The following is a 47,718-nucleotide window of genomic DNA, read 5'->3' as shown; positions in this document are numbered from 1 at the left end:
CTACAGCAACAGCCCAAAGCAGAAATGACCAGCACAGTACAGTTATCCCTTATTTTTCCCATTGACTGTACCGCCCACTCACTCCGCATAATCCTCCCATCAATCTTGGAGGTGGCATGCCCAAAACAGTCCTGGTACTGGTAGAAACCGTCGACGATTACCTCCCCCTGCTGGAGCAGTCCGGTTATCACCTGATCCGCGCTCAATCCCCCAAGCTCCGCGCCCAAGCCATCGAGCAACAGGGCGCGCAGATCGACGCCGTGCTCACCCGTGGCCCGCTCGGCCTCACCTCCAGTGAAATGGCCGCGTTGCCCAAATTGCAGATTATCTGCGTCATCGGCGCCGGCTACGAGCAAGTCGACCTGCCCGCCGCCGCCGCCCGCGGCATCACCGTGACCAACGGCGCCGGCGCCAATGCAGAAGCCGTTGCAGACCACGCCATGGCCATGCTCCTGGCCCTGCTGCGCAATATTCCCCAGGCAGACGCCAGCACCCGCCGCGGCGAATGGCAGCGCGTCATCAGCCCGTCGGTGAGCGGCAAGCGCCTCGGCATCGTCGGCCTGGGCGCCGTCGGGCAGGCCATCGCCAGGCGTGCCCAACTCGGTTTTGCCATGCCGGTCAGCTATTACAGCCGCAGCCCCAAGGCCGATCAGCCCTACACCTGGTTCGACAGCCCCGAACGCCTCGCAGAGGCCGTCGATATTCTGGTGGTGGCCACGCCAGGGGGGGCCAACACCCATCACCTGATCGATGCCAGCGTGCTCAAGGCACTGGGCCCGCAGGGTTACCTGGTCAATATCGCCCGCGCCAGTGTGGTCGACACCCAGGCGCTGGTTACTGCCCTGCAAAGCGGCGCGCTGGCAGGCGCTGCAACGGACGTATTCGATGATGAGCCCCAGGTGCCTGATGCCCTGAAGGCACTGCACAACACCGTGCTCACCCCCCACGTAGCAGGCCAGTCGCCTGAGGCCGCGCGGGACACCGTGGCCCTCGTGCTGCGTAACCTGCAGGCATTTTTTGCCGGTGAGTCTGTGTTGACACCCGTTCGCCCGTAACCCTGACACAGAAAGCCGCCTGGTAGCTGCCGGGCCATAAGGAGCGTGTCCATGCAACTCGAAATCTTCCAGGTCGATGCCTTCAGTGCCGAACCGTTCGGGGGCAACCCGGCGGCCGTCATCCCCCTTGAACACTGGCTGCCAGACCAGGTGCTGCAGCGTATCGCTGAAGAGAACAACCTGTCGGAAACGGCGTACTTCGTACGCAATGGCGAGGGCTTCGACCTGCGTTGGTTTACCCCCGCCGTGGAAGTGGACCTTTGCGGCCACGCCACCCTGGCGTCTGCCTATGTGCTGTTCGAACAACTGGGTGAACCCGCCCAGGTGCTGCGCTTCAATACCCGCAGTGGCGAGTTGCGGGTCACCCGGGGGGACGATGGGCTGCTGGCCATGGACTTCCCCGCCAAACAGCCCGCAGCCGCAGAAATGCCTGCAGGGTTGCTGGAGGCACTGGGCCTGCACCAGGCGCTGGCGCTGTACCGCAGCGATGACTACGTGGTGGTGATCGAAGACCCATTGCTGCTGGACGCGCTGCAACCCGACTTCGCCGCGCTCTCGCGCTACGATGTGCGCGGCATTGCCGTGACTGCGGCGGGGCGGGGGTTCGACTTCGTTACCCGTTGGTTCGGGCCGCGGGTGGGCGTGAATGAGGACCCGGTGACAGGCTCGGCGCACACCTCGCTGGCACCGATCTGGGCCGAGCGCCTTGGCAAGCAGCGACTGGCCTGCGAGCAGGGCGGGGCGCGCAAGGGCCAGTTGCACTGTGAGGTGCCGGGCAATGGCCGGGTGATCATCAGTGGTCGGGCGGCGCTGTACCTGCGCGGTACGGTGTTTGTCTGACACGTCTGCGCATTCGCGTGCCGGCGATGGGCTGCCGGGCCTGAGGCTATACTGGCTTCTTTGTCTTTTTCGGGGAGTGCATCATGGCTTTGGAAACGTCCGGCAGCTGCTTGTGCGGCGCCACCCGGCTGAAGGTTTCGTTTGACCATGCCGATGTCAGCGCCTGCCATTGCAGCATGTGCCGCAAGTGGACCGGCGGCCCGCTGCTGGTGGTGCATTGCAACCAGCCGCCGGCGTTCGAGGGCCTCACCCCCGGGGTTTACGATTCGTCAGACTGGGCGCAGCGCGGGTTCTGCAGCCAATGCGGTACACACCTGTTCTACCGACTCAGGGCCAACGACAGCTACGCGGTGCCGGTTGGCCTGCTGGATGGCGAGCTGAACTGGCAGTTCAGCCTGCAGATCTTCATCGAGCAGAAACCCGGTTGGTACTGCTTCGCCAACCAGACTACATCCCTCACCGGCCAGCAGGCCTTTGAACAGCTGGGCTAATGCCGGCGTGCGGGCTTGCCAAAGCGCTGCAATCCTGAGAAAAGGGCGGCTTTGTCTTTCTGATGGAGTATGCCCGTGAGCCAAGAACTGCAGATCACCGACCTGGTAGAGGGTGAGGGCAAAGTCGCCGTCAAAGGCGCCCTCATCACCACTCAATACACCGGCTGGTTGGCCGATGGCAGCGAGTTCGATTCTTCCTGGTCCCGTGGCAAGCCGTTTCAGTGCGTCATCGGCACCGGGCGTGTCATCAAAGGCTGGGACCAAGGGTTGATGGGGATGCGTGTGGGCGGCAAGCGCAGGCTGCATGTGCCAGCCCATCTCGCCTATGGTGAACGCACACTGGGCGCCATCCCACCACACGCCGACCTCACCTTCGAGATCGAGTTACTGGAAGTGCTCACGCGGTACGACTGAGCCCCAGCAGGCAACAACAGGTTCACCTGCCAGACACAAATGCGCAACAGCAGGTGTCTAGTCTGGGCCTTGCCTAGGGAACGGCATTCACGCTCAGGGAGGAACCAAACGGGTTCGGGGCACTCTGACCCTCACCCGTTGCCAAGGATGGCAATCACGCTCAAGGCGGCCTGCAACAGGCCGGGTACTGTGTCGGGTGCAACCGATTGTTCTGCCACACAGGCCTTGAATTGATGAAATTGCCAGCTTTCTTCCGTCGCCGTCGCCACCCGTTGCTGCTTGGCCTGCTGCTCACGGCAGTGGCCGTGCCGTTGACGCTGGAGGCGCTCGACAGCAGGGCAGAACCTGTGGACGGTACCCAGACCCTGGTGTTTCTGCGGCATGCCGAAAAACCCGGTGAAGGCCTGGGCCAGTTGAATTGCCAGGGGCTGAACCGCGCGCTTGACCTGGCCACGGTATTGCCTGCGCGTTTCGGTAAAGCCGATTACGTGTTCGCCGCCAACCCCACGCGGCATGTGGAAGAGGGCAGCCAGGACAAGAGCTACAGCTATATCCGCCCGCTGATGACCATCACCCCCAGTGCCATTCGGCTGGGCTTGCCGGTGAACATCGATTTCAGCGCCAACGACACCGACGAGCTTGCCGACGAACTGCTGCGTGACAAGTACCGCAACGCGACCGTGTACACCGCCTGGTCCCATGGCTACCTGCCGGATCTGATCAATGCCGTCGCCGGCAAGGCGTTGGGTGAAAAGCGGGTGATCACCGAAGACTGGGAGGGTGACGACTTCGACACCCTGTATGTGCTGACCCTGACCTGGCACGACGGCAAGGCCAGCCTGCTCAGCCGTAACGTGCGCCAGGGCCTGAACGACGGCGCCGAAGCCTGCCCCAGCTGATTCATTCCCCAGGGCAGCACCACAACGGGGTCAGCGGCCCAGGCGCATCGGCCAGCCCACTACCTTCTTGGCCCTGGGCGTGGCGTAGGTGCGTACTTTCGATGTGCTCAAGCCCATGCGCACCAACGCCTCGGCGACCGTCACTGCCGCACTCACGCCATCCACCACCGGTACCCCGGTGCGTTGGCGGATCTGCTCGTCCAGCCCGGCCATGCCGCCACAACCCAGGCAGATGACCTCGGCCTTGTCTTCACGCACGGCACGTTCAGCCTGCTCGACGATGGCCTCCACGGCCCGCTGCGGGTCGGCTTCCAGCTCCAGCACCGCCATGCCGCTGGCGCGCACCGAGGCGCAGCGGTCATACAGGCCTGACAGCTTGAGGCGGTCTTCGATCAGCGGCACCGTGCGGTCCAGTGTGGTGACCACCGAGTAGGCATGCCCCAGGTACATCGCTGTACTGGCCGCCGCGTCGGTGATGTCCACCACCGGCACGTTCAACAACTCCTGCAACCCTTCACGCCCGTGCTCGCCGTAGCCGGCCTGGATGACTGCATCGTAGGGGCCTTCGTAGGCCAGTACCCGGTCCATTACCGCGATGGCGGCCAGGTAGCTTTCGAAATTGCCTTCCACCGATTCGGCGCCGAACCAGGGGGTGAGCCCGATGATCTCGGTGCCGGGTGCGGCCACCGCGCGTGCCTGCTCGGCGATGGCATCGGTGATGGCTTCTGTGGTGTTGACGTTGGCGATAAGAATGCGCATGGGCAGTCCTCCCTGTTCAGTGGCTGCTGTGGTCGACGGCGATGCATTCGCCGCTGACATCGTGATAGTGACGGTTGCGTGGGGCAATCAGCAGGTAGATAGCAGCGGCAATGCCTGCGCCGATCAGCCAGGAGAACGGTGCCACGCTGTGGAAATGGGGTACCAAGGCCAGCACGATGGCCAGCAATGCGGCAGGCAGGAATGCCGCGATGGCGCGCAGGTTGATGCCCCGCGTGTAGTGATAAGCGCCGGCCGGGTCTTCGCTGTAGAGCTGCGGCACGTTGATGCAGCCTTTGCGCAGCAGCCAGTAGTCGGACATGATCACGCCGTACAGCGGCCCCAGAAGGGCGCCCAGGCCAGACAGGAAGTACACGATCACCAGCGGGCTGTTGTACAGGTTCCAGGGCAGGATCAATACCGCCAGGGTGGCGCTGATCAGCCCGGCGCGGCGGAAGTTGAGGTGGCGCGGGGCCAGGTTGCTGAGCACGAAGGCCGGCGCCACGAAATTGGCCATGATGTTCACCGCCACGGTGACGATCAGGAATGCCAGGCAGCCGAGTACCAGGAACGCGGTGCTGGGGATGGCGGCCACGATCTGGGTGGGGCTGTCGATGATCTGCCCGTTGATCTGGAACTGGGCACCGCACAGCACCACCGTGATAACGGCGAACACCAGAATGTTGACCGGCAGGCCCCAGAAGTTGCCTACGCGAATGGTTTTGCGGCAGGGCGAAGACCGGGCGAAGTCGCAGAAGTTGAGCACCAGCGTGCCGTAGATGGCCAGCCACAGCGCGCCGCCGGCAAAGATGTTGCGCCACATGTCAACGCCGGTCAGCGGCTCGGCAACCGACCAGGCAATGCGGGCATCGGCCTTGATGTACATGAACACGGCCAGCGAAGCGACCGTGAGCAGAATCACCGGCCCGGCGAACCCCTCGTAGCGGCGCACCATCTCCATGCCGTAGGCCAGAATGACCAGTTGCACCAGCCAGATGGCCACGAAGCACACCCAGCCCAGGCTCGACAGCCCCAGAATACTGTCATGGTCGTAGGCCGCCAGTTGCGGCCACACGGCGCTCAACAGCACCCGCAGCACCACTGACGCCAGGTACGTCTGTATGCCGAACCAGGCGATGGCGATCACGGCGCGTATCAGGGCGGGTATCTGCGCACCATGGATACCGAAAGCGATCCGGCTGATGACCGGGAACGGGACGCCTGTCTTCTGCCCCATGTAGCCCGACAGGTTCATGAAGAAGTACACCAGTGCCGCACCAATGGCCAGTGACATCAGGATCTGCCAACCCCCCAGGCCCAGCGCAAACAGCCCCATGGCGAAGGAATAGTTGGCGATGTTGTGCACGTCGTTGGTCCACAGGGCGAAGATGCTGTAGCCACCCCAGCGGCGCCCGGCGATGCGGGTGGGCGCCAGGTCGCGGTTATGCAGGCGTGGGCTGAGGCCGAGGGCTAGTGCGGGGTCGGGCTGTGTGGTGGTGGGTTGGGTGCTGGCGACGGACAGTTCAGGGGCAAGGTTGAGGCTGCTACTCATTCCGGCGGGCTCCTGATGCACGCAGACTGCGATGAGCGGGCATGCGCACGGGCTGGCCTTCTCGTCGGTGCAGCGTTGGCATCACAGGGTTCTGGGCGCGGCGGCCAAGGGTAAGTCGGCGTCGCGGGTTATTGTGTATTTATGTTTTGTCTAATTTGTATACAAAACATGAACACACAAAAGCGAGTTCCATGCCAAGCCTTGTTGAGTCAGCCACGATCGAAGACATCAGTACGAATATGAATTTTTTAACTATCTGAATTTATTCAGAAATATTCACATGGATAGACAATTCTTAAATTTCTCAGAGCTGAACTAGTTGATCATTCAGTCAGATTTTAAGCGGTTCTGCCTGTAACGCAATGGTGCGCCAAAACACTAAGTGCACACAAAAATGGCACTTATGGTTACGTTTATGTGTACAAAATTTAGTCTGCGGTCGCCGGGGCAATTTTCCCGTAGTAGGCCAGTGGCTGTAGAATGGCGTTTTTCCCTGTTCGTGACTTTCAATGACCTCGCCGATCCACACCCTTGAGCAACACCTGCTTGCCGCCCTCGACCCAGCCCCACAAGAAACCCGCCGCCTGTTCCATGGCCGTGGGCGCTGCTGGCCGGGCCTGGAACAGGTCACGGTGGACTGGTTGCAGGGCGTGCTCTCGGTGGCGTTGTTTCGTGAGCCGCCCGATGGCCAGCTGGCAGAGCTGGAGGCCATGCTGCTGGCGCTTGCCAAGCGGCCGCAGTGGGCCGGTGAGGCCATTCTTGTTCAGCATCGCTACCTGCCTGACAGCCCTGGCCAGTGGTTGGTGGGTGAGCCTTGCCAACAGCGCGAGGTGGTCGAAGACGGGCTCACCTACTTGCTGGACCTGGGCGTGCGCCAGAACAACGGCCTGTTCCTGGACATGCGCTACGGGCGGCAATGGGTGCGCGAGCAATCCGGTGGCAAGCGTGTGCTGAACCTGTTCGCCTACACCTGCGGTTTCTCGGTTGCGGCCGTTGCCGGCGGGGCTGAGCAGGTGGTCAACCTGGACATGGCCAAGTCGGCGTTGTCCCGCGGGCGGGAAAACCACCGGCTCAACGGCCACGATGCCTCGCGGGTGGCTTACCTGGGGCACGAACTGTTCAAGTCGTGGGGCAAGGTACGCAAATACGGCCCCTACGACCTGGTGATCATCGACCCGCCCACCTTCCAGCGCGGCAGTTTCGTGCTGACCCAGGATTACGCGAAGATTCTACGGCGGTTGCCTGAGCTGCTGACGCCGGGCGGGACGGTACTGGCCTGTGTGAACGACCCGGCGATAGGGCCGGAGTTCTTGATTGACGGGATGGCGGAGCAGGCGCCTGGCCTGGCGTTTGTCGAACGCCTGGAAAACCCGCCTGAGTTCCCTGATGCGGATTCGGCGGGCGGGCTGAAGGCCCTGGTATTTCGTCAGGCGTAGTCGCGCGGAGGGGAGGGGCGCCGTGGGGCATCGCGAGCAAGTGCGGGCGAGGCCGAACTTGTTCGCGATACCAGGGTGCCGCTTACTGGTTGGTGTAGATCTGGTCAAACACCCCACCATCATTGAAGTGGGTCTTCTGCACTGTGCGCCAGTCACCAAAGGTTTTCTCAACCGACAGGAAATCCACCTTCGGGAACCGGTCGGTGTACTTGGCCAGCACGGTTGCATCACGCGGGCGCAGGTAATTCTGTGCGGCGATTTCCTGTGCAGCAGGTGACCACAGGTACTTCAGGTATTCCTCGGCCACAGCCTGGGTGCCCTTACGGGCTACCACCTTGTCCACCACGCTCACCGGTGGCTCGGCTTCAGCCGAAACGCTGGGGTACACCACCTCGAACTGGTCGCGGCCGAACTCGCGGGCGATCATCTCGGCCTCGTTCTCGAAGGTGACCAGCACATCGCCAATCTGGTTGGTCATGAAGGTGGTGGTTGCCGCGCGACCACCGGTGTCGAGCACTGGCGCCTGCTTGAACAGCTTGCCCACGAAGTCACGGGCCTTGGCCTCGTCACCGCCCTGCTTGAGCACATAACCCCAGGCCGACAGGTAGGTGTAGCGGCCATTCCCGGAGGTTTTGGGGTTGGGCACGATCACCTGCACGCCATCTTTGAGCAGGTCGGGCCAGTCTTTCAGTGCCTTGGGGTTGCCCTTGCGCACGATGAACACGGTGGCAGAGGTGAACGGGGCGCTGTTGTTCGGCAGCCGGGTTACCCAGTTGTCGGGCACCAGTTTGCCATTGTCGACCAGGGCATTGATGTCGGTAGCCATGTTCATGGTGATGACATCGGCCGGCAGCCCGTCGATCACTGCACGCGCCTGCTTGCTCGAACCGCCGAAGGACATCTGCACGTTGACCTTCTCGTTGTGCTCGGCCTCCCAGTGCTTCTGGAAGGCGGGGTTGTAGTCCTTGTAGAAGTCGCGCATCACGTCGTAGGAGACGTTGAGCAGGGTCGGTGCTGCCTGGGCGATGTTGCCCAAGGCAAGGCCGGCGGCGAGCAGCGAGGCGGTGAAGAGCTTTTTCACAGGGCGTCCTTGTTGGCGGTAGGGTGTTGGCACATTGCCTGCGACTATAGCGGCTGGCGATGTTGCCTTTAAAGAACAAAAACGCCTTTGGTTATGCCCGGCTGCACGGTTTTATCGCGGGGTAAACAGCTGGCTGCCACAGCGCGAGCAGAACGCTGCATTGTGCTCGTGGGTGGGTTTGCTGCAGGCAGGGCAATCGTGCTGCAGCTGCTCGCCGCGCATGGCATTGGCAAGCTCCGCAGTGAAGATGCCGGTCGGCACTGCAATGATCGAATAACCGGTGATCATCACCAGCGATGACAGCACCTGCCCCAGGGGTGTTCGCGGCACGATATCGCCGAAGCCGACCGTGGTGAGGGTGACAATGGCCCAGTAGATGCCTTTGGGAATGCTGGTAAAGCCATGCTCCGGCCCCTCGATCACGTACATCAGCGTGCCGAACACGGTGACCAGCGTCGATACACTGACCAGAAACACGATGATCTTCTGCTTGCTGCCGCGCAGGGCGGCAAGCAGGTAATTGGCCTGCTTGAGGTAGGGGCCCAGCTTGAGCACGCGGAAGATCCGCAGCATACGGATGACCCGTACGATCAGCAGGTACTGAGCGTCGCTGTAGTACAGCGCGATGATGCCCGGCACGATCGCCAGCAGGTCGACCAGGCCGTAGAAGCTGAACGCATAGCGCAAGGGCCGGGGCGAGCAGTACAGGCGGGTGAGGTATTCGCACAGAAACACCGCAGTGAAGCCCCACTCCAGTGCCGCCAGCAGGCCGCCGTAACCCCGGTGCACCTCGTCGATGCTGTCGAGGATCACCGTGACGAGGCTGGCGAGGATGATCAGCAGGAGCGTCTTGTCGAAGCGCCTGCCGGCGACCGTGTCGGTCTGGAAGACGATGACGTAGAGGCGTTCACGCCAGGATTGCGGGGTGGGCATAAGGCGCGGGTCCGTAAAGCAAACACCAAGAGTAGAGGATCTGCCGCCTACACGGCAACGCAGCGCCAGAGGCGCTCTAAAAATGCCAGTTTTGTACCGTTGCGGGAGCTGTTACTAATGGCTCCGCGGTGTTCACAGGAGCACGTCAATGATCAATGCTTGCGTTTCGCCTCGGCTCGCCAGGGCCTACACCGTCTATGGTTACCAAGGCCAGACATCAGGCAGGACGTGGCTTGGTTACACCGGTCAATACCTGGATCGCCGATTACAAGGCTACCCGCTGGGGGCTGGGCACCGTTATTACAGCCCCGCCTTGATGCGATTCGTCAGCAGCGACGTCCATAGCCCGTTTGGTAAAGGCGGGCTGAATGCCTATGTATATTGCCTAGGTAATCCTGTGGTTCTGAGTGATCCAACTGGGCAGGTGCCTGTGGGGTCGAAACCAATTGGGCAGGCGCCTGTGAGGTCGAAATTTGAAGGCTTGTGGACCCGAACCCCTCAACAGACATCAGCACCTTCCGCAGTTCCATTATCAAAGGGCAGTGTCAGCCTTGTGAGCGGCAGACCTCAGGTCAATATTGCTCCAGGCGATGTTTTGAATATGCTGAAAAAAGGGAAATGGGTCGACTCGGAAGGCAAGACCCGCCTTGAGTTGCCGTTGGGGAGCCTGGTGCAGGGCTCGGAAAACTCCACGCTTAGGATCTCCCTCACGGAAACCACCGTTACCGTCCCCCACGTGGATGCGGTCAAGACAGCCGTCTCATCAGCAACCACGAAACCTGCGGATGGCACCGTGGCTGTACCGCTGCCTGTGGGGCTGGTACTGCAGTCTGAAAAGAGTGTGTCCTGGAATCATGCAACCTTTCGGGTATCTCATAAAGACCTGGCCAATGAGGTTGTAAGGCAAATCCGCCAATAGCCTGTCGCGAGCTACGGGCTGGCAGTTTGGGCAGATCGTCTAATCGAAGAGCCCCCATGCATAAGCCAGCATGCCATGACGAAAGGCGCGGTCAGCGGAGCAGTCGGCAATAGTTTCCACAGTGACTGCAGCATCACCGCCACGGCGATTGCCGTCAGCGTCGCCAACGGCTTTTCCCCCTGGCGGCTGAACGCCAGCGCCGCCAGCGCCGCATTGAACCCATAAAGGCCCAGCCAGGCTGCCTCCTGCTGCTCGGTGATCAGTGCTACGCCACCGCCGATTGCCGAGCCGATCACGGCCCACAGGGCAGCGTAGGGGTGCGCGATGAACAGGCCGAGGATGATCAGCAGCCCGGCCAATGGCTGGTCGAGCAAAAAGATTTGGCCCACGCCACGCGCCAACCCGTACAGCGGGCCGGCCTCGACAGGGCCGCTTGGCGCAGGGCTGCCAACCAACAGCACGGCCCAGCCCAGCAGCACGAAGGGGGCGGTGTAGGCGACCAGCAGCTTGCCGCCGCGTTTGCGCCATTGGTGGGTGATGATGCTGGACAGGCCCGCCGCGGCGATGATCAGCGGTGGCTGGATGACCGACCAGGGCATTACCGCACTGATCAAGATGCCGATGAGCACGCCGTTGTAGCTGTACAGCCCGGCCTGGCGGTCGGCACGGTCGTAGCCACGGGCCTGTGCGGTCATCAGGCCGGCCAGGGCGCCAAGCAGGGCGCCGCCGACCAGCCCGGGTGCGGTGAGCAAAGTAGCCAACAGGCAGCACAGCCCGCAGGCAGGGCTGCGCAGCAGCAGCACCTGGCTGAAGCCGTTGAGCAGCGCCGTGGCCCAGTCGGGGCACGGGTTGACGAAATGTTTTGTGTACATGGGCAGTCAGCAAGGTTGAAAGAGAAGCGGCGGGCCTCTTCGGGCCTCGATTTGTCCGCAGTCAGGTGCAGTGGGCTAGATCAAGCTCTCGATCCGCAGCGTGTTGGTCGACCCGGGCTTGCCGAACGGCACCCCGGCCGTGATCAGCAACGTATCACCCCGGCTGGCCATGCCTTGTGCCTGGGCGATTTCAAGGGCGGTGGACACCACCTCGTCCACTTGGCGCAAGCGGTCATTGACCACCGAGTGCACGCCCCAGGTCACACTCAGCCGGCGCGCGGTGGCGTGGTTGGGGGTGAGGTTGAGAATGGGGGCGCGGGGTCGCTCGCGGGCAGCACGCAGGGTCGAGGCGCCCGACTCGCTGTAGTTCACCAGCACCGCCACCGGCAGGATGCCGCTGATGCGGCGGATGGCGCAGCTGATGGCGTCCGACACCGTGGCCTCGGCCTTGGGCCGGCCGACGTCGAGCTGGGCCTGGTAGTCGGGACCGTTTTCCACCTGGCGGATGATTTTGCTCATCATCTGCACGGCTTCCAGCGGGTAGTCGCCCGACGCGGTTTCTGCTGACAGCATCACGGCATCGGCACCTTCGGCCACGGCGTTGGCCACATCGGTGACCTCGGCGCGGGTAGGGGCCGGGGAAAAGCGCATGGACTCAAGCATCTGGGTGGCCACCACCACCGGTTTGCCCAACTGCCGGCAGGTGTTGATGATGCGCTTCTGAATCTGCGGCACGCTCTCGGCCGGTACCTCCACCCCGAGGTCACCGCGGGCCACCATGATGGCGTCGGCCAGTTCGGCGATGGCTTGCAGCTGTTCCACTGCCGACGGCTTTTCGATCTTGGCCATCAGGTAGGCCCGGTCGCCGATCAGGGCGCGTGCTTCGGCGATGTCCTGAGGGCGCTGCACGAACGACAGCGCCACCCAGTCCACGCCCAGCTCCAGGCCAAAGGCCAGGTCGCGGCGGTCCTTTTCGGTCAGTGGCGAGAGGTCGAGCAGTGCCTGGGGTACGTTGACCCCTTTGCGGTCGGACAGCTCCCCGCCGGCCAGTACCTCGGTGTCGATGGCGTCGTGGTGCTTGGCGGTGACCCGCAAGCGCAGCTTGCCGTCGTCCAGCAACAGGTCCATGCCGGGTTCCAGCGCGGCAATGATCTCTGGGTGCGGCAGGTTCACCCGATGGCTGCTGCCGGGTGAGGTGTCCAGGTCCAGGCGCAGGGCCTGGCCGCGCTGCAGGTACACTTTGCCGTCAGCGAAGCGACCCACCCGCAGCTTGGGCCCTTGCAGGTCCATGAGGATGCCCAGCGGGTAGTTCAGCTGCTGCTCCACATCGCGAATCCACTGGTAGCGCAAGGCGTGGTCGGCGTGTTCGCCGTGGCTGAAATTCAGGCGGAAGATGTTCACCCCGGCCTCCACCAGCTGGCGCACGTCGTCGATGGTCTTGATTGCCGGGCCGAGGGTGGCCAGTACCTTCACTTTCTTGTCGGGCGTCATGATGGGTTGCTCTCGAGAATCAGGATGGCGCGGAAGTCGTTGACGTTGGTGCGGGTCGGCTCGGTGACGATCAACGCATCCAGCGCGGCGAAGTAGCCGTAGCCGTTGTTGTTGTCCAGCTCGTCGCTGGCGCGCAGGCCCAGTGCCTGGGCGCGGGCATGGCTGCTGGGGGTCATCAGCGCACCGGCGTTTTCTTCCGACCCGTCGATGCCATCGGTATCGCCGGCCAGGGCATACACGCCTGGCAGGCCTTTCAGGCTTTCGGTGAGGCTGAGCAGGAACTCGGCGTTGCGCCCGCCGCGGCCGTTGCCCCGTACGGTGACGGTGGTTTCGCCACCGGACAGGATCACGCAGGGTGCTTTGAGCGGCTGGCCGTGCTGGATGATCTGCCGGGCGATGCCCGCGTGCACCTTGGCCACCTCACGCGACTCGCCTTCGAGGTCGCCCAGGATCAGCGGGCTGAAGCCCGCCTGGCGGGCTTTGACGGCCGCGGCTTCCAGCGACTGCTGGGGCTTGGCGATCAGTTGGAAATGGCTACGTGCCAGGGCCGGATCATCGGCCTTAACGGTTTCTGATGCGGGGTTGTTGAGCCAGTCGATGACGGCTTTGGGCGCATCGATGGCGTAGCGCTTGAGGATGGCCAGGGCATCGGCGCGGGTGCTCGGGTCGGCCACGGTAGGGCCGGAAGCGATCACCGTGGCCAGGTCGCCCGGCACATCGGAAATGGCATAGGTGTACACCGTGGCCGGCCAGCAGGCCTTGGCCAGGCGTCCGCCCTTGATCGCCGAGAGGTGCTTGCGCACGCAGTTCATCTCGCCGATGGTGGCGCCGGACTTGAGCAGCGCCTTGTTGACCTGCTGCTTGTCGGCCAGCGTCAGGCCCTGCGCAGGCAGGGCCAGCAGTGCCGAGCCACCGCCAGACAGCAGGAAGATCACGCGGTCGTCTTCGTTGAGGTTGCCGACCAGGTCCAGCACGCGCTTGGCTACGGCCAGGCCGGCAGCGTCGGGGACCGGGTGGGCGGCTTCGACCACTTCGATCTTCTGGCAGTTGGCCCCATGGCCGTAGCGGGTGACCACCAGGCCGCAGACTTCACCTTGCCAGCACTGCTCGACCACTTCGGCCATGGCGGCTGCGGCCTTCCCGGCGCCGATGACAATGACCCGACCGCTACGGTCAGCGGGCAGATACGGTTCAAGCACCTGGCGAGGGTGGGCGGCGGCGATGGCTGTGTCGAACAGCTCGCGAAGAATTTTTTGCGGATCGACCGACATGGCAGGCTCCCAATTATTGTTGTTTTGCACAATCAAAAACGCCCCTGGAAGTGCCTCCGTGCAGGGCGAACCAGGGGCGGGTGTTGCTCGGTTTCACGGGCCGGCCCGTGATCGCAGGCCAACCAGCGTGTGCTTCAATCGCGAGCTTTGCTCGCTCCTACGGGCCTTATGCTGATCCCGTAGGAGCGAGCGCAGCTCGCGATGAGGCCGGTAGGTTTTATTGTTCGTCGCGAATCGAGAAATTGGCCATGTGTTCCAGGCCCTTGATCAGTGCCGAGTGGTCCCAGTTGCCGCCGCCCAGGGCCTGGCAGGTGTTGAACACCTGCTGGGCATTGGAGGTGTTGGGCAGGTTGATGCCAAGCTCCTTGGCGCCCTGCAGGGCCAGGTTCAGGTCTTTCTGGTGCAGGTTGATGCGGAAGCCCGGCTCGAAGGTGCCCTTGATCATGCGCTCGGCATGCACCTCGAGGATCTTCGACGACGCAAAGCCGCCCATCAGCGCTTCACGCACCTTGGCCGGGTCGGCACCGTTCTTGGCAGCGAACAGCAGCGCTTCGCTGACGGCCTGGATGTTCAGGGCAACGATGATCTGGTTGGCCACCTTGGCGGTTTGGCCGTCGCCGTTGCCACCGACACGGGTGATGTTCTTTCCCATGGCTTCGAACAGCGGCAGTGCGCGTTCGAAGGCTTTCGGGCAGCCCCCGACCATGATGCTCAGGGTGGCGGCCTTGGCGCCGACTTCACCGCCGGATACCGGGGCGTCCAGGTAGGCAGCGCCCGTGGCTTTGATCTTGTCGGCGAATACCTTGGTGGCGGTGGGGGAAATCGAACTCATGTCGATGACCACCTTGTTTGGGCCCACGCCTTCGGCTACACCGTTTTCACCGAACAGCACACTCTCCACCTGGGGGGTGTCAGGCACCATCACAATGATGAACTCGGCTTCCTGGGCCACTTCCTTGGGGTTGGCCAGGGCCACTGCGCCCGCTGCCAGGAGGTCAGCCGGGGCGGCGTCGTGGTGGGTGGAAACGAACAGGCTGTGCCCTGCTTTTTGCAGGTTCTGGGCCATGGGCTTGCCCATGATGCCGGTGCCGATGAAACCGATTTTAGCCATGAGAAATTGCCTCTTTTGTATTTATTGAATCTCGGTAGAGCACGCGGTGCAGGCCTTCTGTGGGAGCGGGTTTACCCGCGAAGCAGACGCCGCGGTGGATGGCACCGGCTGCGCCGGTGTTCGCGGGTGAACCCGCTCCCACAGTGGCTGGTGTCTTCCACAGAATCTGGTGGTTCACACAGGCTGATGCCCGGCCCTCAGATCGCGTTATGGGTTTTCAGCCAGCCCAGGCCGGCTTCGGTTGTGGTCTTGGGCTTGTACTCCGCGCCCACCCAGCCTTGGTAACCGATGCGGTCCAGGTGCTCGAACAGGAAGCGGTAATTGATCTCGCCGGTGCCCGGCTCGTGGCGGCCGGGGTTGTCGGCCAGCTGGATATGGTTGATCAAGGGCAGGTTGGCCTCGACGGTGCGCGCCAGGTCACCTTCCATGATCTGCATGTGGTAGATGTCGTACTGCAGGAACAGGTTGTCGCTGCCCACCTCGGCCTGGATGTCCAGCGCTTGCTGGGTGGTATTGAGGTAGAAGCCCGGGATGTCGCGGGTGTTGATCATTTCCATGACCAGGCGAATACCGGCGGCCTTGAGCGTGTCGGCGGCATAGCGCAGGTTGCCCACGAAGGTGCTGCGCACGGTGGCGCAGTCCGTGCCTTGCGGGCGAATGCCGGCCAGGGCGTTGACCTGGGTGTTGCCCAGCACCTTGGCGTACGCGATGGCCTTGTCGACACCGGCCCGGAATTCTTCCACCCGGTCAGGGTGGCAGGCAATGCCGCGCTCGCCTTGCGACCAGTCGCCGGCGGGCAGGTTGAACAGCACCTGGGTCAGGCCGTTGTCGTCCAGTTGCTGCTTGATGTCGGCAGCGCTGAAATCATACGGGAAAAGGTATTCGACACCGCTGAAGCCGGCGTCGGCGGCGGCCTTGAAGCGGGCCAGAAAATCCTGTTCGGTGAACAGCATGGACAGGTTGGCGGCGAAGCGCGGCATGGTGTGTCTCCTTGCGTAGAAGGCCCCCGGCAGCGGCCTGGGGGCGTGCGGCAGTCAGTCAAGCAGCGAGATGGCGGTGGGCGCGTCATTGCCGACCAGGGCAAGGTCTTCGAATTCGTTGACCGCATTGATCTCGGTGCCCATGGAAATATTGGTCACGCGCTCGAGAATCACCTCCACCACCACGGGCACGCGGAACTCTTCGGCCATTTTTTGCGCCTTGAGCAGGGCAGGGGCGATGTCGCCCGGCTCGAATACCCGTAGTGCCTTGCAGCCCAGGCCTTCGACCACCGCGACGTGGTCGACGCCGTAGGTGGCGGCGTCGCTGGCGTTGATGTTCTCGAACGCCAGTTGTACACAGTAATCCATGTCGAAGCCACGCTGCGCCTGGCGGATCAGCCCCAGGTAGGCGTTGTTCACCAGCACGTGGACGTAGGGCAGGTTGAACTGCGCGCCCACGGCCAGTTCCTCGATCATGAACTGGAAGTCGTAGTCACCAGACAGCGCCACCACCTTGCGCTGAGGGTCGGCCTTGACCACGCCCAACGCGGCAGGGATGGTCCAGCCCAGCGGGCCGGCCTGGCCGCAATTGATCCAGTGCCGCGGCTTGTACACATGCAGAAACTGCGCACCGGCAATCTGCGACAGGCCGATGGTGCTGACGTAGCAGGTGTCCTTGCCGAATACCTGGTTCATTTCCTGGTAAACGCGCTGCGGCTTCACCGGCACGTTGTCGAAGTGGGTTTTGCGCTGCAGGCTGGCTTTGCGCTGTTGGCAGTCTTCAAGCCAGGCCTTGCGGCATTTGAGCTTGCCGGCGGCTTGCCACTCGCGCGCCACCTCCAGCAGCTTGTCCAGGGCCAGGCCTGCGTCCGAGACGATGCCTAGGTCGGGCGTGAATACGCGGCCGATCTGGGTCGGCTCGATGTCGACGTGGATGAAGGTGCGGCCTTCGGTGTACACGTCCACAGAACCGGTATGGCGGTTGGCCCAGCGGTTGCCGATACCGAACACCAGGTCGGACTTCAGCAGCGTGGCGTTGCCATAGCGGTGCGAGGTCTGCAGGCCGACCATGCCGACCATTTGCGGGTGGTCGTCGGGCAGGGTGCCCCAGCCCATCAGGGTGGGTATGACCGGCACGCCGGTCAGCTCGGCGAAGGCCACCAGTTTGTCGCTGGCATCGGCATTGATGATGCCGCCGCCAGCCACCAGCAGCGGGCGTTCAGCGTCATTGAGCATGGCCAGGGCTTTTTCCGCCTGTATGCGGGTGGCCGCTGGCTTGTGCACTGGCAAGGGTTCGTAGGCATCGATATCGAATTCGATTTCGGCCATCTGCACGTCGAACGGCAGGTCGATCAGCACCGGGCCCGGGCGGCCGCTGCGCATTTCGAAGAACGCCTTCTGGAACGCATAGGGCACCTGGCCCGGCTCCAGCACGGTGGTCGCCCACTTGGTCACCGGCTTGACGATGCTGGTGATGTCCACGGCCTGGAAGTCTTCCTTGTGCAGGCGGGCGCGGGGGGCCTGGCCAGTGATGCACAGGATCGGGATGGAGTCTGCGCTGGCGCTGTACAGGCCGGTGACCATGTCGGTGCCGGCAGGCCCGGAGGTACCGATGCATACGCCGATGTTGCCGGGGTTGGCGCGGGTGTAGCCCTCGGCCATGTGCGAGGCACCTTCGACGTGGCGAGCGAGGACGTGATCGATGCCACCGACTTTTTTCAGGGCCGAATACAGCGGGTTGATGGCAGCCCCGGGGATGCCGAACGCGGTCTCTACACCTTCACGGCGCATGACCAGAACGGCTGCATCGATTGCTCTCATTTTGCTCATGATTTGTGCCTCATCGATTTTGTAATTGTATACAACTTTCTATGCGATTCAGTGTATTCATGCCTGAGTCGCCAGGTCAATGGGTTTTCATCGGGTGAGAACGCTTTGCATGAAGCGCCCGTGCACAAAGGGCTTTGCAGAGACGCCTAGGATTGATCAAAAATATTGTATACAAAAATATTCTTGGTTGTGTTCTATTTGGTTCTCGGTTTTCAACTGCCCCCAGGGCGTCTCACAATAAGAAGAGGACCTTTGCATGAACGCTTTGAACCTGAAAGTCGCGGTCAGCCTGGTAGAGGCTGCGCTGGCGGCAGGCCGAACCGTCAACGCAGCGCCGTTGACCGTGGCAGTGCTGGATGCCGGTGGGCATGTGCTGGTATTGCAGCGCGAAGACGGTGCCAGCCTGTTGCGGCCTGAGCTGGCCACGGGCAAGGCCTGGGGCGCCATTGCGCTGGGCAAGGGGTCACGCTTGCTGGCCCTGGATGCCCAGCAGCGGCCGGCGTTTTTTGCGGCGCTCAATGGGCTGGGCGAGCGGCCGGTGGTGCCGGCACCGGGGGGTGTGCTGATACGTGATCAGGAGGGCAGGGTGTTGGGCGCGGTGGGGATCAGTGGCGATACGTCGGACATTGACGAGCAGTGCGCCATCAGTGCCATCGAGGCGGTGGGGCTGCGGGCGGATGCGGGGGTGGTGGCCTGACCAGGCTTGGCCTGGGCTGGCCCTTTCGCGGGTGAACCCGCTCCCACAATGATGGCGCCAGCTCTCGGGTTTTGTGCAAGCCAGTCTCTGCCCCACCACAGCCTCTGCCCTAGGGCTGAATGCCCCTGTGGAAGCGGGTTTACCCGCGAAAGGGCCAGCGCAGTACTCAGGCTACCTCAGGCTCGCAGCCTTTGAGCACCATGCGGATGATGGTTTCGGCAGCAGCGTCGTAGTCGCTGTCGGCCAGCTTGGCCTTGCCGGTCACGGCCGAAATCTGCCAATCGAAGTCGGCATAGGTCTGGGTCGCTGCCCAGATGCTGAACATCAGGTGATGCGCATCCACATGGGCGATCTGCCCATGGTCGATCCAGTGCTGGATGCACTCGATATTGTGCCGTGCCTGCGCATTCAGCTGTTCCACCTGGCTGGGTGACAGGTGCGGTGCGCCGTGCATGATCTCGCTGGCAAACACCTTGGACGCATGGGGCAGGTCACGGGAAATGCGAATTTTCGAGCGAATGTACGCGCTGAGCACTTCCTTGGGGTCGCCATCGGCGTTGAACGGCGTGGAGGCCTGCATGATCGGCGCGATGATGCTCTCGAGCACTTCCCGGTACAGGTTGTCCTTGGACTTGAAGTAGTAGTACACGTTGGGCTTGGGCAGCCCGGCCTTGGCCGCGATGTCGCTGGTCTTGGTGGCCGCGAAGCCCTTGTCGGCGAATTCCTCGCTGGCCGCGCGCAGGATCAGTTCCTTGTTGCGCTCGCGAATGGTGCTCATGGTCAGGGATCTTCCTCGTGTCTGGCCACCTCTAAGAGGGATCGGGCATGGTAGCACCGTGCCTGAAGGGCGCTCAAGGCAGCGGCCTTGGGCCAGGTTTTCGCTCATTCTCACAGATGAATCCCATCATCAACTGCGGCATACCCACTGGCAGCGCTTTGTCTTGATCGGTGTGCCAGGTGTGCCATGTCTTCCCATAGCTATGCACCAGGCGCTCCATCACGGTCTGTTCCGCAGGCGCAGGGATACCTGGAGCGATCAGCTGCCCGTGAATGTGTTCTAGCGATTGCGTAACGTATCCAGTGCAGGTGACCAGACATCATGCCCGCAGCGTTCACACACGACGGAGTCTTGCGGCTCGTGGAAGGTCGGGAAGCCGCAGCTGACGCAGCAGTGCAGGCCAGCGTTCGGTGGTGCCAGGTACTCTGGACGGTGTTCAACGGGCAACACTGACAGCCCTGGCCGGGTGCTATCTGGCCCGTAGAAATACAAGCTGAGATCACCATCGGTTTCAAGTAGGCCGAGCCTGACCTGGCCGAGATGCTCCACGCCTTGCTGGCGTAGCTCCATGAACAGCTCATTGGACGAGATGTTCAAGTTCCGCAGCGAATGGATCTCATACATGCCGTCCTTGACCACTGTGATGGGCAACCCGTCGATCCAGGCCTCACATGTTCTGCTACGCCTCATCATGTAGACGGTTGCGCGGTAGAGCAGCAAAAGCGTGAAGAAAACCACGGCGACCGGCAGGAGGGGTACATCTTCATAGAAGGTGACATCGCCAGCGGCGGAGCCCAAGGTGAGGATCACCACGAGCTCGAAACGGGACAGCTGCCTGATGCCGCGCCGGCCACTGAACTTGAGAAAGAAGAACACGGCCAGAAACGCTGCTGAAACGCGAAGCGCGACCTCAAAGAGAAAAGTGAGTGGGAACTCGCCAATGAGCATCCTTTGTAAATCAAATGAAACCATTCGCTCGATCCCACGGGTGGCTATCGCCTGTTACCGATTGACCGGCAACGCGAGGTCTTGGTTCATGCGCGGCTCCACATGGGGCGGTCAGAACTCTCCAGCCAACAGAGGGTCTCTATCACACCTTGTCAATCAGGGTGCATGACCCGTGGTCACGCGTGTGCTCAAGGCCTCAGGATAATGAGGTCGTCATCATCTACTCAGGACGAAATGGTATGGCTGGCAGCAGCTTTTTTGCATTGTTGGATGATATCGCAGCCTTGCTGGATGACATCTCTCTGATGAGCAAGGTTGCAGCTAAAAAGTCTGCGAGTGTGCTGAGTGATGACCTGGCAGTAAATGCTGAGCAAGTGACAGGTATGAAGGCGGATCGCGAGCTCCCTGTGGTCTGGGCCGTGTTCAAAGGGTCGCTTGTCAATAAGGCGATTTTAGTACCCTGCGCACTGTTGCTGAGTGCATTTCTACCGGGGGCCATCAAGTGGTTGCTGATGGCGGGAGGTCTCTACCTGTGCTACGAGGGATTCACAGCCATTCAGGAGAAGCTGTTTCGGGGCAGTCATACGTCTGATACGGGTGATGCCAAAACCGCGCCTAAAACCAAGGAAGACCTGGCCGCTTACGAAAAACGCAAAATCAAGGGGGCTGTTCGGACGGATTTCATATTAAGTGCGGAAATTACGGTCATCACGTTGAACGTTGTGTCGTCTGCTCCGTTGTTACAGCAGATCGTAACGCTCATTGTTATTTCAGTGGCTATGACGGTAGGTGTTTATGGTCTGGTTGCAGGGATAGTCAGGCTGGATGATGCCGGCCTTGCTTTGCTCAAATCCAAGTCTGAAGGCGGCCTTGGCACGCTGCTGAGAAAAACGGGCGGCGTGTTGGTGGCGTCGGCTCCAGTTCTGATGAAGGCGTTGTCCTGGATTGGAACCGTCGCAATGTTCTTGGTGGGTGGCACCTTTGTGGCTGAGGGCATTCATCCAATCGAGCAGCTTATTGAAGCTACCGTGAGCTCGCTGGGTGGGTGGGTGGCTGCTGCGGCCAAGATGGGAGCCTATGGTGTTGTTGGGGCTTTAGCTGGGATGATCGCCGCCGCTGCGATCGGGGCGATTTCACAGGTGGTGAATGTAATCAAGAAACCGTGATGCTTCAGGCAGTGCGCCCCGCCCACTAAGGTGACTGGCCGGTGCTGCTGCGCCGGCCGCGCACTCAGGTTAGAACAGCACCTTGACCAGGAAACTCATGGTGTTCTGGTCGGTGGTGAAGCCGTCGCTGTCCTTGATCCCGTACTTGTTCTTCCAGTAGTCGTACTCCACACCCACGTACAGCTGCTTTTCGCCCAGGTTCATGGCCTTGCCCAGGTCATACTTGATCTGCGGGTTGAAGTGCAGGTTGGCCTGGTAGGTGCCGCGGCGGTTTTCGTCGTTGTCCACCACCCAGTCCATGTAGCCATCGATCAGCACATCCGACGAGCCCACCGGGATGGTGTACGACCACACAGGCGTGATCTGCCAGACGTTGTCACCTGGGCGGCTGCCGTCGGTGGTGCGCTGGTAGAAGTTCAGCTGGAAGTAGTCGAAGCCCGGGATCGCCAGGTCGAACCCTGGGCCGATCAGGTACGCCTCGGTATCACCTTCGCCAAACTCGTAGGTCATGGCCAACAGCACATCCTTGATGGGGCCGAACTCAAACTTCTGGTCGAAGATCTTGCCGAACGACAGGCGCGGGGTGATCTCGCCGTAGTAGGTGTTCGGGCCATTGCCGCTGTCTTTCTGCCCTTGGTAGAAGATCTTGTCGACGAAGATGAAATTGTCGCCGTACTTCCAGCCATCGGCATGCTCGAAGGTGACGGTTTGCTGGGTCGGCGGGTTGACCTTGAAGTTCTTGCCCCACAGGTAAGTGAGGCTGTTGCTCTGCCACTGCAGCAGGTCGCCACCGAAGGTGGTGCCGCACGCCAGCAGGCCGCCGGCCAGGATCAGGCTGTTGATGATACGCATCGCGTGTGTCGCTCCCTTGATTGGTCAGTTGTCAGCGCTCGTTGATGGCGCTTTTTCTGTCTTTTTAGTCAGCTTTTTTCGTTTGGCCATAGCTGTTTGGCAAGGGTCGCGCCAACTTTTCCAGGTTGGCCGAACCGTCCTGCTCGACGTCGTTCTGAACGGATGAAAAGGGTCTTTCAGGCTGGCAACACGTTGGCCAACCGCCCGAATTCATTGACTGAGCGGTCAGTTAACGCAGGCAGAATCCGTTCTGCCCCGATCGAGGGGGCGCGCAGGTTACTGGCTTGCGCGCCTGGCCTCAAGTGCTCCTTCCTGGCGCACGTGGGTACAAACTTGTGCGTTTGGTCAGCTTCCTAGAAGTGCACCTTGACCAAGGCGCTGGCCACGCTCTGGTTGGTGCTCAGGCTGCCGCGGCTGTCGATGCCGTATTTGTCTTTCCAGTAGCTGTATTCAAAGCCCACGTACAACTGCCGGGCGCCGAAATTCAGGGCCTTGCCCAGGTCGTATTTCACCTGTGGGTTGAAGTGCAGGTTGGCGTGGTAGGTGCCACGGCGGTTCTGGTCGTTGTCCGTGACCCAGTCCATGTAGCCGTCTATCAGAATGTCGGATTTGCCGACAGGCACGGTGTACGACCAGGCCGGGGTGATTTGCCAGACGTTGTCGCCCGGGCGGCTGCCCTCGGTGTTGCGCACGTAGAAATTGAGCACGAAATAGTTGAAACCCGGCACGTCCAGGTCAAACCCCGGGCCGATCAGGTACGCCTCGTTGTCACCTTCGCCGCGCTCGTAGGTCATGGCGAGCAGCACGTCCTTGATCGGCCCGAAGGCCAGCTTGCGGTCTAGGATCTTGCCCAATGACAGGCGCGGGCTGAACTCGCCGTAGTAAGTGGTTACGCCTTTGCCCGGGTCGGCTTTGCCGTTGTAGAAGATCTTGTCGACGAACAGAAAGGTGTCGCCGTACTTCCATTTGTTGGCGTGCTCGAACGTGAGGGTTTGCTGGATATCAGGGTTTACCTTGAAATCCTTGCCATACAGGTAGGTCAGGCTTTCGCCGTGCCATTGCAGCCATTCGCCAGCGTGGGAGGGCGCGTTGGCCAGCAGGCTGCTGCCCAGCAACAGGGACGAGGTGATGTGTTTCATGGGGGGCTCCCGGCCTTATTGTTCTTGTTGGTTGGTTCGGCGGGCAGGGGCGGCATGGCGCCGCCCCGGTCTTCAGTGGGGGTGGCAGGGCGCGTTGTGCGCCGCCCGGTCAGCCCCGCCCAGAATGTTGAACAGCACGTTCAGCACCAGTGCACTGACCGTGGCCATGGCAATGCCGCTGTGGGTGATCGGCTCCATCCACTGGGGCATTTGGGCGAAGAATTCCGGGCGCACCACCGGGATGAGCCCGAAACCCACGCTGACCGCCACCAGCAACTGGTTGCGCCGGTCACCAATGTCGGCTTCCTGAAGAATCTTGATCCCTGTGGCGGTGACCATGCCGAACATGGCGATGGAGGCGCCGCCCAGCACGGCCGGTGGTATCGAGGCAATCAGGAACGCCGCCTTGGGCAGCAGGCTGAGCAGCACCAACAGGGCACCGGCAACCACGGTGACGTAGCGGCAGCGTACGCCGGTCATCTGCACCAGGCCGATGTTCTGGGCGAACGAGGAATGGGTGAAGGTGTTGAAAAACCCGGCGATGAACGAGGCGCCGGCATCGCACAGCAGGCCGCGCCGTAGCATGCCCGGGGTGACTTCCCGGTCGGTGACCTTGCCCAACGCCAGGAACATGCCCGTGGACTCGACGAAGATGATCACTACCACCAGGCACATGGACAGGATGGGCGCCAGGCTGAAGGTGGGCATGCCAAAGTGCAGGGGCGTTACCACCTGCAACCAGGGTGCAGCCCCCAGCCCTGAAAGGTCGACCATGCCGATGGCGCCGGCCAGCAGGTAGCCGAGGCCCATGCCCACCAGCACCGAGACATTCACCCAGAACCCGCGCATGAAGCGGTTGATCAGCAGGATGACCGCCAGCACCAGGCCGGCCACCAGCAGGTAGACCGGCGAGCCGAAGGTGGTGGCCTGCTGGCCCCCACCTGCCCAGTTCACGGCCACAGGGAACAGCGACAGGCCAATGGACGTGATCACGGTGCCGGTGACCAGGGGCGGGAAGAACCGCACCACCTTGGACATGAACGGTGCGACCAGCATGCCGAAGAACCCGGCGGCGATGGTGGCGCCAAAAATGCCTTGCAGGCCAACACCGGGCATGCCGGCCATGGCCACCATGCTGCCGACGGCGGCAAAGCTGGCGCCCATCATCACCGGCATGCGAATGCCCACAGGGCCGATACCGAAGGACTGGACGATGGTTGCAACACCGGCCACCAGCAGGTCGGCGTTGATCAGGAAGGCAACCTCTTCGCGGGACAGCCCTGCGGCCTGGCCAATGATCAGCGGCACCGCGATGGCACCCCCATACATCAGCAGTACATGTTGCAGGCCCACCAGGATGAGTTGGAACAGCGGCAACGGCTGTCGGGGTGGCGCTACTGGAATGTAGGCCTTGCGTGACTTGGACATGCAGCACCTCGAGTTTTGTTTTTATTCTCGGATCCAAGCAGCAGGTATCAGGCGGTACGTTCCAGCACGACATGCTGGGTTACCGCCATGAAACCTGGCGCTCGATGCTTGCTTGTTGCGTAACACAGGCGCGTTGAGGCCTTTGGCTAGCGGCCTCTATGCGCCAGTCAGGTGCTCGGCAAGCCCACCCCTGCAAGGGAATGCCCTCGGGGGTGGGTTGGCCGGCGGGGTGTGGTCAGTTGACTGGGGCGCCTTTGGCGATCCAGTCACCCACCAGCTTGCGCTCTTCGGTGGTCATCTGGGTGATGTTGCCCAGCGGCATGATCTGGCTGGCCACGGCCTGCGCCTGGATGCGCGCAGCCTGGGCCTGGATCTGCTGCGGGGTGTCGAACATCACGCCGGCCGGGGCGGCGCTGAACAGTGGGCTGGTCGGTTTGGACGAATGGCACACGGTGCAGCGTTCCTGGATGACGTTGTGAATCTTGTCGAAACTGTCGCCACCTGCCTGGGCAGCCGCTTGCGCGGGAGCGGCGGCTTCAGCCGGTTTGGCCGCCTGCTCGGCGCGCCGCTCAGCGGCAGTCTTGCCGCCCACTGCCGTGGCCGGCAGTGGCTGGTACTCCACCTTCGCGGCAGCTTGCTCAGGGCTCACGGCCATTGGCCGGGGGCCGGTGACGTAGGCCAGGCAGATCATCGCCAGGGCGCCGGCGGGCAGGGTCCAGGCGTACTTGTTGCTGTCGTGGCGTGTGTTGAAATAGTGGCGGATGAGCACTGCGGCCACGGCGATCCCGGCCAGGATCAGCCAGTTGTACTGGCTGCCATAAGTGCTGGGGAAGTGGTTGCTGATCATGATGAACAGCACCGGCAAGGTGAAGTAGTTGTTATGGCGCGAACGCAGCAACCCCTTGGCCGGCAGCAAAGGGTCGGGCGTGGTGTTGTTCTCGATCGCCGCCACCAGCTGGCGCTGGGCCGGCATGATGATGCGGAACACGTTGCCGACCATGATGGTGCCGATGATGGCGCCTGTGTGCAGGTAGGCGCCACGGCCGCTGAACACCAGGCTGAAGCCCCAGCAGGCCGCGATGATCAGCACGAACAGCACCGCACCCAGCAGCATGGGCTTTTTGCCCAGCGGCGAGTCGCAGAGGAAGTCGTAGACGAACCAGCCGGCCACCAGCGAACCGATACCGATGGCCACGCCCTCGGCGCCGCTCAGGGTACTGCCCGGGGCCAGCAGGTACAGCGTTGGGTTCCAGTAGAACACCACGCACAGCAGGGCAATGCCGGACATCCAGGTGAAGTAGGCTTCCCATTTGAACCAGTGCAGGTTCTCGGGCATTTTCGGCGGTGCCAGCTTGTATTTTTCGAGGTGGTAGATACCCCCCCCGTGTATGGCCCACAAATCACCCGACAATCCATCGCGCGGGTTGCTGCGGTTGAGGTTGTTTTCCAGCCAGACGAAGTAGAACGATGCACCGATCCAGGCCACGCCGGTGATCATGTGAACCCAGCGAATGCTCAGGTTCAGCCACTCGTGAAGGTGTGCTTCCACAGTATGTACCTCTTGCCGACCACAGCCCCGGGACGATGACGGGGCATGACCGACCTTTTCTTATTGGTGGGGATTGAGGATCAGCATCTGCTCCTCGCTGAAGTAATGCTCATCGCAGTTGTTACCTGCACCACTGCGATCAACCACCAGGAAGTCATCCCGCTTTTCGATCGTCAGCACCGGGTGGTGCCAGACGCCGCGATGGTAATTGACGCCCTGCCTGCCATTACTGCGGAAGGCACGGACCAGACCTGATACAGGTGCATCGCCAACGGGCGCGACCACGATCAGAAAGGGGTTGCCGAGCAGCGGGATGAAAGCCTGGCTGCCCAGCGGATGGCGTTCCAACATGCGCACGGTCAGCGGCATGTCCAGCGCTTCGGCGCGGAAGATGCTGATGATGGCGTTGTCTTCAGGCTCGGCGGTTTCGACCGTGGCGAGCTTGTGAAAGCGCATGGTCGAGCCGTTGTTGATCATGAAGTGGTCGCTGCCATCGGTTTCGATCACGTCACCGAAGGGGGCGAAGGCTTCTTTGGTCAGGGGCTCGATCATCAGGGTGCGCATGCGGTTATCTCTTCTGTTGTGCGTTGTTCTAAAGAATCGTCGGGGGTTACAGCTGCTGCAGGCGGAACAGGGCAATCTGGTTGATTTGCGTCAGCGCTTCGCGGAACTCGGCTTCGGGGTCGTTGTGAATACGCTGCTCGAATGCGGCCAGTATCTGGTGCCGGTTGCTGCCACGCACCGCCATGATGAACGGGAACTGGAACTTGGCTTTGTAGGCATCGTTCAGCTCGGTGAAGCGGGCGAACTCTGCCGCAGTGCACTGGTGGATGCCCGCACCGGCCTGTTCGTTGGTGCTCGATGCCGTCAGCTCGCCTTGCACGGCAGCCTTGCCGGCCAGATCCGGGTGGGCGTTGATCAAGGCCAGTTGGTCAGCGTGCGGTGCATCGAGCAGGATAGTGCTCATGCGCTGGTGCAGTGCTTCGACCTGGTCCAGCTCATGGGGCTGGCCCAGGTCGTACGCCTTTTCAGCGACCCAAGGCGAATGTTCGTAGATGTCGGCAAATGCCTCGACGAATGCTTCGCGGCCCAGGGTGGAGGGTTGGAGGGTGTTGAAAGCGGTCATCAGGCGTTCCCTTTGCGGTACGGGTGGGTGGCGTGCCAGTGGCGTGCGATGTCTACGCGCCGTGCAAACCAGACCTGCTCATGGCTCTTGGCGTAGTCGACGAAGCGCTTGAGCGCTGCCAGCCTTGCCGGGCGACCTACCAGGCGGCAGTGCAGGCCGATGGAGAGCATCTTGGGCGCTTCGGCGCCCTCGGCGTACAGCACGTCGAAGGCATCCTTCAGGTACTGGTAGAACTGTTCGCCGCAATTGAACCCCTGCACCTGGGTGAAGCGCATGTCGTTGGTGTCCAGGGTGTACGGGATCACCAGGTGCGGTTTGCCGGTCGGGTTGCGGGGCTCCCAGTAGGGCAGGTCATCGTCGTAGGTGTCGCTGTCGTACAAAAAGCCGCCTTCTTCCATTACCAGGCGGCGGGTATTGGGGCCGGTACGGCCGGTGTACCAGCCCAGGGGGCGCTCGCCGGTGATTTCGGTGAGGATGCGGATGGCTTCGAGCATGTGCTCGCGTTCCTGGGCCTCGTCCATGTACTGGTAGTCGATCCAGCGGTAACCGTGGCTGCAGATCTCGTGGCCGGCTTCGGCCATGGCGCGGATCACGTCAGGGTGGCGCTGGGCTGCCATGGCCACGGCGAAGATGGTCAGCGGCACGCCGCTGTCCTTGAACAACTTGAGCAGGCGCCATACCCCGGCGCGGCTGCCATACTCGTAAAGCGACTCCATGCTCTGGTTGCGCACACCCTGCAGCGGCTGGGCAGCGACCATTTCCGACAGGAAGGCTTCGGATTCCTTGTCACCGTGCAGGATGTTGCGCTCGCCGCCTTCTTCGTAGTTCAGCACGAAAGACAGTGCAATGCGGGCATTGCCTGGCCAGTGCGGGTGAGGAGGGGTGTTACCGTAACCGATCAGGTCGCGAGGATAGTCAGCGCTCACTGCAGTCTTCCTTCTTGTGCGTTTGTGCGGGGGTGGGCGGGCCGCGTCGCTGTGTCGCACCACCGGATGGGCTGATTGTATACAACTTATGAAATCTTTTGTAAGCCTGTTTTTCCGCATTTCTGCCCATTTGTCGCGTTCTGAACACTTGCAAGAAACCTGCCTGAATGGTCAGTTAATAATGCACGCCCCTGCGAGCCCGCTGCAACCAAGCCGCTTCCTGAGCTGAGACTATCGGTTTCTGGATGAGGCAGAAAATTGTGTACAATTATGGCTTCAACTGTCTTAATGACACCCGTCAGGCACACTGCGTGCGCTGTTGCGGTGCAGCGGTTGTGTACATTTTGCCCATTGATGAACAAGAGGCCACAAGCAGATGGGACGTTTGACCACGCACGTACTCGATGCCGCCCACGGCTGCCCGGGCAGCTCCATCAAGGTGGAGCTCTACCGCGTTGAAGGCCAGCAGCTGGAGCTGGTAAATACAGCGCTGACCAACAGTGATGGCCGCGTCGATGCGCCGCTGCTGCAAGGCGACAACTACCGCACGGGTGTGTACCAGCTGCAGTTCAGCGCAGGTGACTATTACCGCGCCCGCGGCACGCCATTGCCGGCCCAGGCGTTTCTGGATGTGGTGGTGCTGCGTTTTGGCATTGATGAACAGCAGGAGCACTACCATGTGCCGTTGCTGATCTCGCCGTACAGTTATTCGACTTACCGGGGGAGTTGATAGGTCGTAGCCGGTATCTTCGTAGGTCCTTGCCCGCTCTCACACTGGCGGGCCTTTTTTGCCCCGTATCGTGTAGGCCTCCGTAAACACCCCTCCCATCTTGTACATCGTGTGATCGTGGGCGGATGCCAGAACTGCACTGGCACTGTTCATTACCGCACCCGCTACTGCGTCTGGTCGACGTCGCGCCAGTGCCTTTTCGGCCCACCGGCCTGCGGACCGCGCAAACTTGAAGGTGTCCGACCATTCCTCATTCCAGCTATCGGATACATATTGCTCTGCCTGTCGGTACCCCACACTGCCGTTACCGTTGCTGGCAAGTGTCCGGTTCGTGATCTTCAGGCCCCGGTTGAATACCCGGTTGCTGACCGCTACCCGTTGGTCCAGCATCTGTCGGGCAGGGGAGGCGTCTTTCAGGGTGAACTCACCTGGGATCATTGAATGCTTGATGGCCGAAACAAACTCCGCAACCAACTCTCGATGCTGGTAAACATAAGCGGTCAGCCCAGTCCCCGCTGACACCGTGAGCGCAGACCTTGGCGTTATGCGTCTCGCGCTGGAATAGGCCATCGCAAACCAGCGGCTTTGCCCGGAGGTATCCTGGTAATTAATGGGATCTCCTTCGCAATAGGCATACGCGTTAACACCACCCTCCCCGAATGGGCTGTGGCTGTCTGGGCTATGAAACCTCCCGCACCTGGGGTTGTACAGGCGGTGCCCATTGCCGAGGTGATAGACGCCTGAAACGGTGTCACGGCATTCGCCGTTGAAACCCGTTACTCCGCAGTTGATTCTGGCGTAGCCATAGGGCGTATAAGCGTTAGTCATAAAATACATTGAGCACGTCCTCTAGAGCCGAGTGAGCGCGGCGGGCATTCGTTGAACGTATCATCCAGTGGCTACACTGCGCGCCCTGCGAATCCTTCCTACGATGTCAGGTACCTCGGAGGAGGCCAGCGAGTAGACTTTAATAACGTCCGGCGAGGGCGTGCCATACGGTGCATTCGGGTAAAGGGGTACGGGTTGGTGAGAGACAATTTGATAGTGTAGGAACTCGCTCGGCCTGCCCCTTAGTAATGACCCGAAGTCCATGATGGGGGCAGCTTTTACTGGGCCCCTGTAGCCGGTCGTGGTACCCCCCGTGACCCATTGCAACTCTTCAATAAATGAGGGCAACCCCGAGCCTCTTGGGTCTGCAGAGAAACACGCGAGAATGTTCTTGTCCTTGGTGGACAGGTCAACACCGTGTTGGTACATATGCTCTGCGAAGGGTTCTGCCCTGAGGATCTTGGGAGTGCGCGTACGGTTGGCATTCATGGGCGCAACTGAGCCGGGAAGCCCGTGGCCCATGATCAGTTCGGACGGCACCCCATTTTGATCAATTTGATAGTTGATAAAGCCGCCCCTACGACGCCAGAGATTGGTGACAGCACTTACGCCTCGCCCCGTGGTTCGGCCTAACGATTGGATGCCTATGGGCACAGGCGAGCGACCGTCTGGGTCGGTCCTATTCACCACGTCCCCCCCTAGGAATGCGTAAGCGTTCAGCCCGCCTGCACCGAAAGGGCTCACGTAATCAGGTCTCAGAAAGCGCATGGCCATCGGGCTGTACCATCTATAACCATTGCCGTAGGGGTAAAGGTGTGTGAGACGATCGAGGTGCAGGCCTGCAAAGCCGATTTCGCAAGATGATTCCGCTGGCAAATACCCATAAGGGCTAAACGCCTGGAGAAAACCCGCGACCTGTAATGCAGAGCCTTGGCGGTCAGCACACACCTTGCGTACAGCGCCCTCGTCATCTTGCAGCGCAAGCGTCTGGCCACTGGCTCGAATGATGGAAGTATGCGAATGGTGTTTGTTCAGGCTACGGAGCGCCTCGCCTTGATAAAAATAGATCATGCTGGCTCTGCTCCACCTAACAGTCATCTGAAACTGGACATTGACGAGGCGGCGAGAGGCCAGCAACTGGCAAAATTGATAGTTTATTCAGGCTTCCGCGGTCTGATGGAATGCACAGCCATCTCATCAGCTCGCGGAGCGTCGTCACGTCAGAGGAACACAAACTTGGCAATAAAGATCACGCACAGCACCCACAGGCTGGCGGAAACCTCTTTGTATTTGCCGGTGCCGGCCTTCAACGCCACATAACTGATAAAACCCAGCGCAATACCGTCGGCAACCGAAAAGGTCAGCGGCATCATGATCACCGTGACGATTGCCGGGATGCTGTCGGTGGCTTCGTCCCAATTGATGTGCGCCATACTTCCCATCATCAGCATCGCCACGTAGATCAGGGCGCCGGCGGTGGCGTAGGCCGGGATCATGCCCGCCAGCGGGGCGAAGAACATGGCGGCGATGAACAGCACGCCCACCACCACGGCAGTCAGGCCCGTGCGGCCGCCGGCGGCTACCCCGGCGGCGCTTTCAACGTAGCTGGTCACCGGCGGTACGCCGACCACGGCACCGAATACGCTCGAGGCACTGTCGGCCTTCAGCGCCCTGGACAGGTTTTCGATACGCCCGTCCGGCGCCACCAGGTTGGCCCGCTGGGCCACACCCATCAGCGTGCCCGCCGTGTCGAACATGTGCACGAACAGAAATGCCAGCACTACGCTGATCATGCTGACGTTGAACACACCGGCCACGTCCATGGCCATCCAGGTAGGGGCCAGGCTTGGCGGCATCGAGACCACGCCGCCAAACTTCACCAGGCCCAGGCCCCACCCCGCCACAGTAACGCCGATGATGCTGATCAGAATGGCGCCGAACACCCGCTTGTAGCTGAGGATGGCGATCAGCAGGAAGCACACAGCCGCCAGCAGCGGCGCCGGTTCGTGCAACGAGCCCAGCTTGATCAGCGTGGATGGGCTGGCAACGATGATGCCGGCGGTTTTCAGGCCGATCAGCCCAAGAAACAGGCCCACGCCCGCACCCATGGCGTGGCGCAGGCTCACAGGAATACTGTTGAGCAGCCACTCGCGCACCCTGGACAGGGTCAGGAACATGAACAGCACGCCTGACACAAATACCGCGCCCAGCGCCGTTTCCCAGTTGTAGCCCATGGTGCCGACCACGGTGTAGGTGAAGAAGGCATTCAGGCCCATGCCAGGCGCCAGGCCAACCGGCCAGTTAGCGTACAGACCCATCAGCAGGCAGCCCAGCGCGGCGGCGATGCAGGTGGCGACAAACGCCGCACCGTGGTCGATGCCGGCGTCGGCCATGATGTTGGGGTTGACGAAGATGATGTAGGCCATGGTGATGAACGTGGTCACCCCGGCGATAAGCTCGGTTCTGACGGTACTGCCGTGCAGCCTGAGTTTGAAGATGCGTTCCAGCCAGCCCGTTTCGCGGGGCGGTGCAGCATCCAGCAGGGGGGCTTCGGATTTGCGGCTTTCCACAGCGAGTACTCCTCAAGTCTTTCTTGTTGTTATGGAGCCCGTTGTCCTGAGCAATGCACTTGGCGGCTCCGAGAGGGGTGGCAGTCACCGGTTTTTGTTGACCTATAGGTCAGGAAACTGACAGGGCGATTATGCGTTTGTGTACAAAGAATGCAAATACTGTTTTTTATTTTGTATGCGCAGTGCGCCGTACATTCGCTATATGCGCAAAAGGCCACCTGCAGAAACGGCTCAGCCTGTGTACAATGACGCCATACCTTCTTTCATGCTCGAGCGCCCATGAACGACCAGCTGCAACCTCTGAAAAAACCTGCGCGTGCCGGCAAGGCCGGCCGCAGTGGCACCCAGGACGACATCGTCTACGCGCACATTTTCGAGGCCATCCTGGAGCAGCGCCTGGCGCCGGGCACCAAGTTGAGCGAGGAAGCCCTGGGCGAGATCTTCGGCGTCAGCCGCACCATCATCCGCCGCGCCCTGTCGCGTCTGGCCCACGAAAGCGTGGTGCTGCTACGGCCCAACCGCGGCGCAGTGGTTGCCAGCCCCACGGTAGAAGAGGCGCGCCAGGTGTTTTTCTCGCGGCGCATGGTGGAACGGGCCATCACCGAACTGGCGGTACAGCACGCCACCGCCGAACAACTGGCCGAGCTGCGCCACATGGTGCGTGAAGAGCGCGACAGCTTTTCCCGGGGTGATCGCGGCGCAGGTATTCGCCTGTCCGGCGAATTCCACCTCAAGCTGGCCGAGGCTGCAGGCAATGCGCCGTTGGTGAGCTTCCAGCGCAGCCTGGTATCGCAAACCTCGCTGATCATCGCCCAGTACGAAAGCGGCAACCGTTCGCACTGTTCGTACGACGAGCACATGCAACTGATCGATGCCATCGAGGCGCGCGATGCGGCCCAGGCGGTGAGCCTGATGATGCACCACATGGACCACATCGACAGCAAGCTGAATCTGGACGAAGAAAGCGCCTCGGACGACCTGCATGCGGTGTTCTCCCATTTGCTGAAGAAACCCAAGGTGGCAGCCAAAGGCTGACACCTTGCGGGTGCATCAGGCGTCGCGTTGATGCACGCAGCGCCCCGCTGCGTAGGTTTCGCGAATGGTGCGGTCATCGCCCAGGGTGGTGAGCACGAACAATGTTTCCTCGATGCTCTTGGACTGCTGGATCCGGTAGTCCAGCAGTGGCGTGGCCTTGTAGTCCAGCACCACGAAGTCCGCGTCGTTACCCGGGCGCAGGCTGCCGATCCGGTCGTCCAGGCGCAGCGCACGGGCACCGCCCAGGGTGGCCAGGTACAGCGATTTGTACGGGTGCAGGCGCGCGCCCCGCAGCTGCATCACCTTGTAGGCCTCATTCAGGGTGTTGAGCAGGGAGAAACTGGTGCCGGCACCCACGTCGGTACCCAGGCCCACATTGACCTTGAAGCGCTCGGCCTGGGGCAGGTTGAACAGGCCGCTGCCCAGGAACAGGTTGGAGGTGGGGCAGAACGCCACTGCCGAACCGGTGTCTGCCAGGCGCTGGCATTCTTCGTCGCACAGGTGCACGCCATGGGCAAAGACCGAGCGCTCACCCAGCAGCTCGAAGTGGTCGTACACATCCAGGTAGCCTTTCTGTTCCGGGAACAGCGATTTTACCCAGTCGATTTCCTTCAGGTTTTCCGACAGGTGCGTGTGCAGGTACACCCCAGGGTGCTCCTTGAGCAACCGCCCGGCCATGGCCAGTTGCTCGGGCGTGCTGGTCGGCGCGAAGCGGGGGGTAACGGCGTAGTGCAGGCGGCCCTTGCCGTGCCAGCGCTCGATCAGGGCCTTGCTCTGGGCATAACCCGACTCGGCGGTGTCGGTGAGGTAGTCCGGTGCGTTGCGGTCCATCATCACTTTACCGGCAATCAGGCGCAGGTCCAGGCGTTCTGCTTCTTCGAACAGGGCATTGACCGATTCAGGGTGCACGCTGCCGAACACCAGCGCGGTGGTGGTGCCGTTACGCAGCAGCTCCTTCAGGAAGATTTTCGCGACGTTATCGGCGTGGCCCTTGTCGGCGAACTGCTTTTCACAGGGGAAGGTGTAGGTGTTCAGCCAGTCCAGCAGCTGCTCGCCGTAGGAGCCGATCATGCCGGTCTGCGGGAAGTGGATATGGGTGTCGATGAAGCCCGGGGTAATCAGCGCGTCCGGGTAGTGCTCCACCGGCATGTCGGCAGGCAGGGTCGGCAGCAAGTCGGCAGCGTGGCCGACGGCACTGATGCGCCCCTGGTCGACCACCAGCAGGCCATCTTCGAAGTACGCGTGGGAGGCCTCCAGGCCGACCTCGGCGGGGTCGGCGATGCTGTGCAGGATGGCGGCACGGTAGGCTTTGCGGGTAACGGTCATATCTCACTCGTCAAATAGCTTGGCTGCGCCGGGAGGGCGGCAGCAACTGGGCAATGGGGCCGGCATTGGCGGCAGCGTCGTGCTGGCCGAAGCGGGCGTTGTAGGTGGCGATGATTTCGCCGGCGATGGACACGGCAATCTCGATCGGCAGCTTGCCTTTGACCTCGGCCAGGCCCATCGGGCAGCGCATGCGCGCGATCACCGCAGGGTCATGGCCGCGCTCGCGCAGGCGATGCTCGAACTTCACACGCTTGGTTTTCGAGCCAATCAGGCCGAACCAGGTGAACTCGTTACGCTTGAGGATGGCGGCGGTCAGTTCGAGGTCAAGCGGGTGGTTGTGGGTCATGACGATGCAGTAGCTGCCCGGCGGCAGGTGCTGCACTTCGTCTACCGGCTCTTCACTGACAACCTGGGTAACCCCGTCAGGAATGAAAGCCGGAAACTCCTGCGCACGCGAATCGATCCAGCGCACCCGGCAGGGCAGGGCAGCCAGCAAGGGTACCAGAGCGCGGCCCACATGGCCCGCGCCGAACACGGCGATGTGCGCCTGCACCGTGGCCATGGGCTCGAACAGCAACACGGTGACGCCACCGCAGCACTGGCCCAGGCTGGCGCCCAGGCTGAAGCGCTCCAGGTGTGGCGAGGTGCGCTGCTCGTCGAGCATCTGCCGGGCGATGTGCAGGGCCTTGTATTCCAGGTGGCCGCCACCGATGGTGTCGAACAGCCCGGTGGCACTGACCACCATCTTCGAGCCGGCATTGCGCGGGGTGGAGCCGCGCTCCTCGATGATGGTCACCAGCACGCAGGCCTCGCCACGGGCCTGGTGGTCGGCAAGGGCATTGATCCATTGATGCATGATGCAGCCCTCAGTGGTTCACAGTGTCCAGTTCGAGCACCGCCGGTTGCACGGCAGCCTCCGCCTTGCGCATCTGTTCACAGCCCCACAACACCCGCTCCGGCGTCGCCGGTGCATCCACCTGTGGCTGTACCCGGTAATCGGCAATGCTGGCCACGGCATCCTTGATCGCACACCAGGCAGCGATGCCGAGCATGAAGGGGGGCTCACCCACGGCCTTGGAATGGAACACCGTGTCCTCCGGGTTCTTGCGGTTTTCCACCAGCTTCACCCGCAGGTCCAGCGGCATGTCGGCCACGGCCGGGATCTTGTAGCTGGCCGGGCCATTGGTCATCAGCTTGCCCTTGCTGTTCCACACCAGTTCCTCGGTGGTCAGCCAGCCCATGCCCTGGATGAAGCCGCCTTCCACCTGGCCGATGTCGATGGCCGGGTTCAGCGAGTCCCCTACGTCGTGGAGAATGTCGGCGCGCAACATGCGGTACTCGCCGGTCAGGGTGTCGATCACCACTTCCACGCAGGCGGCACCAAATGCGTAGTAGTAGAAGGGCCGGCCACGTGCCTGGCTGCGGTCATAGAAGATCTTCGGCGTGCGGTAAAAGCCCGTGGTGGACAGCGACACCTGGCCGAAATACGCCTGCTGCACCAGCTGTTCGAAGCTCACGAGCTGTTCGCGCACGCGTACGTGGCCATTGCGAAACTCCACGTCTTCCTCGGTGACCTGGTAATGGCGGGCGGCGAATTCGGTCAGCCGTTTTTTCAGAATTTCTGCTGCGTTCTGCGCCGCCTTGCCGTTCAGGTCGGCCCCGCTGGAGGCTGCCGTTGGCGAGGTGTTGGGCACCTTGTCCGTGTTGGTGGCGGTGATCTGTATGCGGCTGATATCCACCTGGAACACCTGCGCGACCACTTGCGCCACCTTGGTGTTCAGCCCCTGGCCCATTTCTGTGCCGCCGTGGTTCAGGTGGATGCTGCCGTCGGTATAGATGTGGATCAGCGCCCCGGCCTGGTTGAGGAACGTGGCGGTGAACGAGATACCGAATTTGACCGGGGTCAGCGCCAGGCCCTTTTTCAGTACCGGGCTGGCAGCGTTGAAGCGGCGGATGGCCTCGCGGCGCTCGGCGTAATCGCAGCTGGCTTCCAGCTCGGCCGTCATCTCCTCGAGCATGTTGTGCTCGACGGTCTGGTAGTAGTGGGTGACGTTGCGCTCGGTCTTGCCGTAGTAGTTGGCCTTGCGCACGCTCAGCGGGTCCAGCCCCAGATACCGGGCGATGTGGTCCATGACCTGTTCGATGGCCACCATCCCTTGCGGCCCGCCGAAACCACGGTAGGCCGTGTTGGAGGCGGTGTTGGTTTTGCAGCGGTGCCCGTGCACGGTGGCATCGCCCAGGTAGTAGGCGTTGTCGGAGTGGAACATGGCGCGGTCCACGATCGAGCCGGACAGGTCGGGCGAGTAGCCGCAGTTGCCGGCCAGGTCGAGGTTGATGCCGTGCAGCCGGCCGGTGGCGTCGAAGCCCACGTCGTATTCCACGTAGAACGGGTGGCGCTTGCCGGTCATGGTCATGTCTTCGACCCGTGGCAGGCGCATCTTGGCGGGCTGGCCGGTCAGGCGGGCGATGACGGCGCACAGGCAGGCGGGGCTGGCGGCCTGGGTTTCCTTGCCGCCGAAGCCGCCGCCCATGCGGCGCATGTCCAGCACCACTTTGTGCATGGGCACGTCCAGCACTTCGGCCACCAGCTTCTGCACTTCGGTAGGGTTCTGGGTGGAGCAATAGACGATCATGCCGCCGTCTTCGCTGGGCATCACCGAAGAGATCTGCGTTTCGAGGTAGAAATGCTCCTGGCCGCCGATGTGCAGGGTGCCTTGCAGCCGGTGCGGGGCACTGGCCAGCGCCGCTGCGCTGTCGCCGCGCTGGTGGGTGTGGCTGTCGAGCACAAAATGCTTGTTGCGCAGTGCCTGCACCACATCCAGCACCGGCTCCAGGTCTTCGTACTCGACGATGGCGGCCAGGGCCGCGCGGCGGGCAGTGTCCAGGTCGCGCGCGGCCACCGCCAATACCGGCTGGCCGAAGAACTCGACCTTGTCGATGGCCAGCAGCGGGTCACCTGCCACCACCGGGCCGATGTCCTTGAGGCCTGGGATGTCTTCATGGGTGATGGCGATGCGCACCCCTTCGAAGGCGTAGCACGGCGTGGTGTCTATTCGCACGATGCGGGCGTGGGCCCGGTCGGCGGTACGGGCGTAGACATGCAACTGGTTGGGAAACTCCAGGCGGTCGTCGATGTACACCGCCTCGCCGGCCACATGCTTGTCGGCGCTGTCGTGCTTGACGCTGCGCCCCACACCGGTGGTGAGGTCCTGGCTGAACAGCTCGGCCATCTCGGCCTGGCTCTTGGCGATCTGATGGTTAGACATAAGCGGTCACCCGGGTTTCGATGTGCGGCGATTGCTGTTCGATGAAGTATTTGCGCAACAGGTTTTGAGCGGCGAGCAAGCGGTATTGCTGGCTGGCGCGGAAGTCGCTGAGTGGCGTGAAGTCCTCGGCCAGGGCCTGGCAGGCGCGCTCCACAGTGGCCTGGTTCCAGGCAGCGCCGCATAGGGCGGCTTCGCAGGCACGGGCACGCTTGGGGATGGCCGCCATGCCGCCGAACGCAGCCCGCGCTTCACGCACCACGCCGTTTTCGATACGCAGGTTGAAGGCCGCGCACACCGCAGAGATATCGTCGTCCAGGCGCTTGGAAACCTTGTAGGCGCGGAATGCCCATTCACGGTTGGCCCGCGGCACCAGGATCTTCTCGATGAACTCGCTTTCCTGCCGTGCGGTGACGCGGTAGTCGATGAAGTACTGCTCCAGTGGCAAGGTCCGCTGGCGTTCGCCCTGGCGCAGCACAACCTGCGCATCCAGGGCGATCAGCAAGGGTGGGGAGTCACCGATGGGCGAGGCATTGCCGATGTTGCCGCCCAGCGTGCCCTGGTTGCGGATCTGCAGCGAGGCGAACCGATGCAGCAGGGCACCGAAGTCCGAGTAATCGTCATGCAGGGCGCCATAGCAGTCGGTCAGGCTCGCGGCTGCGCCGATCTCCAGGTGGGTGGCGGTTTTCTCGATGCGCTTGAGTTCGGCCACGTGGCCCACGTAGATCATCACCGGCAGCGTCTTGTGAAACTGCGTGACTTCCAGCGCCAGGTCGGTGCCGCCAGCCAGCAGGCGTGCCTCAGGGTGCGAGCTGTACAGGTCGGCCAGGTCGGCCACGGTGAGTGGCACCAGGCAGCGCTTGTCGCCGCTGTTCAACTCCCCGGTCTGGGTGGGGGCAATGGCCTTGAGGCGGGCGATGGTGTGGGCCTGCTGCTCATCGAACTGGTCGCGGCACGGTTGCCTGCAGCTCGCCTGGGCGGCATCGAGGATGGGCCGATAGCCGGTGCAGCGGCACAGGTTACCGGCCAGGGCTTCCTGGGCACGCTGCAGGTCGGGGCCGTCGCTGTTTTTTTGCAGCGCGAACAGCGACATCACAAAGCCTGGGGTGCAGAAGCCGCATTGCGAGCCGTGGCAGTCGGCCATGGCCTGCTGCACGCTATGCAACTGGCCCTGGTGCTTGAGGTCTTCGACGCTGATCAGTTGCTTGCCATGCAGGCTGGAAACGAACGTAAGGCAGGCGTTGAGGCTGCGGTAGCGCAAGCTGTCGGTGCCATCGGGGCCGGTGATGAGTTCGCCGACGACCACGGTGCAGGCGCCGCAGTCGCCACTGGCGCAGCCTTCCTTGGTACCGGTCTTGCCCAACGGGCCGCGCAGGTATTCAAGCACGGTCATGTTCGGGTCCAGGGCGTGCTCGCTGCGCAGCACCTGGTTGACGAGAAACTGGATCACGGGGTGACCTCGCAGAGGATTTTATTGTTGTTGGGCCGACTCTAAGCAACACCCGCGTTTCGGGTCAATAATTTTCTGACTCAAAGGTCAGGAAATGATGCGCGGTCAAGCCCAAGCGTGTGCTTCATGCTTGCTACAAGCATAGATCGCGCCGACCTGGCAGCTGTCCCATCGGTCAAATAAACCCGGCGCCCCCTCTGCGCTACGCGTATGCAATTACGCTACACTTCGCCCCTTGTGCCCAGTTCAATGATTTTGAAGGAAAACCATGACGTTCAAGGCCCCGGACAGCCTCTCCGAGCAGATTGCCGACTACCTGGCCGAGCGCATCATTCGCGGCGAGCTGGCGCCGGGCGAGCGCATCCAGGAGCTGAAGGTTACCCAGGCCCTCAACGTCAGCCGTGGCTCGGTGCGCGAGGCGCTGCTGATCCTCGAACGCCGCCATCTGATCGCCATTCTGCCGCGCCGCGGGGCCCACGTGACTGAGCTGGACGAGCGCAGCGTGCGCAGCCTGTGTGCGCTGATGAGCGAGTTCTATATTCTGCTGGGCAATGCCGTTGCACAAAAATGGCGCCTGGAGGCCGACTTGCGCCCCTTTCTGGCCATCCAGCAGCGCTTGCAGCTGGCCCATGAGCAGCGGGACATCGAAGCGTTCGTGGCCGAGAGCTTTGCGGTGATGCGCGCCGCTTACCCCTTCGCCGACAACCCCTTCCTGCAGGAAACGGTCGAAAACCTGCAGCCTGCCATGAGCCGCGCCTACTACCTGTCGCTGGACCAGCGCCAGGCCAGCATGAACGATTACCTGGACCTGTTCGCCCGCCTGCTCGACGCCGTGGTCGTGCGTGACCTGCCGCGCATTCGCGAGGTGCTAACCGCCTACGGCCAGCGCAGTTGCGAGCTGGTGCTGGCGGCGCTGGGCCGAGGCTGACCGATGCGCCTGAAGTGCATTCGGCTGGCCGGGTTCAAGTCGTTCGTCGACCCGACCACGGTGAATTTCCCCAGCAACATGGCCGCAGTGGTGGGCCCCAATGGCTGTGGCAAGTCCAACATCATTGACGCGGTGCGCTGGGTGATGGGCGAGAGCTCGGCCAAGAACTTGCGCGGCGAGTCGATGACCGATGTCATCTTCAACGGCTCCAGCGGCCGCAAGCCGGTCAGCCAGGCCAGCATCGAACTGGTGTTCGACAACAGCGAAACCACCCTGGTGGGCGAATATGCCGCCTATGCGGAAATCTCGATCCGTCGCAAGGTCACCCGCGACGGGCAGAACAGCTATTACCTGAACGGCACCAAGTGCAGGCGCCGGGATATCACCGACATCTTCCTAGGCACAGGCCTGGGCCCACGCAGCTACTCGATCATCGAGCAGGGCATGATCTCCAAGCTGATCGAGGCCAAGCCCGAGGAACTGCGCAACTTCATCGAAGAAGCGGCCGGTATTTCCAAGTACAAGGAGCGCCGCCGCGAAACCGAGAACCGCATCCGCCGCACCCAGGAAAACCTCGCCCGCCTGACCGACCTGCGCGAAGAGCTGGAGCGCCAGCTGGAGCGCCTGCAGCGCCAAGCCCAGGCAGCAGAGAAGTACCGTGAGTTCAAGGCCCAGGAGCGGCAGTTGAAAGCGCGGTTGTCGGCGTTGCGCTGGCGCGACCTGGACGAGCGGGTGCGCCAGCGCCAGGCGGTGATCGGCGACCAGGACGTGTCCCACGAGGCGTTGGTGGCCGAGCAACGCAATGCTGACGCCAGCATCGAGCGGCTGCGCGATGGCCATCATGAATTGTCCGAGCGCTTCAACCAGGTGCAGGGGCGGTTCTATTCGGTGGCCGGTGACATTGCCCGGGTGGAGCAGAGCATTCAGCATGGCCAGCAGCGCCTGCGCCAGTTGCAGGACGACTTCAAGGAAGCCGAGCGTACGCGCCTGGAAACCGAATCGCACCTGGGCCACGACCGCACGCTGCTCGCAACCCTGGGTGAAGAGCTGGCCATGCTCGAGCCTGAGCAGGACATGACGGTTGCCGCCGCCGAACTGTCTGCCGCTGCCCTGGAAGAAGCCGAGGCCGGCGTGCAGGGTTGGCAGGAGCAATGGGACAGCTTCAACAGCCGTTCTGCTGAGCCGCGGCGCCAGGCCGAAGTGCAGCAGGCGCGCTTGCAGCAACTTGAAACCAGCCTGGAGCGCCTGGCAGACCGTCAGCGCAAACTGGGCGAGGAGCGTGCGCAGTTGGGTGAAGACCCACAGGGCGCGGCCATGCTCGAGTGGGCCGAACAAGTGGCCAGCAGTGAATTGCTGCTGGATGAGTTGCAGCTCGACGAACAACAGCTGGTAGAACACCTGGAACGTGTGCGCGAGCAATTGCAGCAAGCGGGGCAGGCCCAGCAGCAGGCCCAGGGTGACCAGCAGCGCCTGGGCGGCCGCCTGGCGTCGCTGGAGGCGTTGCAGCAGGCCGCCCTTGAACCGGGCACCGGGGCTACCGAGTGGCTGCAGGCGCGCGGCCTGAGCAACCTCCCGCGCCTGGCCGAAAGCGTGCGGGTTGAGCCGGGCTGGGAGCTGGCCGTGGAAACGGTGCTGGGCGCCGACTTGCAGGCTGTGCTGGTGGAGGATTTCGACCAGTTGGACCTGGCCGGCCTCGAGCAAGGCGAACTGTGCCTGCTGGAGGCAGGCGGTGAGGCGGCGCCCATACCTGGGAGTTTACTGGCCAAAGTACAGGGGCACGCCGACCTGGCCCCCTGGCTTGCGCAGGTGCAACCGGTGGAGGACCTTGCCGAGGCGCTGCGGCGGCGGGCCACGCTGGCGCCGGGCCAGAGCCTGGTGAGCCGTGACGGCTATTGGGTAGGGCGGCGCTTCTTGCGGGTCCGGCGCGGTGGCAGCGGCGAAGGCGGGGTGCTGGCCCGCGGGCAAGAAATCGAGCAATTGCAACAACAGCAGCTGCTGCAAGCTGACGCTTTGCAGCAGCTTGAGCAGCAGGCCCAGGCCCTGCGCGAGCAGCAGCAGGCGCTGGAGGCGCAGCGCGAGCAACTGCGCCGCCGCGCCCAGGAAGAGAACCGCCTGCTCGGTGAGCTCAAGGCCAGCCTGTCGGCAGGGCGTGCCCGCGCCGAACAGGTAGAACTGCGCCGTCGCCGGCTGCAGGAAGAGCTGGCCGAGCTGGAAGAGCAACGCGCCCTTGAGCACGAACAGTTGGGCGAGTCCCGGCTGCTGCTGGAAGAGGCCTTGGAGCTGATGGCACAGGACACCGAGCAGCGCGAGCAGTTGATGGCGTCGCGTGACCGGCTGCGTGAGGGCCTGGACCGGCTGCGCCAGGACGCGCGCCAGCACAAGGACCATGCTCACCAGCTGGCCGTGCGCCTGGGCTCGCTGCGGGCCCAGCATGACTCCACCCGTCAGGCCCTGGAGCGCCTGGAGCTGCAGGCGGCACGCCTGAGCGAGCGGCAGGAGCAATTGAGCCTGAACCTGGAGGAGGGTGAAGCCCCCCTCGAAGAACTGCGCCTCAAACTCGAAGAACTGCTGGAACGGCGCATGGGGGTCGACGAGGAAATGCGCCAGGCGCGCCTGCACATGGACGAGGCCGACCGCGAACTGCGCGATGCCGAAAAACGCCGCACCCAGGCCGAGCAACAGGCCCAGTTGCTGCGCGGCCAGCTTGAACAGCTGCGCCTGGAGTGCCAGGGCCTGGATGTACGCCGCAACACGTTGCAGGAGCAACTGCTCGCCGACGGTTATGACCTGCAAGGCGTGCTGGCTACGCTTGAGCCAGAAGCCACCGAGCCGGGCACCGAGCAGGCATTGGAGCAACTGGACGCGCGCATCCAGCGCCTGGGCGCCATCAACCTGGCGGCCATCGAAGAATACGAACAGCAGTCTGAGCGCAAGCGCTACCTCGACGCCCAGGATGCCGACCTGGTCGAAGCGCTGGAAACCCTGGAAAACGTCATCCGCAAGATCGACAAGGAAACCCGCAACCGCTTCAAGGATACCTTCGATCAGATAAATGCCGGATTACAGGCACTTTTCCCAAAAGTTTTCGGTGGTGGCAGCGCTTATCTGGAACTGACGGGCGAAGATTTACTCGATACAGGGGTGACGATCATGGCGCGCCCCCCGGGCAAGAAGAACAGCACCATCCATTTGCTGTCCGGCGGCGAGAAGGCACTGACGGCACTGGCGCTGGTTTTCGCCATTTTCAAGTTGAACCCTGCACCGTTCTGCATGCTCGACGAAGTCGACGCACCGCTGGACGATGCCAACGTCGGGCGGTATGCCCGGCTGGTGAAGGAGATGAGTGAAAGCGTGCAGTTCATCTACATCACCCACAACAAGATCGCCATGGAAATGGCCGATCAGCTGATGGGGGTGACCATGCATGAACCGGGTTGTTCACGTCTTGTTGCAGTTGATGTGGAGGCGGCCATGGCCATGGTCGACGGGTGATACGCAGCCCTGAGGGCGAATTGTGCGGTGAAATACCCCTGTCATGTGTGACAGACGGTGTAAAGTTGTCTTTGGTCGTGCTAGCTTAATGTCACTCGTTTTTTGCGTGGGTAAAACGCCTGTCAGAACATAGAGTTGGCGCCACGTGTTAAAGGCCTTTGAAGCCTTTGTTTTCAAGCATATTTTTATTAGAGGCACGGGATTACATGGAAATCGGTCTGCGCGAGTGGCTGATCGTCATCGGCATCATTGTCATTGCCGGTATTCTTTTCGACGGCTGGCGCCGCATGCGCGGCGGCAAGGGCAAGTTGAAATTCCGTCTGGACCGCAGTTATTCCAATGTGGCGGACGATGAGGGTGGCAGCGCCGAGGTGCTCGGCCCTTCCCGCGTGCTGGATAACCACAAGGAGCCTGAGCTGGACGAAAGCGACCTGCCGTCGCTCAGCGCTTCGGGCCGCGACCGCGACCGCGAAGTGAAGCCGGTCAAAGCCAGCAAGCGTCCCAAGCGTGCCGCTGCGGCGGCAGATGCCCCGCGTGGCGACCTGGGCCTTGCCGCCGAACCCCGGGAAGCGGACCTGTTTGCCGACAGCGATGACGACTTCGCCGCGGACAATACCCGCAACACGTCCACCGCGCCTGCCAACACCAGCGTGAAGGAGCTGCCGCCTGCCGAAGAGGTGCTGGTGATCAGCGTGATCTCCCGCGACGACGGCGGCTTCAAAGGCCCGGCATTGCTGCAGAACATCCTGGAAAGCGGCCTGCGCTTCGGCGAAATGGACATCTTCCACCGCCACGAAAGCATGGCCGGTCACGGTGAAGTGCTGTTCTCCATGGCCAACGCCGTGAAGCCAGGCGTGTTCGACCTGGACGACATCGACCACTTCAGCACCCGTGCCGTCAGCTTCTTCCTGGGGCTGCCAGGCCCTCGTCACCCGAAGCAGGCCTTCGACGTGATGGTGGCCGCAGCACGCAAGCTGGCCCACGAACTCAACGGCGAGCTCAAGGACGACCAGCGCAGCGTGCTGACCGCCCAGACCATCGAGCACTACCGCCAGCGCATTGTCGAGTTCGAGCGCCGGGCGCTGACCCAGAAGCGTTGATGTGCCCAAGTGGATAGGTCTGGCCAAGCCCTGTCCACCCTGTTTCAAGTGCAAGAGCAGCCCAGTGCTGCTCTTTTGCTTTGCAAGAGATCCTGAAAATGACCGCCGAAACCCGTATCCACGAACTGCGTGCCGAGCTCGACCAGCACAACTACCGCTATTACGTGCTCGACGAGCCCAGTGTTCCCGATGCCGAATACGACCGCCTGTTCAACGAGCTCAAGGCGCTTGAGGCCGATAACCCGCACCTGGTCACCCCCGACTCGCCTACCCAGCGCGTTGGTGGGGCGGCACTGGCTGCGTTCAGCCAGGTGCGTCACGAAGTGCCCATGCTCAGCCTGGGCAACGCTTTCGAAGAGGCTGACCTGCGTGAATTCGGGCGCCGCGTGGTGGAGGGCCTCGACCAGCCCGGCGCGGTGGACTACAGCTGCGAACCGAAGCTGGACGGCCTGGCGGTCAGCCTGCTTTACCGGGATGGCCACTTGGTGCAGGGCGCAACCCGGGGCGATGGCACTACCGGCGAGGACATCAGCGCCAACGTGCGCACCGTGCGCAACATTCCCCTCAAGCTGCAGGGCCAAGGCTGGCCAGCCGTGCTTGAGGTGCGTGGCGAGGTGTTCATGAGCAAGGCCGGCTTCGACCGGCTGAACGCGACCCAGGCCGAGGCCGGGGGCAAGACCTTCGCCAACCCGCGCAACGCCGCTGCCGGCAGCCTGCGCCAACTGGACTCGAAAATCACTGCCAGCCGGCCCCTGGAGTTCTGCTGCTATGGTGTTGGCCAGGTGGCTGCACCCATCGCCGACAGCCATATCGGCACGCTTGAGCAGCTCAAGGCCTGGGGGCTGCCCATCAGCCGCGAGTTGCGCCATGCAGCAGGCATTGAGCAGTGCCTTGAGTACTACCGCGACATCGGTGAGCGGCGCAACAGCCTGCCCTATGAAATCGACGGTGTGGTGTTCAAGGTCAACAGCCTGGCCAGCCAGCGTGAGCTCGGGTTCCGCGCGCGTGAGCCGCGCTGGGCCATTGCCCACAAGTTCCCGGCCATGGAGGAGCTCACCGAGGTGCTGGACGTCGAGTTCCAGGTAGGGCGTACGGGGGCGGTGACGCCGGTAGCGCGCCTGAAACCGGTGAAGGTGGCCGGCGTGACGGTGTCCAACGCCACCCTGCATAACATGGACGAGATCGCCCGCCTGGGCTTGCGCATCGGCGATACCGTCATCATCCGGCGTGCCGGGGACGTGATCCCTCAGGTGATGCAGGTGGTGCTGGAGCGCCGCCCCGAGCACGCCCGCCCGGTGCAGGTGCCCAGCCAGTGCCCGGTGTGTGGGTCGCAGGTAGAGCGTACCCAGTTGGTCAAGCGCAGCAAGGGCAAGGAAACCACCAGCGAAGGTGCGGTGTACCGCTGTGTCGGCCGCCTGGCCTGCGGTGCCCAGCTCAAGCAGGCGATTATCCATTACGTTTCGCGCCGCGCCATGGACATCGACGGCCTGGGCGAGAAGAGCGTCGAGCAGCTGGTGGACGAAGGCCTGATCGCCTCGCCTGCAGAACTGTACAAGCTCGAGTTCGACCAGGTGGTGGGCCTGGAAGGCTTTGCCGAAGTGTCCAGCAAAAAACTGCTGGATGCCATTGCAGCCAGCAAGCAACCCACCCTGGCACGCTTCATCTACGCCCTGGGCATTCCGGATGTGGGCGAGGAAACCGCCAAGGTGCTGGCCCGTTCGCTGGGTAGCCTGGCGCGTGTACAGCAGGCCTTGCCGCAGGTGCTTACCTACCTGCCGGACATCGGCCTGGAGGTGGCGTATGAAATTCACAACTTCTTTGAAGACGAGCACAACCAGAAGGTTATCCAGCAACTTCTGGACAGTGGCATGCAATTGCAGGATGAAGGTGAGTTGGCTGCCGAGTTTGCCGCCAGCACCACACTTGCCGGCCTGATCGCCAAACTGGACATCGCCTCCGTCGGCCCAACCGGGGCTGAAAAGCTGGTGGCCAAGCTCGATAGCCTGGACAAGATCATCGCCGCCGATGGTATCGACCTGCGCCAGGCGCTCAATACCAAACAGGCTGACGCTGTACGTGAGTTTTTCCGTGATGCTGCCAATCAGCAACTGGCCCGCGATATCGAAGCCCAGTTGCTGGCCTTCGGCATGCATTGGCACAGCGAGAAGAAAGTGGCAGAAGGCTTGCCACTGGCCGGTCAAACCTGGGTGCTCACCGGTTCCCTCGAGCGCATGAGCCGCGACATTGCCAAGGACAAGCTGGAGAGCCTGGGGGCGAAGGTGGCAGGCTCCGTCTCTGGCAAGACCCACTGCGTGGTCGCAGGGCCCGGTGCGGGCTCCAAGCTGGCCAAGGCCAGCGAGTTGGGGCTCAAGGTGCTGGATGAAGAGGCGTTCGTGGCGTTTTTGGCAGGGCACGGTATAACGGCCTGATAATCACAAGCTGCCTCACTCCGCCCC

41 protein-coding genes and 1 pseudogene are annotated in these 47,718 nt (G+C 62.3%); 15 read left to right on the top strand and 27 right to left on the bottom strand.

All coding sequences use genetic code 11. The features are described 5' to 3' along the window. Window positions 1-116 precede the first annotated feature (116 nt). From APH25_RS23335 to APH25_RS23315, 5 genes are all read left to right on the top strand, one after another. Window positions 117-1,055, top strand: coding sequence for a 2-hydroxyacid dehydrogenase (locus APH25_RS23335; RefSeq protein WP_060483549.1), 939 nt, complete (start codon window positions 117-119; stop codon window positions 1,053-1,055). 51 nt (window positions 1,056-1,106) lie between these two features. Beyond that, window positions 1,107-1,895, top strand: a complete 789-nt coding sequence (locus APH25_RS23330; RefSeq protein WP_060483548.1) for a PhzF family phenazine biosynthesis protein — start codon at window positions 1,107-1,109, stop codon at window positions 1,893-1,895. Window positions 1,896-1,978: 83 nt separating this feature from the next. Then, a complete protein-coding gene (locus APH25_RS23325; protein WP_060483547.1) occupies window positions 1,979-2,386 on the top strand; it encodes a GFA family protein in 408 nt (135 codons plus the stop codon). Between the two features lie 75 nt (window positions 2,387-2,461). Further along, complete coding sequence (locus APH25_RS23320) at window positions 2,462-2,800, top strand: FKBP-type peptidyl-prolyl cis-trans isomerase (protein ID WP_060483546.1); 339 nt, start codon at window positions 2,462-2,464, stop codon at window positions 2,798-2,800. 233 nt (window positions 2,801-3,033) lie between these two features. Beyond that, a complete protein-coding gene (locus APH25_RS23315; RefSeq protein ID WP_060483545.1) occupies window positions 3,034-3,699 on the top strand; it encodes a hypothetical protein in 666 nt (221 codons plus the stop codon). A 30-nt stretch (window positions 3,700-3,729) separates the two neighbouring features. Here APH25_RS23315 and APH25_RS23310 read toward each other — a convergent pair whose 3' ends face one another. Together APH25_RS23310 and APH25_RS23305 are read right to left on the bottom strand one after the other, a co-directional pair. Beyond that, on the bottom strand, window positions 3,730-4,458 hold the full coding sequence (locus tag APH25_RS23310; RefSeq protein ID WP_028632123.1) for an aspartate/glutamate racemase family protein: 729 nt from the start codon (window positions 4,456-4,458) through the stop codon (window positions 3,730-3,732). A gap of 16 nt (window positions 4,459-4,474) precedes the next feature. Beyond that, window positions 4,475-6,007 carry an NCS1 family nucleobase:cation symporter-1 gene (locus APH25_RS23305; protein ID WP_028632124.1) on the bottom strand — a complete coding sequence of 511 codons (1,533 nt, stop codon included), beginning with the start codon at window positions 6,005-6,007 and terminating at the stop codon, window positions 4,475-4,477. A gap of 509 nt (window positions 6,008-6,516) precedes the next feature. Between APH25_RS23305 and APH25_RS23300 the strand changes: the two genes are divergently transcribed. Then, on the top strand, window positions 6,517-7,443 hold the full coding sequence (locus APH25_RS23300) for a class I SAM-dependent methyltransferase (RefSeq protein WP_060483544.1): 927 nt from the start codon (window positions 6,517-6,519) through the stop codon (window positions 7,441-7,443). A gap of 82 nt (window positions 7,444-7,525) precedes the next feature. Here the strand turns inward: APH25_RS23300 and APH25_RS23295 are convergent, their stop codons facing one another. Continuing rightward, on the bottom strand, window positions 7,526-8,524 hold the full coding sequence (locus APH25_RS23295) for a sulfate ABC transporter substrate-binding protein (protein WP_028632126.1): 999 nt from the start codon (window positions 8,522-8,524) through the stop codon (window positions 7,526-7,528). 111 nt (window positions 8,525-8,635) lie between these two features. Then, a complete protein-coding gene (locus tag APH25_RS23290) occupies window positions 8,636-9,457 on the bottom strand; it encodes an ion transporter (protein WP_060483543.1) in 822 nt (273 codons plus the stop codon). A gap of 148 nt (window positions 9,458-9,605) precedes the next feature. On the opposite strand from APH25_RS23290, the gene APH25_RS25260 reads away from it, so the two are divergent. Next, window positions 9,606-10,376, top strand: coding sequence for an RHS repeat-associated core domain-containing protein (locus APH25_RS25260; RefSeq protein ID WP_082428421.1), 771 nt, complete (start codon window positions 9,606-9,608; stop codon window positions 10,374-10,376). Window positions 10,377-10,387: 11 nt separating this feature from the next. Here the strand turns inward: APH25_RS25260 and APH25_RS23280 are convergent, their stop codons facing one another. The 6 genes from APH25_RS23280 to gcl form a co-directional block, all read right to left on the bottom strand. Continuing rightward, complete coding sequence (locus APH25_RS23280; protein WP_060483541.1) at window positions 10,388-11,248, bottom strand: urea transporter; 861 nt, start codon at window positions 11,246-11,248, stop codon at window positions 10,388-10,390. 75 nt (window positions 11,249-11,323) lie between these two features. Continuing rightward, on the bottom strand, window positions 11,324-12,739 hold the full coding sequence (gene pyk / locus APH25_RS23275) for a pyruvate kinase (RefSeq protein ID WP_060483540.1): 1,416 nt from the start codon (window positions 12,737-12,739) through the stop codon (window positions 11,324-11,326). Continuing rightward, window positions 12,736-14,010, bottom strand: coding sequence for a glycerate kinase (locus APH25_RS23270; protein ID WP_060483539.1), 1,275 nt, complete (start codon window positions 14,008-14,010; stop codon window positions 12,736-12,738). Before APH25_RS23270 ends, pyk begins: the two co-directional genes overlap by 4 nt. A gap of 217 nt (window positions 14,011-14,227) precedes the next feature. Further along, window positions 14,228-15,121 carry a 2-hydroxy-3-oxopropionate reductase gene (locus APH25_RS23265; protein ID WP_060483538.1) on the bottom strand — a complete coding sequence of 298 codons (894 nt, stop codon included), beginning with the start codon at window positions 15,119-15,121 and terminating at the stop codon, window positions 14,228-14,230. A gap of 197 nt (window positions 15,122-15,318) precedes the next feature. Beyond that, window positions 15,319-16,101 (bottom strand): hydroxypyruvate isomerase, encoded by a 783-nt coding sequence (hyi, locus tag APH25_RS23260; protein ID WP_060483537.1) that lies wholly within the window; start codon window positions 16,099-16,101, stop codon window positions 15,319-15,321. A 54-nt stretch (window positions 16,102-16,155) separates the two neighbouring features. Next, window positions 16,156-17,931 carry a glyoxylate carboligase gene (gene gcl / locus APH25_RS23255; protein WP_028632133.1) on the bottom strand — a complete coding sequence of 592 codons (1,776 nt, stop codon included), beginning with the start codon at window positions 17,929-17,931 and terminating at the stop codon, window positions 16,156-16,158. Window positions 17,932-18,187: 256 nt separating this feature from the next. Here gcl and APH25_RS23250 point away from each other — a divergent pair, with 256 nt between their 5' ends. Next, window positions 18,188-18,628 (top strand): heme-binding protein, encoded by a 441-nt coding sequence (locus APH25_RS23250; RefSeq protein WP_028632134.1) that lies wholly within the window; start codon window positions 18,188-18,190, stop codon window positions 18,626-18,628. Window positions 18,629-18,794: 166 nt separating this feature from the next. Here the strand turns inward: APH25_RS23250 and APH25_RS23245 are convergent, their stop codons facing one another. From APH25_RS23245 to APH25_RS23240, 3 genes and pseudogenes are all read right to left on the bottom strand, one after another. Next, window positions 18,795-19,406, bottom strand: coding sequence for a TetR/AcrR family transcriptional regulator (locus APH25_RS23245; protein WP_028632135.1), 612 nt, complete (start codon window positions 19,404-19,406; stop codon window positions 18,795-18,797). A 94-nt stretch (window positions 19,407-19,500) separates the two neighbouring features. Continuing rightward, a pseudogene (locus tag APH25_RS25250) lies at window positions 19,501-19,674 on the bottom strand (DUF1264 domain-containing protein); the annotation flags it as partial. 11 nt (window positions 19,675-19,685) lie between these two features. Beyond that, window positions 19,686-20,378: a DUF421 domain-containing protein gene (locus APH25_RS23240; RefSeq protein ID WP_060483536.1), complete on the bottom strand. Its 693-nt coding sequence runs from the start codon at window positions 20,376-20,378 to the stop codon at window positions 19,686-19,688. A 215-nt stretch (window positions 20,379-20,593) separates the two neighbouring features. Between APH25_RS23240 and APH25_RS23235 the strand changes: the two genes are divergently transcribed. Continuing rightward, window positions 20,594-21,520 (top strand): DUF808 domain-containing protein, encoded by a 927-nt coding sequence (locus APH25_RS23235; protein WP_060483535.1) that lies wholly within the window; start codon window positions 20,594-20,596, stop codon window positions 21,518-21,520. A gap of 69 nt (window positions 21,521-21,589) precedes the next feature. Here APH25_RS23235 and APH25_RS23230 read toward each other — a convergent pair whose 3' ends face one another. The 7 genes from APH25_RS23230 to puuE form a co-directional block, all read right to left on the bottom strand. Further along, window positions 21,590-22,372 carry an outer membrane protein OmpK gene (locus tag APH25_RS23230; protein WP_060483534.1) on the bottom strand — a complete coding sequence of 261 codons (783 nt, stop codon included), beginning with the start codon at window positions 22,370-22,372 and terminating at the stop codon, window positions 21,590-21,592. A gap of 353 nt (window positions 22,373-22,725) precedes the next feature. Then, complete coding sequence (locus tag APH25_RS23225) at window positions 22,726-23,511, bottom strand: outer membrane protein OmpK (protein ID WP_060483533.1); 786 nt, start codon at window positions 23,509-23,511, stop codon at window positions 22,726-22,728. A gap of 72 nt (window positions 23,512-23,583) precedes the next feature. Further along, complete coding sequence (locus APH25_RS23220) at window positions 23,584-24,939, bottom strand: nucleobase:cation symporter-2 family protein (RefSeq protein WP_060483532.1); 1,356 nt, start codon at window positions 24,937-24,939, stop codon at window positions 23,584-23,586. 235 nt (window positions 24,940-25,174) lie between these two features. Further along, complete coding sequence (locus APH25_RS23215; protein WP_060483531.1) at window positions 25,175-26,488, bottom strand: urate hydroxylase PuuD; 1,314 nt, start codon at window positions 26,486-26,488, stop codon at window positions 25,175-25,177. 60 nt (window positions 26,489-26,548) lie between these two features. After that, complete coding sequence (locus APH25_RS23210) at window positions 26,549-27,052, bottom strand: ureidoglycolate lyase (protein ID WP_060483530.1); 504 nt, start codon at window positions 27,050-27,052, stop codon at window positions 26,549-26,551. A 46-nt stretch (window positions 27,053-27,098) separates the two neighbouring features. After that, window positions 27,099-27,614 carry a 2-oxo-4-hydroxy-4-carboxy-5-ureidoimidazoline decarboxylase gene (gene uraD, locus APH25_RS23205; RefSeq protein WP_028632142.1) on the bottom strand — a complete coding sequence of 172 codons (516 nt, stop codon included), beginning with the start codon at window positions 27,612-27,614 and terminating at the stop codon, window positions 27,099-27,101. Further along, the gene (gene puuE, locus APH25_RS23200; protein ID WP_060483529.1) at window positions 27,614-28,540 is read right to left on the bottom strand and encodes an allantoinase PuuE; all 927 of its coding nucleotides are present in this window, start codon (window positions 28,538-28,540) and stop codon (window positions 27,614-27,616) included. Before puuE ends, uraD begins: the two co-directional genes overlap by 1 nt. 376 nt (window positions 28,541-28,916) lie before the next feature. On the opposite strand from puuE, the gene uraH reads away from it, so the two are divergent. Next, window positions 28,917-29,270, top strand: coding sequence for a hydroxyisourate hydrolase (gene uraH, locus APH25_RS23195; RefSeq protein WP_060483528.1), 354 nt, complete (start codon window positions 28,917-28,919; stop codon window positions 29,268-29,270). 39 nt (window positions 29,271-29,309) lie between these two features. Here the strand turns inward: uraH and APH25_RS23190 are convergent, their stop codons facing one another. The 3 genes from APH25_RS23190 to APH25_RS23180 all read right to left on the bottom strand — a co-directional run bounded on the left by APH25_RS23190 (window position 29,310) and on the right by APH25_RS23180 (window position 32,668). Then, window positions 29,310-30,107, bottom strand: coding sequence for an RHS repeat-associated core domain-containing protein (locus APH25_RS23190; RefSeq protein ID WP_177331219.1), 798 nt, complete (start codon window positions 30,105-30,107; stop codon window positions 29,310-29,312). 51 nt (window positions 30,108-30,158) lie between these two features. Next, window positions 30,159-31,169 carry an RHS repeat-associated core domain-containing protein gene (locus tag APH25_RS23185; protein ID WP_060483526.1) on the bottom strand — a complete coding sequence of 337 codons (1,011 nt, stop codon included), beginning with the start codon at window positions 31,167-31,169 and terminating at the stop codon, window positions 30,159-30,161. Window positions 31,170-31,318: 149 nt separating this feature from the next. Next, window positions 31,319-32,668 carry an NCS2 family permease gene (locus tag APH25_RS23180; RefSeq protein WP_060483525.1) on the bottom strand — a complete coding sequence of 450 codons (1,350 nt, stop codon included), beginning with the start codon at window positions 32,666-32,668 and terminating at the stop codon, window positions 31,319-31,321. Between the two features lie 279 nt (window positions 32,669-32,947). On the opposite strand from APH25_RS23180, the gene APH25_RS23175 reads away from it, so the two are divergent. Next, entirely contained in the window at window positions 32,948-33,703 is a 756-nt protein-coding gene (locus APH25_RS23175; protein WP_060483524.1) for a GntR family transcriptional regulator, read from the top strand. A gap of 15 nt (window positions 33,704-33,718) precedes the next feature. Here the strand turns inward: APH25_RS23175 and guaD are convergent, their stop codons facing one another. From guaD to xdhA, 4 genes are read right to left on the bottom strand one after another with little or no spacing between them, the layout of a single operon-like run. Beyond that, the gene (guaD, locus tag APH25_RS23170) at window positions 33,719-35,029 is read right to left on the bottom strand and encodes a guanine deaminase (RefSeq protein WP_060483523.1); all 1,311 of its coding nucleotides are present in this window, start codon (window positions 35,027-35,029) and stop codon (window positions 33,719-33,721) included. A gap of 10 nt (window positions 35,030-35,039) precedes the next feature. After that, a complete protein-coding gene (gene xdhC, locus APH25_RS23165; protein WP_060483522.1) occupies window positions 35,040-35,885 on the bottom strand; it encodes a xanthine dehydrogenase accessory protein XdhC in 846 nt (281 codons plus the stop codon). A gap of 10 nt (window positions 35,886-35,895) precedes the next feature. Then, window positions 35,896-38,295: a xanthine dehydrogenase molybdopterin binding subunit gene (gene xdhB, locus APH25_RS23160; protein WP_060483521.1), complete on the bottom strand. Its 2,400-nt coding sequence runs from the start codon at window positions 38,293-38,295 to the stop codon at window positions 35,896-35,898. Further along, window positions 38,288-39,742, bottom strand: a complete 1,455-nt coding sequence (gene xdhA / locus APH25_RS23155) for a xanthine dehydrogenase small subunit (RefSeq protein WP_060483520.1) — start codon at window positions 39,740-39,742, stop codon at window positions 38,288-38,290. The genes xdhB and xdhA overlap by 8 nt, the downstream gene beginning before the upstream one ends. Window positions 39,743-40,010: 268 nt before the next feature. Here xdhA and APH25_RS23150 point away from each other — a divergent pair, with 268 nt between their 5' ends. The 4 genes from APH25_RS23150 to ligA all read left to right on the top strand — a co-directional run bounded on the left by APH25_RS23150 (window position 40,011) and on the right by ligA (window position 47,691). After that, entirely contained in the window at window positions 40,011-40,670 is a 660-nt protein-coding gene (locus APH25_RS23150; protein WP_028632151.1) for a GntR family transcriptional regulator, read from the top strand. 3 nt (window positions 40,671-40,673) lie between these two features. After that, complete coding sequence (gene smc / locus APH25_RS23145; RefSeq protein ID WP_060483519.1) at window positions 40,674-44,162, top strand: chromosome segregation protein SMC; 3,489 nt, start codon at window positions 40,674-40,676, stop codon at window positions 44,160-44,162. A gap of 206 nt (window positions 44,163-44,368) precedes the next feature. Continuing rightward, window positions 44,369-45,262, top strand: a complete 894-nt coding sequence (gene zipA / locus APH25_RS23140) for a cell division protein ZipA (protein ID WP_060483518.1) — start codon at window positions 44,369-44,371, stop codon at window positions 45,260-45,262. 98 nt (window positions 45,263-45,360) lie between these two features. After that, window positions 45,361-47,691, top strand: a complete 2,331-nt coding sequence (gene ligA, locus APH25_RS23135) for an NAD-dependent DNA ligase LigA (protein WP_060483517.1) — start codon at window positions 45,361-45,363, stop codon at window positions 47,689-47,691. Window positions 47,692-47,718 lie beyond the last annotated feature (27 nt).

This window comes from Pseudomonas sp. NBRC 111119 (assembly GCF_001320125.1).
GTDB classification, from domain to species: domain Bacteria; phylum Pseudomonadota; class Gammaproteobacteria; order Pseudomonadales; family Pseudomonadaceae; genus Aquipseudomonas; species Aquipseudomonas parafulva.
This window is presented reverse-complemented; position numbering and strand designations above follow the sequence as displayed.

Excerpts from the sequence above, each read along its gene's own strand:
- APH25_RS23335 (WP_060483549.1), top strand. The coding sequence starts at position 117 with ATGCCCAAAACAGTCCTGGTACTGGTAGAAACCGTCGACGATTACCTC.
- APH25_RS23330 (WP_060483548.1), top strand. The coding sequence starts at position 1,107 with ATGCAACTCGAAATCTTCCAGGTCGATGCCTTCAGTGCCGAACCGTTC.
- APH25_RS23325 (WP_060483547.1), top strand. The coding sequence starts at position 1,979 with ATGGCTTTGGAAACGTCCGGCAGCTGCTTGTGCGGCGCCACCCGGCTG.
- APH25_RS23315 (WP_060483545.1), top strand. The coding sequence starts at position 3,034 with ATGAAATTGCCAGCTTTCTTCCGTCGCCGTCGCCACCCGTTGCTGCTT.
- APH25_RS23310 (WP_028632123.1), bottom strand. The coding sequence starts at position 4,458 with ATGCGCATTCTTATCGCCAACGTCAACACCACAGAAGCCATCACCGAT.
- APH25_RS23305 (WP_028632124.1), bottom strand. The coding sequence starts at position 6,007 with ATGAGTAGCAGCCTCAACCTTGCCCCTGAACTGTCCGTCGCCAGCACC.
- APH25_RS23300 (WP_060483544.1), top strand. The coding sequence starts at position 6,517 with ATGACCTCGCCGATCCACACCCTTGAGCAACACCTGCTTGCCGCCCTC.
- APH25_RS23290 (WP_060483543.1), bottom strand. The coding sequence starts at position 9,457 with ATGCCCACCCCGCAATCCTGGCGTGAACGCCTCTACGTCATCGTCTTC.
- APH25_RS25260 (WP_082428421.1), top strand. The coding sequence starts at position 9,606 with ATGATCAATGCTTGCGTTTCGCCTCGGCTCGCCAGGGCCTACACCGTC.
- APH25_RS23280 (WP_060483541.1), bottom strand. The coding sequence starts at position 11,248 with ATGTACACAAAACATTTCGTCAACCCGTGCCCCGACTGGGCCACGGCG.
- pyk (WP_060483540.1), bottom strand. The coding sequence starts at position 12,739 with ATGACGCCCGACAAGAAAGTGAAGGTACTGGCCACCCTCGGCCCGGCA.
- APH25_RS23270 (WP_060483539.1), bottom strand. The coding sequence starts at position 14,010 with ATGTCGGTCGATCCGCAAAAAATTCTTCGCGAGCTGTTCGACACAGCC.
- APH25_RS23265 (WP_060483538.1), bottom strand. The coding sequence starts at position 15,121 with ATGGCTAAAATCGGTTTCATCGGCACCGGCATCATGGGCAAGCCCATG.
- hyi (WP_060483537.1), bottom strand. The coding sequence starts at position 16,101 with ATGCCGCGCTTCGCCGCCAACCTGTCCATGCTGTTCACCGAACAGGAT.
- gcl (WP_028632133.1), bottom strand. The coding sequence starts at position 17,931 with ATGAGCAAAATGAGAGCAATCGATGCAGCCGTTCTGGTCATGCGCCGT.
- APH25_RS23250 (WP_028632134.1), top strand. The coding sequence starts at position 18,188 with ATGAACGCTTTGAACCTGAAAGTCGCGGTCAGCCTGGTAGAGGCTGCG.
- APH25_RS23245 (WP_028632135.1), bottom strand. The coding sequence starts at position 19,406 with ATGAGCACCATTCGCGAGCGCAACAAGGAACTGATCCTGCGCGCGGCC.
- APH25_RS23240 (WP_060483536.1), bottom strand. The coding sequence starts at position 20,378 with ATGGTTTCATTTGATTTACAAAGGATGCTCATTGGCGAGTTCCCACTC.
- APH25_RS23235 (WP_060483535.1), top strand. The coding sequence starts at position 20,594 with ATGGCTGGCAGCAGCTTTTTTGCATTGTTGGATGATATCGCAGCCTTG.
- APH25_RS23230 (WP_060483534.1), bottom strand. The coding sequence starts at position 22,372 with ATGCGTATCATCAACAGCCTGATCCTGGCCGGCGGCCTGCTGGCGTGC.
- APH25_RS23225 (WP_060483533.1), bottom strand. The coding sequence starts at position 23,511 with ATGAAACACATCACCTCGTCCCTGTTGCTGGGCAGCAGCCTGCTGGCC.
- APH25_RS23220 (WP_060483532.1), bottom strand. The coding sequence starts at position 24,939 with ATGTCCAAGTCACGCAAGGCCTACATTCCAGTAGCGCCACCCCGACAG.
- APH25_RS23210 (WP_060483530.1), bottom strand. The coding sequence starts at position 27,052 with ATGCGCACCCTGATGATCGAGCCCCTGACCAAAGAAGCCTTCGCCCCC.
- uraD (WP_028632142.1), bottom strand. The coding sequence starts at position 27,614 with ATGACCGCTTTCAACACCCTCCAACCCTCCACCCTGGGCCGCGAAGCA.
- uraH (WP_060483528.1), top strand. The coding sequence starts at position 28,917 with ATGGGACGTTTGACCACGCACGTACTCGATGCCGCCCACGGCTGCCCG.
- APH25_RS23190 (WP_177331219.1), bottom strand. The coding sequence starts at position 30,107 with ATGTATTTTATGACTAACGCTTATACGCCCTATGGCTACGCCAGAATC.
- APH25_RS23185 (WP_060483526.1), bottom strand. The coding sequence starts at position 31,169 with ATGATCTATTTTTATCAAGGCGAGGCGCTCCGTAGCCTGAACAAACAC.
- APH25_RS23175 (WP_060483524.1), top strand. The coding sequence starts at position 32,948 with ATGAACGACCAGCTGCAACCTCTGAAAAAACCTGCGCGTGCCGGCAAG.
- guaD (WP_060483523.1), bottom strand. The coding sequence starts at position 35,029 with ATGACCGTTACCCGCAAAGCCTACCGTGCCGCCATCCTGCACAGCATC.
- xdhC (WP_060483522.1), bottom strand. The coding sequence starts at position 35,885 with ATGCATCAATGGATCAATGCCCTTGCCGACCACCAGGCCCGTGGCGAG.
- xdhB (WP_060483521.1), bottom strand. The coding sequence starts at position 38,295 with ATGTCTAACCATCAGATCGCCAAGAGCCAGGCCGAGATGGCCGAGCTG.
- APH25_RS23150 (WP_028632151.1), top strand. The coding sequence starts at position 40,011 with ATGACGTTCAAGGCCCCGGACAGCCTCTCCGAGCAGATTGCCGACTAC.
- smc (WP_060483519.1), top strand. The coding sequence starts at position 40,674 with ATGCGCCTGAAGTGCATTCGGCTGGCCGGGTTCAAGTCGTTCGTCGAC.
- zipA (WP_060483518.1), top strand. The coding sequence starts at position 44,369 with ATGGAAATCGGTCTGCGCGAGTGGCTGATCGTCATCGGCATCATTGTC.
- ligA (WP_060483517.1), top strand. The coding sequence starts at position 45,361 with ATGACCGCCGAAACCCGTATCCACGAACTGCGTGCCGAGCTCGACCAG.